The sequence below is a fragment of the Sphingopyxis sp. genome (assembly GCF_050725655.1).
Lineage (GTDB): Bacteria > Pseudomonadota > Alphaproteobacteria > Sphingomonadales > Sphingomonadaceae > Sphingopyxis.
In genome coordinates this window covers 56,072-103,581 of record NZ_JBOHHT010000115.1, presented here as the reverse complement: position 1 = coordinate 103,581, position 47,510 = coordinate 56,072, and the positions used below count along the sequence as shown (strand labels likewise).

Annotated in this window: 47 protein-coding genes, 2 tRNA genes and 1 pseudogene (1 of these 50 cut by a window edge); 25 read left to right on the top strand and 25 right to left on the bottom strand. The window is 62.1% G+C overall.

The window, feature by feature from the left end:
- Positions 1–461: 461 nt before the first annotated feature.
- The 3 genes and pseudogenes from ACREBX_RS18115 to ACREBX_RS18105 form a co-directional block, all read right to left on the bottom strand.
- Positions 462–641 (bottom strand): annotated as a pseudogene (locus ACREBX_RS18115) (nucleotidyltransferase); the annotation flags it as partial.
- Positions 617–943, bottom strand: a complete 327-nt coding sequence (locus ACREBX_RS18110) for an Arm DNA-binding domain-containing protein (protein ID WP_431563129.1) — start codon at positions 941–943, stop codon at positions 617–619. The gene ACREBX_RS18110 and the pseudogene ACREBX_RS18115, both read right to left, overlap by 25 nt.
- A 143-nt stretch (positions 944–1,086) precedes the next feature.
- Positions 1,087–1,177 (bottom strand) — tRNA-Ser (locus ACREBX_RS18105).
- Positions 1,178–1,251: 74 nt separating this feature from the next.
- Here ACREBX_RS18105 and ACREBX_RS18100 point away from each other — a divergent pair.
- Both ACREBX_RS18100 and ACREBX_RS18095 read left to right on the top strand, forming a co-directional pair.
- Positions 1,252–2,208: a peptidylprolyl isomerase gene (locus tag ACREBX_RS18100; protein ID WP_431563128.1), complete on the top strand. Its 957-nt coding sequence runs from the start codon at positions 1,252–1,254 to the stop codon at positions 2,206–2,208.
- Between the two features lie 3 nt (positions 2,209–2,211).
- On the top strand, positions 2,212–2,526 hold the full coding sequence (locus tag ACREBX_RS18095) for a DUF1905 domain-containing protein (RefSeq protein WP_431563127.1): 315 nt from the start codon (positions 2,212–2,214) through the stop codon (positions 2,524–2,526).
- Here ACREBX_RS18095 and ACREBX_RS18090 read toward each other — a convergent pair.
- Positions 2,516–2,644 (bottom strand): hypothetical protein, encoded by a 129-nt coding sequence (locus tag ACREBX_RS18090; RefSeq protein WP_431563126.1) that lies wholly within the window; start codon positions 2,642–2,644, stop codon positions 2,516–2,518. The genes ACREBX_RS18095 and ACREBX_RS18090 overlap by 11 nt on opposite strands.
- 118 nt (positions 2,645–2,762) lie before the next feature.
- Between ACREBX_RS18090 and ACREBX_RS18085 the strand changes: the two genes are divergently transcribed.
- Positions 2,763–2,837, top strand: a tRNA-Thr gene (locus tag ACREBX_RS18085).
- A gap of 276 nt (positions 2,838–3,113) precedes the next feature.
- Positions 3,114–3,839, top strand: coding sequence for a hypothetical protein (locus ACREBX_RS18080; RefSeq protein WP_431563125.1), 726 nt, complete (start codon positions 3,114–3,116; stop codon positions 3,837–3,839).
- Between the two features lie 12 nt (positions 3,840–3,851).
- Here ACREBX_RS18080 and ACREBX_RS18075 read toward each other — a convergent pair whose 3' ends face one another.
- Positions 3,852–4,730, bottom strand: coding sequence for a LysR substrate-binding domain-containing protein (locus ACREBX_RS18075; RefSeq protein WP_431563124.1), 879 nt, complete (start codon positions 4,728–4,730; stop codon positions 3,852–3,854).
- Positions 4,731–4,881: 151 nt separating this feature from the next.
- On the opposite strand from ACREBX_RS18075, the gene ACREBX_RS18070 reads away from it, so the two are divergent.
- Entirely contained in the window at positions 4,882–7,203 is a 2,322-nt protein-coding gene (locus ACREBX_RS18070; RefSeq protein ID WP_431563123.1) for a CDC48 family AAA ATPase, read from the top strand.
- Here the strand turns inward: ACREBX_RS18070 and ACREBX_RS18065 are convergent.
- The gene (locus ACREBX_RS18065; RefSeq protein ID WP_431563122.1) at positions 7,200–8,522 is read right to left on the bottom strand and encodes an MFS transporter; all 1,323 of its coding nucleotides are present in this window, start codon (positions 8,520–8,522) and stop codon (positions 7,200–7,202) included. The genes ACREBX_RS18070 and ACREBX_RS18065 overlap by 4 nt on opposite strands.
- Before the next feature lie 147 nt (positions 8,523–8,669).
- Here ACREBX_RS18065 and ACREBX_RS18060 point away from each other — a divergent pair, with 147 nt between their 5' ends.
- Positions 8,670–9,308: a class I SAM-dependent methyltransferase gene (locus ACREBX_RS18060; protein ID WP_431563121.1), complete on the top strand. Its 639-nt coding sequence runs from the start codon at positions 8,670–8,672 to the stop codon at positions 9,306–9,308.
- On the opposite strand, the gene ACREBX_RS18055 is transcribed toward ACREBX_RS18060, so the two are convergent.
- The gene (locus ACREBX_RS18055) at positions 9,305–10,495 is read right to left on the bottom strand and encodes a phospholipase D-like domain-containing protein (RefSeq protein ID WP_431563120.1); all 1,191 of its coding nucleotides are present in this window, start codon (positions 10,493–10,495) and stop codon (positions 9,305–9,307) included. The two genes, ACREBX_RS18060 and ACREBX_RS18055, sit on opposite strands and share 4 nt — an antisense overlap.
- A 138-nt stretch (positions 10,496–10,633) precedes the next feature.
- Between ACREBX_RS18055 and rpoZ the strand changes: the two genes are divergently transcribed.
- Positions 10,634–10,978: a DNA-directed RNA polymerase subunit omega gene (gene rpoZ / locus ACREBX_RS18050; protein ID WP_431563119.1), complete on the top strand. Its 345-nt coding sequence runs from the start codon at positions 10,634–10,636 to the stop codon at positions 10,976–10,978.
- Positions 10,979–11,034: 56 nt separating this feature from the next.
- On the opposite strand, the gene ACREBX_RS18045 is transcribed toward rpoZ, so the two are convergent.
- From ACREBX_RS18045 to wecB, 12 genes are all read right to left on the bottom strand, one after another.
- Positions 11,035–11,640 (bottom strand): DUF3800 domain-containing protein, encoded by a 606-nt coding sequence (locus tag ACREBX_RS18045; RefSeq protein WP_431563118.1) that lies wholly within the window; start codon positions 11,638–11,640, stop codon positions 11,035–11,037.
- An 8-nt stretch (positions 11,641–11,648) separates the two neighbouring features.
- Positions 11,649–12,134 (bottom strand): hypothetical protein, encoded by a 486-nt coding sequence (locus ACREBX_RS18040; RefSeq protein ID WP_431563117.1) that lies wholly within the window; start codon positions 12,132–12,134, stop codon positions 11,649–11,651.
- Positions 12,135–12,171: 37 nt separating this feature from the next.
- Positions 12,172–12,558 (bottom strand): hypothetical protein, encoded by a 387-nt coding sequence (locus tag ACREBX_RS18035; RefSeq protein ID WP_431563116.1) that lies wholly within the window; start codon positions 12,556–12,558, stop codon positions 12,172–12,174.
- A gap of 61 nt (positions 12,559–12,619) precedes the next feature.
- Positions 12,620–14,563, bottom strand: coding sequence for an ATP-dependent zinc metalloprotease FtsH (gene ftsH / locus ACREBX_RS18030; RefSeq protein WP_431563115.1), 1,944 nt, complete (start codon positions 14,561–14,563; stop codon positions 12,620–12,622).
- 81 nt (positions 14,564–14,644) lie between these two features.
- Positions 14,645–15,649, bottom strand: coding sequence for a tRNA lysidine(34) synthetase TilS (tilS, locus tag ACREBX_RS18025; protein WP_431563114.1), 1,005 nt, complete (start codon positions 15,647–15,649; stop codon positions 14,645–14,647).
- The gene (locus ACREBX_RS18020) at positions 15,603–16,550 is read right to left on the bottom strand and encodes a tetratricopeptide repeat protein (protein WP_431563113.1); all 948 of its coding nucleotides are present in this window, start codon (positions 16,548–16,550) and stop codon (positions 15,603–15,605) included. The genes tilS and ACREBX_RS18020 overlap by 47 nt, the downstream gene beginning before the upstream one ends.
- A 114-nt stretch (positions 16,551–16,664) precedes the next feature.
- Positions 16,665–17,519 carry a helix-turn-helix domain-containing protein gene (locus tag ACREBX_RS18015; protein ID WP_431563112.1) on the bottom strand — a complete coding sequence of 285 codons (855 nt, stop codon included), beginning with the start codon at positions 17,517–17,519 and terminating at the stop codon, positions 16,665–16,667.
- A 144-nt stretch (positions 17,520–17,663) separates the two neighbouring features.
- A complete protein-coding gene (gene hslU, locus ACREBX_RS18010; protein ID WP_431563111.1) occupies positions 17,664–18,965 on the bottom strand; it encodes an ATP-dependent protease ATPase subunit HslU in 1,302 nt (433 codons plus the stop codon).
- A gap of 4 nt (positions 18,966–18,969) precedes the next feature.
- Positions 18,970–19,536 (bottom strand): ATP-dependent protease subunit HslV, encoded by a 567-nt coding sequence (gene hslV / locus ACREBX_RS18005; protein WP_431563110.1) that lies wholly within the window; start codon positions 19,534–19,536, stop codon positions 18,970–18,972.
- 55 nt (positions 19,537–19,591) lie between these two features.
- A complete protein-coding gene (locus ACREBX_RS18000; protein ID WP_431563109.1) occupies positions 19,592–20,398 on the bottom strand; it encodes a class I mannose-6-phosphate isomerase in 807 nt (268 codons plus the stop codon).
- A gap of 45 nt (positions 20,399–20,443) precedes the next feature.
- Complete coding sequence (gene wecC / locus ACREBX_RS17995; RefSeq protein ID WP_431563108.1) at positions 20,444–21,739, bottom strand: UDP-N-acetyl-D-mannosamine dehydrogenase; 1,296 nt, start codon at positions 21,737–21,739, stop codon at positions 20,444–20,446.
- Positions 21,729–22,844, bottom strand: coding sequence for a non-hydrolyzing UDP-N-acetylglucosamine 2-epimerase (gene wecB, locus ACREBX_RS17990; RefSeq protein ID WP_431563107.1), 1,116 nt, complete (start codon positions 22,842–22,844; stop codon positions 21,729–21,731). The genes wecC and wecB overlap by 11 nt, the downstream gene beginning before the upstream one ends.
- A 249-nt stretch (positions 22,845–23,093) precedes the next feature.
- On the opposite strand from wecB, the gene ACREBX_RS17985 reads away from it, so the two are divergent.
- From ACREBX_RS17985 to ACREBX_RS17925, 13 genes are all read left to right on the top strand, one after another.
- A complete protein-coding gene (locus ACREBX_RS17985) occupies positions 23,094–23,885 on the top strand; it encodes a metallophosphoesterase family protein (protein WP_431563106.1) in 792 nt (263 codons plus the stop codon).
- A 249-nt stretch (positions 23,886–24,134) separates the two neighbouring features.
- Complete coding sequence (locus ACREBX_RS17980) at positions 24,135–26,012, top strand: polysaccharide biosynthesis protein (protein ID WP_431563105.1); 1,878 nt, start codon at positions 24,135–24,137, stop codon at positions 26,010–26,012.
- 15 nt (positions 26,013–26,027) lie between these two features.
- Complete coding sequence (locus ACREBX_RS17975; protein ID WP_431563104.1) at positions 26,028–27,443, top strand: O-antigen ligase family protein; 1,416 nt, start codon at positions 26,028–26,030, stop codon at positions 27,441–27,443.
- Positions 27,444–27,451: 8 nt separating this feature from the next.
- Complete coding sequence (locus tag ACREBX_RS17970) at positions 27,452–28,207, top strand: polysaccharide biosynthesis/export family protein (protein ID WP_431563103.1); 756 nt, start codon at positions 27,452–27,454, stop codon at positions 28,205–28,207.
- 32 nt (positions 28,208–28,239) lie between these two features.
- Complete coding sequence (locus ACREBX_RS17965; protein WP_431563102.1) at positions 28,240–30,447, top strand: GumC family protein; 2,208 nt, start codon at positions 28,240–28,242, stop codon at positions 30,445–30,447.
- A 12-nt stretch (positions 30,448–30,459) separates the two neighbouring features.
- Positions 30,460–31,698 (top strand): hypothetical protein, encoded by a 1,239-nt coding sequence (locus ACREBX_RS17960; RefSeq protein ID WP_431563101.1) that lies wholly within the window; start codon positions 30,460–30,462, stop codon positions 31,696–31,698.
- Positions 31,699–31,701: 3 nt separating this feature from the next.
- Positions 31,702–32,346: a sugar transferase gene (locus tag ACREBX_RS17955; RefSeq protein WP_431563100.1), complete on the top strand. Its 645-nt coding sequence runs from the start codon at positions 31,702–31,704 to the stop codon at positions 32,344–32,346.
- Positions 32,347–32,389: 43 nt separating this feature from the next.
- Complete coding sequence (locus ACREBX_RS17950) at positions 32,390–33,220, top strand: alpha/beta hydrolase (RefSeq protein WP_431563099.1); 831 nt, start codon at positions 32,390–32,392, stop codon at positions 33,218–33,220.
- A gap of 40 nt (positions 33,221–33,260) precedes the next feature.
- Positions 33,261–34,310: a 3-oxoacyl-ACP synthase III family protein gene (locus ACREBX_RS17945; protein WP_431563098.1), complete on the top strand. Its 1,050-nt coding sequence runs from the start codon at positions 33,261–33,263 to the stop codon at positions 34,308–34,310.
- A gap of 16 nt (positions 34,311–34,326) precedes the next feature.
- Positions 34,327–34,545: a phosphopantetheine-binding protein gene (locus ACREBX_RS17940; protein ID WP_336445920.1), complete on the top strand. Its 219-nt coding sequence runs from the start codon at positions 34,327–34,329 to the stop codon at positions 34,543–34,545.
- On the top strand, positions 34,542–35,594 hold the full coding sequence (locus ACREBX_RS17935) for a ketoacyl-ACP synthase III (protein WP_431563097.1): 1,053 nt from the start codon (positions 34,542–34,544) through the stop codon (positions 35,592–35,594). Before ACREBX_RS17940 ends, ACREBX_RS17935 begins: the two co-directional genes overlap by 4 nt.
- Complete coding sequence (locus tag ACREBX_RS17930; protein ID WP_431563096.1) at positions 35,591–36,355, top strand: SDR family NAD(P)-dependent oxidoreductase; 765 nt, start codon at positions 35,591–35,593, stop codon at positions 36,353–36,355. The genes ACREBX_RS17935 and ACREBX_RS17930 overlap by 4 nt, the downstream gene beginning before the upstream one ends.
- Positions 36,356–36,398: 43 nt before the next feature.
- On the top strand, positions 36,399–37,478 hold the full coding sequence (locus tag ACREBX_RS17925) for an aromatic ring-hydroxylating oxygenase subunit alpha (protein WP_431563095.1): 1,080 nt from the start codon (positions 36,399–36,401) through the stop codon (positions 37,476–37,478).
- On the opposite strand, the gene ACREBX_RS17920 is transcribed toward ACREBX_RS17925, so the two are convergent.
- Genes ACREBX_RS17920 through ACREBX_RS17905 form a run of 4 tightly spaced genes read right to left on the bottom strand, consistent with a single transcriptional unit; the run spans position 37,479 to position 41,114 of the window.
- A complete protein-coding gene (locus tag ACREBX_RS17920; protein WP_431563094.1) occupies positions 37,479–38,138 on the bottom strand; it encodes a DapH/DapD/GlmU-related protein in 660 nt (219 codons plus the stop codon).
- Complete coding sequence (locus ACREBX_RS17915) at positions 38,138–39,316, bottom strand: DegT/DnrJ/EryC1/StrS family aminotransferase (RefSeq protein WP_431563093.1); 1,179 nt, start codon at positions 39,314–39,316, stop codon at positions 38,138–38,140. The genes ACREBX_RS17920 and ACREBX_RS17915 overlap by 1 nt, the downstream gene beginning before the upstream one ends.
- Before the next feature lie 54 nt (positions 39,317–39,370).
- Positions 39,371–40,414, bottom strand: a complete 1,044-nt coding sequence (locus tag ACREBX_RS17910; RefSeq protein WP_431563092.1) for a hypothetical protein — start codon at positions 40,412–40,414, stop codon at positions 39,371–39,373.
- A 1-nt stretch (position 40,415) separates the two neighbouring features.
- Complete coding sequence (locus ACREBX_RS17905) at positions 40,416–41,114, bottom strand: hypothetical protein (RefSeq protein ID WP_431563091.1); 699 nt, start codon at positions 41,112–41,114, stop codon at positions 40,416–40,418.
- A 271-nt stretch (positions 41,115–41,385) separates the two neighbouring features.
- On the opposite strand from ACREBX_RS17905, the gene rfbA reads away from it, so the two are divergent.
- Genes rfbA through rfbD form a run of 3 tightly spaced genes read left to right on the top strand, consistent with a single transcriptional unit; the run spans position 41,386 to position 43,675 of the window.
- The gene (gene rfbA, locus ACREBX_RS17900; protein WP_431563090.1) at positions 41,386–42,261 is read left to right on the top strand and encodes a glucose-1-phosphate thymidylyltransferase RfbA; all 876 of its coding nucleotides are present in this window, start codon (positions 41,386–41,388) and stop codon (positions 42,259–42,261) included.
- Positions 42,261–42,806, top strand: a complete 546-nt coding sequence (gene rfbC / locus ACREBX_RS17895; RefSeq protein ID WP_431563089.1) for a dTDP-4-dehydrorhamnose 3,5-epimerase — start codon at positions 42,261–42,263, stop codon at positions 42,804–42,806. Before rfbA ends, rfbC begins: the two co-directional genes overlap by 1 nt.
- Before the next feature lie 11 nt (positions 42,807–42,817).
- Complete coding sequence (rfbD, locus tag ACREBX_RS17890; protein WP_431563088.1) at positions 42,818–43,675, top strand: dTDP-4-dehydrorhamnose reductase; 858 nt, start codon at positions 42,818–42,820, stop codon at positions 43,673–43,675.
- A gap of 12 nt (positions 43,676–43,687) precedes the next feature.
- Here the strand turns inward: rfbD and rfbB are convergent, their stop codons facing one another.
- Positions 43,688–44,740 (bottom strand): dTDP-glucose 4,6-dehydratase, encoded by a 1,053-nt coding sequence (gene rfbB / locus ACREBX_RS17885; RefSeq protein ID WP_431563087.1) that lies wholly within the window; start codon positions 44,738–44,740, stop codon positions 43,688–43,690.
- A 209-nt stretch (positions 44,741–44,949) separates the two neighbouring features.
- On the opposite strand from rfbB, the gene ACREBX_RS17880 reads away from it, so the two are divergent.
- Positions 44,950–45,900 (top strand): glycosyltransferase, encoded by a 951-nt coding sequence (locus tag ACREBX_RS17880; RefSeq protein WP_431563086.1) that lies wholly within the window; start codon positions 44,950–44,952, stop codon positions 45,898–45,900.
- Positions 45,901–45,902: 2 nt separating this feature from the next.
- On the opposite strand, the gene ACREBX_RS17875 is transcribed toward ACREBX_RS17880, so the two are convergent.
- Positions 45,903–46,901: an NAD-dependent epimerase/dehydratase family protein gene (locus ACREBX_RS17875; RefSeq protein WP_431563085.1), complete on the bottom strand. Its 999-nt coding sequence runs from the start codon at positions 46,899–46,901 to the stop codon at positions 45,903–45,905.
- A gap of 485 nt (positions 46,902–47,386) precedes the next feature.
- Here ACREBX_RS17875 and ACREBX_RS17870 point away from each other — a divergent pair, with 485 nt between their 5' ends.
- Positions 47,387–47,510, top strand: the beginning of a protein-coding gene (locus ACREBX_RS17870) for a hypothetical protein (protein WP_431563084.1). Its footprint extends 1,103 nt past the window's final position; 124 of the gene's 1,227 nt are visible here — the first part of the coding sequence; the start codon lies at positions 47,387–47,389; the stop codon falls past the right edge of the window.

Here is a 47,510-nt window from a genome sequence, read left to right as displayed (position 1 = left end):
GCTTCCGGTGCTCACGTACCAGATGTACGCTGCGCTCCGGGTCACGGAAAACCACCATTTTCGACTCACCCTGAGCTGAATGTCGATTGGTCCTAGTTCAGCGGCGGTTTCTCGACCTTGCAGGCAGCGCAGACGATCGACGAGAGGGCATAGATTCATCCGTGCGCCGCGATCATTTGACTGCTCGGGAAGCCCTAATTCGGGAGCGACACGCGCACGATTCGATCCGCCAGTTTCGCGTCCGGCGAGAGTGCTATGCGCAGCCTCGAAATGTCTCAGAAAACCGTCACTTTCCTAATAGCGAGGCGACAGAGCACTCTAACCGCACCCTCGAAAAGTGGCGGAAAAGCGTTATGCACCCGTGCGTAGGGTGTGTGATTATAATATGTGGGTCCGATGCGGAGCATCGCGGCCCGACAGCGGCATCGTGATGAAGCTGCCCAGGCAGGCATGATGAGTGCTCAGATTCGGGCGGTTGCTTCGAGTTCGGCAATGCGTTCGGAGCAGACGGCATGAACCGCGCGGCCCAGTTCCTCGACGCAGCCGCCCAACCAGAGAAGCTCTTCCTCAGTGATGCGATAATGCTTCGAGTAGCGGGCCTTCACATAGGCATCCTTCAGCTTCTCGAAGCGCACGCGATTCTCGCGAAGTTCGCCGCCGCATCCTTGAAAGTCGGCACCGCCTGCCGCTTGCGCCGCTCGAATTGCGGGTCAATGCCCAATTCTATCTGGTTGCGGATTTCGCGCGCCAGTTCGCGGGCTTGCGCCAAGCTGACTTTCTGGCAGCGACCCAGGCCGAAGTCGCGGCGATTGCCGTGCTTTTGGACTCTGCATACCCAGCTGCTTGTGCCTCCCGGCCGATCTAACCGGACGAGGCCGTCGCCGTAGCTGACGCGGCGCGATTTCCTATTGGGCTTTGCAGCCCCCTCTGGAGTGATTTTCATAGGGGTAATCATAATTTTCCGTCCCACATTGGCAAAAATGTCGGACTGGATCCTGTGGGGCACACAGGGACCCGAATCGCTTCTCAAGCCCGCAGAAAATCTGGGATCCTGAAAATGGTTCGGGAAAATGTGGGATTAGAACTTGGCGGAGCGGGTGGGATTCGAACCCACGATACGCTTTTGACGTATACTCACTTTCCAGGCGAGCGCCTTCGACCACTCGGCCACCGCTCCGCATGCACTGGAACGGGCGTCCTAATCGCTTGACGGGGCTTTCGCAAGCCGATTGGGCATGGCAGACATCAACCATGAAACATCTGCTCCTGACGGCCGTTGCTGCCGTGTCGTTCGTCCTTCCCGCGTCCGCCGATGAGCCGGCACCGGTTCCCTCGCCGGGAGAGATCGCGGCCACGGCTCCGGCGGCGGACTGGACCCTGATCGCGCCGTCGGACCTGCTGGTGATGGATCTTGCGCCCGATGCGAAGGGCAAGCCGCGCCGCGTCGTCATCCAGCTGATGCCCGCGCCGTTCAGTCAGGGATGGATCGGCAATATCCGCATGCTCGCCGCCGTGCACTGGTGGGACGGCACGAGCGTCAACCGGGTGCAGGACAATTATGTCGTGCAGTGGGGCGATGCCACCGAGAAGAAGGCGCTGCCGGAGGGGTTGGCGGTGATGGCGGAGAGCGGGTATGTTGAGTCAGGTTTCGCATCCGCCGGAGTGCATGCAGGTGTGGGCGGAACCGAGAGGTTGCTTTCCGTGCCCGTCAAGACGGACGCCTTCAGTGGGCTGACCGGGTTTTGGGACGGGTGGCCGGTCGCTGGTGCAAAGGAGGGATATCATGTCTGGCCCGTCCATTGCTACGGCGCCGTCGGGGTAGGCCGTAATATGTCACCGGACACCGGCAGCGGCGCCGAACTTTACACCGTCATCGGCCACGCACCACGTCATCTCGACCGCAATATCGCCGTCGTCGGCCGCGTGATCAGCGGGATCGAGCATCTGTCGAGCCTGCCGCGCGGGACTGGCGCGCTCGGCTTTTACGAGGATCCGGCTGAACGCGTCGGGATCAGGTCAATTCGCATTGCAATCGAACTGCCCGCCGCAGAACAACCGCGCTTTGAATATCTGTCGACCGAAAGCGACAGTTTTGCGCGCTATGCCGATGCGCGGGCGAACCGGCGGGATCCCTTCTTCATTACGCCGGCGGGCGGCGCCGATATATGCAATATCCCGGTGCCCATCCGTCCGGTCGTCGCCAAATAGGTCATGGAAGCGTTCACGACCACGACGCCGCTGTGGCGGTGGCAATCGGCGACCGCGCCCGCTGCGTGGTTCTTTGTGACCATCGCGGGCGACCCCGCCGACGGAATTCGCATGGCGGCGATCAGCGGCCAGTGGCTCGACGGCCGCAAGGGATTTGGATCGGCGCGCGTGGAGGCGGTTATCGGCGACACGCGTTGGAAAACGTCGGTCTTTCCGCACAAGGAAAGCGGCGGTTGGCTGCTGCCGGTCAAGGCCGCGGTGCGAAAGGCCGAGGGGCTTGTCGAGGGCGATCCGGTGACGGTGACCGTCAGTCTTTAGGCGGGGTTTCGGCCTTGGTGTCGCGCGCCTGCGCCTTGCGTTTGCGCAGATTGGCGCGCAGCGCCTCTGCGAGACGGCGCTCGCGTTCGATGTCGGCGGGGGAGGGCGTCTTGCTCACGCAGCGAGCCATGCCCGTGAAATTGCCGCAGCGTCAAGCCTCGCACCTTGACAGGCGAAGGGCGCCCCGCCATAGGCCGCGCCTGCCCGGCGAACATCCGTTTGCAGGCGTCCCGGTTGCTGCTGTAGCTCAGTGGTAGAGCGCGTCATTGGTAATGACGAGGTCGACAGTTCAATCCTGTCCAGCAGCACCATTTTTCCTATAACGACATACGTCATAGGCCGAACGCATGCCTGGCCGGGCGGTTCGGTTTTCAGCATATTTTTTTGTCACCGCGTGCGTTGGTCGAGGCCGTCAGGCAGCCTTGCGTAACAGTATTGACGCCGTCATGTTTTTTCCGGACGTATGGCACGGGGGCCAAGCGTTCAGGGGAGTGCGGAATTTGGCGACTTTCAATCGTATTTTTCGCGAATTGTCCGAAGTGCCCAACCTTCCGAGTCCGTGGGAGACCCCGCAATGGGTATCCCACATGAATCGCTATGCCGATAAACTGGGCCATGTCACGGTCGCAGACCGGGGCCGCGAGTTGGCGCGGGCCGTACGATATGGCAATGGGTTACCGCGAACGATGACCCCGCTGAAGGCGTTGATCCGGCGTAACCGTGGTGCTCCGATCCTCGACATCGGCGGCGGCTTTGGCGACAATTTCATCATCCTGCGAAAATATCTCGGCGAAACCCCTTATACGGTCGTTGATGGTGCTGAATCCTGCCGGGTCGGCAGGCATCTGCTGGGCGACCGCGTCCGTTTCCGGACTGACATGCCGGCCGACGGGCAATATGGGTTATCCATCCTGATTGGGACGTTGCAGTATATTCTGGATTCGAAGCCATTTATTTCGTCCTTGTCCAGATTGACGGACGATACGATTTTCGTCAGTCGCTCACCGCTTCGGAAAACGGGCGATGACTTTTATTCCATTCAGGAAATCACGCCGGACTTCGGATCGAATTCGGCCGGCGAATGCATGGTGCGGATCCGGAGCGTAAAGAATGTTGTCGACGATTTTGCCCAGGCCGGCTTCGGTCTGGTCGAGAACAGGGAAGTTCTGAGTTACAAGAAACAGATGTCGTCGCTTCCAGAAGAATATAGGGATTGTTCTTATTTCAACATGACGTTCAGGAAAATCGCGCTGATGTTCCTGAGCCTGATCGCAATCGGCGATCGATACGCCAATGAATTGGCGATGGTTTGAATAAACTGGTGCTCAAATTTTTGCAGCGAGCAACCAGTCGTGAAAGAGTTTGACCGCGGGCTGGCGCAGCGCGCGGGGGCGGCACACGAACCAGTAACTGTACGGGCTGTCCACGTCGAAATCGAACAGGCGAACGAGACGCGGGTCGTGCGCGTCGTCGAAATGATGGCCGTGCATGAAAGCGACGCCGATGCCCTGCGCCGCAGCCTCGAGCATCAGAGGCCCCGAATCGAAATAATCGATCCCCGCGGGCTCCAGATAGGGCATGCCGATCGCCTTCTTCCACTCGGTGAAGGTCTCGGGCATTTCGCGGTGGAGCAGGACGGTCATCCGTTGCATCTGTTCGGGCACGGTGATCGCGCGATCGCCGTCGGTCAGCGTCCGCGAGGCAATCGGAAATACCTTGTCCTGGTCGAGCCGTGCCGCATAGAGCACGGGATCGATCGAGCGGGCGAGGGCGATCGCAGCATCGATGCCGTCGCCCAGCCGAGCTTCGGCATGCGACATGGTGTCGATGTCGATATGCAGTTCGGGGTGCTTGCGCCGAAGCTCGGGAAGCCGAGGGAACAGGCGCTGCTGCGCGAAGAGCGGCAGGACGTTGAGGTGCAGGCGCAACGAGGCGTCGGGGCTGCCGACCTGTTCGATCACATTGCGCAATTCGTCGAGAATCGGCGACAATTGCTCGTGCAACGCCCGGCCCGCTTCGGTCAGGCTGAGCCCATGATGGTGGCGGTTGAACAGCGGGCGGCCGACGGTATGCTCGAGTGTCTGGATGCGGCGCGACAGCGCGGGCATCGACAGGCCGAGTTCGATTGCGGCCGCTTTGACCGTGCCGTGACGGGCGACCTCGAGAAAGGCTTCCATGCTGCTGATGGGGGGAAGACGTGGCATCGGTTACCGATGATGACATGACCTTGCCGGACTTGCCAGAATTTTGTGCAGTGCGTCATAAAAGGACGGAGCCTCGGCGCGGGTGAGGGGTCGCAAATCGGGAACGACCATCCTATCTTCGGCATTCTGACTTTTTTGCGGGAGACGCGCCTTGGCCGATGCAGTGGTAAAAGAAAAACAGGTCAAACTGCAGGTGGCGAACGCCCGTGCCGAAGAAAGCGGCGGAGGAATCGCCCGTATTCCGCGCTCCGCGATGGCCGAGCTTGGCGTCACCGAAGGCGATATCGTCCAGATCAGCGGAAAGCGCGAGACAGCCTCGCGCGTCGTGCTCCCCTATCCTGAGGACGAAGGGCTGGAAGTCATCCGTCTCGACGGCCTGCAGCGCGCCAATGCCGGCGCGGGCGCGGGCGACATGGTCGTGCTGAGCCGCGTTGAAACGCGTCCCGCGACGCGCGTCGTCTTCGCCCCGGCGCAGGAGAATCTTCGCCTGCAGGGTTCGGCCAATGCCTTGAAGCGCAGCTTTTTCGGCCGTCCGCTTGTTGCGGGCGATACCGTCGCGACCGCTGGGCAACAGCGGCTGGAGTCGGGCGACATGCCGCCGCAGCTTCGCCAGATGCTCAACGCGCCCGCCTACGCGCTCGCCGAAGTGCGTCTGCTTGTCGTGTCGGCTACCCCCAAGGGAATCGTCTTCATCGACGAGAATACCGAAATCGAACTGCTTCCCGAATATCAGGAGCCGCAGGACGCGCGCCGCACCGATGTCACCTATGACGATCTCGGCGGGCTCGGCGATACGATCGACCAGCTTCGCGAGATGGTCGAATTGCCGCTGCGCTACCCTGAGCTGTTTCAGCGCCTCGGCGTTGACCCGCCGCGCGGGGTGCTGCTGCATGGCCCGCCGGGAACGGGCAAGACGCGGCTGGCGCGTGCGGTCGCCAATGAAAGCGACGCGCAATTCTTTCTCATCAACGGCCCGGAAATCATGGGCAGCGCCTATGGCGAGTCCGAGAAGCGTCTGCGTGACGTTTTCGAGGCCGCGGCGAAGGCTGCTCCATCAATCCTGTTCATCGACGAGATCGATTCGATCGCGCCGAAGCGCGGGCAGGTGCAGGGTGAGGCCGAAAAGCGCCTGGTCGCGCAATTGTTGACGCTGATGGATGGGCTCGAACCGCGAACGAACCTTGTCGTCATCGCGGCGACGAATCGTCCCGACGCGATCGACGAGGCGCTCCGCCGGCCCGGCCGCTTTGACCGCGAGATCGTCATCGGCGTCCCCGACGAAAGCGGCCGGCGCGAGATCCTCGGCATTCACACGCGCGGCATGCCGCTGGCCGAGAATGTCGACCTTGCGGAGCTCGCGCGCACGACCTTCGGCTTCGTCGGCGCCGACATGGCGGCTCTGACCCGCGAGGCCGCGATCGAGGCGGTGCGTCGGATCATGCCCAAGCTCGATCTGGCCGAAGGCACGATCCCCGCCGAGGTGCTCGAAGAGCTGCGCGTGACGCGAGAGGACTTTAACAATGCGCTGAAACGCGTCCAGCCGTCGGCGATGCGCGAAGTGATGGTGCAGGCGCCGAAAACGCGCTGGAGCGACATCGGCGGGCTCGACGCAGCGCGCGAAAAGTTGATCGAAGGGATCGAACTGCCGCTGAAGAATCCCGAGGCGTTTCGCCGGCTCGGAATCCGCGCCGCGAAGGGCTTCCTGCTCTATGGCCCGCCCGGAACCGGCAAGACCCTGCTGGCCAAGGCGGCGGCGCGCGAATCCGATGCCAATTTCATATCGATCAAATCGTCCGATCTTCTGTCCAAATGGTATGGCGAGAGCGAGCAGCAGATCGCGCGGCTGTTTGCGCGTGCGCGCGCGGTTGCGCCGACGATCGTCTTTATCGACGAGCTCGACAGCCTGGTGCCCGCGCGCGGCAGCGGGGCGTCGGGCGAACCGCAGGTAACCGAGCGTGTCGTCAACACGATCCTCGCCGAAATGGACGGAATCGAGGAGATGCAGTCGGTGGTCGTCATCGGCGCCACCAACCGCCCGAACCTGATCGACCCGGCTTTGCTTCGCCCGGGCCGACTCGATGAACTGATCTACGTCGCGGTGCCCGACAAAGAAGGGCGCCGGCGTATCCTTGAAATCCAGACGGGCAAGATGCCGCTCGCGAAGGATGTCGACCTTGCGGTGCTCGCCGAAAAGTCGGATCGCTTCACCGGCGCCGACCTCGAAGATCTGACGCGGCGTGCGGGGCTTGCCGCGCTCAAGCGCTCACTCGATAGCGACACGGTGACGATGGAGGATTTCGAAGCGGCGCTGAAGGAGACCCGCGCCTCGGTGACCGAGGCGATGGAAAAGGATTATGAAAAGATCCAGGGCGAGATCAAGCAGGCCGCGATGAGCGTCGATCCGATCGGCTTCTTCGCGCCCGGCATGCTCAAGCCCGTGCGCGAGCGCAAGCACGACGACACGGCCGATTAGAGCTGCTGTTGTTCCTTGGGCTGGTTCGGTTTCAACGCCGACCAGCCCCACAGGACCAGCCAGCCGCAAAAGCCCGCCATCAGGCCGTAGGCGACCATCGGGTGCCAGTTATAGAGCAGCACGCCGACCGCAGGCGATATGATATAGGCCGATCCGTTGATCGACGCGGTCATCCCCGCGACGCTGCCCTGATCGCGGCGCGGCACCGATAGCGATGCGCCCGCGGTGAAACCGGGGCGGAACAGCCCGAAGCCGAGCGAGGCGAGCGCGAAACCGATGATGATGCCGTGAAAGTCGTAGGACAGGCCGGTCATCACCGTCCCCAGGCCGCCAAGGCTGGCGCCGCAGAGCACGGCGGTGCGCGGCGACATCTTGAGCAACGGGATCAGGCCCCATTGCGAAAGCAGCGTCGCGAAAGCGCCCGCCATCAACACGATCCCCGTCATTGCGGCGCCTTCGTCGGGACGCAGGCGCAGGTGCAGGCGGTCGAGAATCAGGAAGCCGATCACGCCGAGCACCATCGCTTGCGCCTGCCCGCCGAACAGTCCGGCGAGCAGCCATGGACGGACGCGCGTATCGGTCCAGCGAAGGGGAGGGGTGGCGGCGGCCGACGGGTCGACGACTTCATCTTCGCTCTCGTCGGTCGCGGCTTCGGGAGAGCCCGCGGCGGCCGGATAGGCCGCGATATTGCCGCGCGCGGCATAGCGGGGCATGTCGTCGGGCAGGCGCCAGCGCAGCATGACAAGCACGCCGAGGCCGATCAGCGCAAAGACGAGCAATGGGCCGGCGAGGCCAACGATAGGCAGGATGAAGAAGGGCGCGATCGCCGGGCCGATGACGGTGCCGAGCCCGAAGGACGAGGAAACGAGCGAGAGCGCCTGCGTCCGCTGCTCGGGATCGGTGCGCGCGGCGACATAAGCCTGCACCGCGGGGGGCGACGCCGAGCCGAAGCCGCCGTAGAGGCTGCGAAATACCGCGAAGACGATGAAGGTGACGCCCGCGGCGAGATAGCCTTGGAGTCCGGCCCAGAGGGTCAGCCCGCACAAGGCCATCGACGAGAGGAAACCGACCACGCCCAGCGCCATCAATGCCTTGCGGCCGCGCTTGTCCGACTGGCGCGCCCAATGCGGCGCGGTGAGCACCCAGAGCAGTGCAGACCAGCTGAACGCCAGGCTGACCCAGACGTCGGGGATGCGCAATTTTGCACCGATTGCGGGCAGGATCGATTGCATCGCGGTGTTGCCTGCGGCGGCGACCAGCATCACCGCGAAGAGCACCGCCATGCGGTCGGAGGGGATGGAATGCGATGTCGTCGCCATGTTCGCCCCCTCCTTGGCTTTGGTCGGTAACGCCGCCTCTCCCTACACGCGGGCGCCCCGCTGTCCAGAGTCAAGACAGACTCTTTCCTTGCGCCCCGGCGCCGATTTTGCCACGCCCTTGGCAACCGCAACAACGCGAAAGCCATCATGACCAATCCGCGGGCGCAGGCCCAAGAAACAAAAGCTCCGCTCGCCCGTCGGCTGCGCGTGGGCGTAAAACGCTTTTTCGGGCCGTGGGGCATGTTCGTCCGCGGCTTCATCAAGCATCCGGTCATGGTGGGGTCGATCGTGCCGTCGTCGCCGACGCTGATCCGCCACATGCTGCGCCCCGTCGACTGGAAGAACACCAAGCTGTTCATCGAATATGGCCCCGGCGTCGGCACCTTCTGCCGCCCCGTGCTCGAACGAATGGCGGGCGATGCGACGCTCATCGCGATCGACACCAATCCCGATTTCATTGATTATCTGCGCAAGGATATTCGCGACAGTCGCTTCATCGCGGTCAACGGATCGGCCGCCGATGTCGAAGAAATCGTGCGCGCGCACGGCTTCGATCAGGCAGACTATGTTCTCTCGGGCCTGCCATTCTCGACGCTGCCCGCCGGTGTCGGCCCGGCGATTGCTGCTGCCACGCACCGCGTGCTTCGCCCCGGCGGCGCTTTTCTCGTCTACCAGTTCCGCGCCCGCGCGCGCGATTTCCTGACCGCCCACTTCAATCGCATCGACAATGCGTTCGAATGGGTCAACGTCCCGCCCTGCTTCCTTTTCTGGGGCTGGAAGGACTAGACTTCGGGGTCGGGATCGCCGAGCCCGAAGTTCAATTTCCGCGACACCGTATAATCGACGATGCCGACGACGAACCAGGCGAGCGTCCAGCGGACGCGCGTCAGCCAGCCGGCGCGTGCCTTGTGCGAATTCGGTGTGATGACTTCGCTATCGGGTCGCAGGCCAGCCAGAAAATTGCGCATCTTTTCGGCAAAGCCCGCGTCCGCGATCCGCACCATCACTTCGACGTTCACGAACAGGCTGCGGACATCGAAATTGGCCGATCCGATATAAACGACATCGTCGATGACGATCAGCTTCATATGCAATTTGCACGGCCGATACTCCCAGACATCGGCGGTCTTGCGCAGCAGATAGCCATAGAGCAGCCGCGATGCGCCGATCGTCGCCGGATTATCCGACTTGCCCGCCATCACGAACCGCGCCCGCCCGCGCTGCGCGACGCGGCCGAGGCGGCGGAGCATGCCTTGGCCCGGGGAAAAATAGGCCATCGCCATGTCGAGCTGCCGCGCGTTTTCGAGGTCGGCGCGCACCGCTCGCGCCCATGGCGACAGCCGCTGGGTCGGCCCGCCGACGAGCCATGATATGGGTCCGCCCTCGATCGGCCATTCGCGGATCATCCGTCGTAACATCAACAGCTTGCCGTCGTCGTTGACGGTATAGTCGTGTATTTCGGCAAACCATTGCGCCGCGCGCGCGACGGTCGGTCCCTTGACGATCATCCCGATGTCGAACCAGCAATCGCTGCGCGGTGGGCTGAGATAATCGTTGGCGATGTTGAAGCCACCGGTCACCGCGATATATTCGTCGATCAGGATCAGCTTCTGGTGATTGCGGATCAAATAGGTCGAGCGCCAGCGGCGCGAGAAAAAAGTGACGCTGCCGCCGGCGTCGCGAAGCGGCGCGAACAGGCCGTCGGACGTGTCCCCCGATCCGAAGCTGTCGATCACGGCACGTACGCGGACGCCGCGCTTGGCTGCGATCAGCAAAGCATCGAGGATATGGCATCCCGCCGCGTCACCCTCGAAAATATACATGATAAGGTCGATACTGTGCGCTGCGCCGTTGATCAGGTCGAGCAACCGGGTCAGCCGGTCGCCGCCGTCGAAGATCAACTCGAGCCGGTGACCCGCCACGTCCGCCGTCAGTCTTTCGGACAAGTCGACGGGTGCGCAGGTTTCAGCCATGACCGCTCATAGGCTGGCATCTGCGAACGCCGCAAGGGCGGTGCTCTGATTGACATATCGAGGCAGGGCTGCTAGCGCGCAGCGCTTGCCGCCACGCCCCTTTAAAGGGCTGGCCTCTCCTATACCTAAGGAAACAATATGGCCCGCGTTACCGTCGAGGATTGCGTCGACAAAATTCCCAACCGTTTCGACCTGGTCCTGCTCTCCGCGCACCGCGCGCGTGAGATTTCGGGTGGTTCGGAGCTGACCGTCGACCGCGACCGCGACAAAAACCCCGTCGTCGCGCTGCGCGAGATCGCCGAACAGACCGTGCGTCCGAAGGACCTTAAGGAAACGCTGGTCGGTTCGATGCAGAAGGTCGTCGTCGACGATGACGATACGCCTGATGAAATCAGCTCGATCAGCCGCTCGGCCGAAGCGCTTCGCCTGACCGCGGCCGCGCCGCCGCGCAGCCCCGCGGGCGGTGGCAGCGACTTCGAATAAGCGCCGCTCCAATCCAATCACCAAGGGGGCCGCAGGAAACTGCGGTCCTTCTTGTGTCAGTCGACCTGCGTCAGCTCGGCGATGCGGATCGCCTTCGACGCCAGCATCGGCTCGATGATCCGCTGGATCCGGTATGCGCGCGGCGAGCCGACGGTGATATTGAACAGGCTGTTCGCGATCACATCGGCAATCTGGACGCCATCGCTGCGCTTGCTGTCGGCCAGCGACGCGCGGCCCCATTGGCCGAGCCCCGCCTGTATCTCTTCGCGCACATGCGAAAGAATCTTCGGATCATAGCGCCCGTCGTCGATCACCACATCGGTGCAGACACCGCCGGTTTCGGGCAGCCAGTGCCCGACCGCGCTGTTGAGTAATGCGCCATAGAGCGCGAGGTCGCTGGGCAGGGTGCCTGCCGGGTTCTGCACGAGCTTGTCGCGTTCGGCGACCGCTACCCAGGCGCGGCCACCGGCGCGGTCGAAAAGTTCGAGCAGATAGGCGCGCTCGACGATGCTGATCCGGCTGCCCTTGAGTTCGCCGCGCAGCCCGGTCACGCTGCGAAAGCGCGCGTGGATGTCGGCCGCGGCCTTCGGGGTCAGCATCACCGCCGAAAAGGTCATCGCACCGGCATTGAGACCGCCCGATTCATCACAATAAATGGTCACTTAGCGGATCACCGAACCTGGCCGAAAAAAGCGACCGAGCGGCTTTGCCCCGGACCGATCGCATCGGGCCACTGCCAACGGACATGGGTCACATCGGCGGCCGTCGCGGCGCGGGGGGCTGCGCCGTTGACGGGCACCGTCAGCGCCGCGAGGGCGCCGAACGTCTTGCCGCCGTCGGTCGACACGCCGAAACCCGCCGTATCGGCGGTATCGTCGAACACCAGGCCGTCGGGGATCGGATTGACCAGATTGACTCCTGCCGCCGGGACGCCGCCGTTGTTGGTGAAGGTGAGGGCAACGCGGACGCGGTCACCAGGAACGACTACATCGGGCGTAACATAGGTTTTTTTCGGCGGTTGGCCGTCCGAAGACGGGGTCGATTTTTCGAGTTCGATCTTGCTTGTCAGCAAACCGGTTCCCTGCGCCGCCGCCGGCTGAATGCCCGCCGCGAGAAGGGCCGCCAAGGCCAGGGCATTCCACGCTTTGCCGATCATCGCCGTCTCCTTTGGTCCTGGGCGCACCTTTGACGCATCAAGCGGGGCAGGGATAGCGTTTCTTCATCAGCGCATCGAATGCCGAATAGACGCTGACCGACTTGCGCGCGGCAACGGGATAGCTGCGGAGGTGGGAAAGCCATTGATCGGGGGTCAGGCTCCCCGATTCAGGGGGGCAACTCGTCGTCTTGCGACCGGAGCGGCGTTCGGCGTCGATGCGCGCCTTATAGCGCTTCCCCGCGGCAACGACTTCGCCCTTTAGCTGGTTTCCTTGTGGGGTTGCAAGCGCCAGCGGGCCAAGCCGCTCGAGCGACGTCGCGCGCGCGAGAAACGCCGCGACGCTCATATCGCCGGGCGCCATCGCGCACAGCACGGGAGCAGCGAGGAAGGCAGGCAAGATGCGTGCATATGTCCCTTTGGTCATATGCCGCAACTTGCCCCCACCCAATGAATAGTCCCTGAATCGAAGGGGCTAGGCGTAAAGCCTAGGCCCCTTGGGGATTGGCGTCGCCGAAGGGGCGCGGCTTGCGTTTGATCTGCGGGATACCGCCGGCATGGCCCGACACCGGCGTGCCGCGCTTGCCGGCTTCGTCTTCGCGGCCGATGTCTTCGCCCTTGATCGCGCGCTTCGATTCTTCGCCCGACAGCGTCTCATATTCGAGCAGCGCACCGGCGAGCAGGTGGAGCTCGTCGATATTGTCGGTCAGCACCTTGCGCGCGACCTTTTCGCCCTCCTCGACGAGGCGGCGGACTTCGGCGTCGATGAGCTTGGCGGTTTCTTCGGACATATTCTGCGCGCGCGACACGCTGTGGCCTAGGAAAACCTCTTCCTGATTGTCGCGATAACGCAGCCAGCCGAGCTTTTCCGACATGCCATATTCCATGACCATGGACCGCGCCATGTCGGTCGCCTGCTGAATGTCGTTCGACGCGCCGGTGTTGAGTTCGTCCTTGCCGTAGATCAGCTGTTCGGCGATGCGGCCGCCAAAGCAGAGCGCGAGGCGCGCCTTCATCTGCTTCATGTTGGTCGAATAGCGGTCGCGTTCGGGCAGATTCCACGTCACGCCCAGCGCGCGGCCGCGCGGGATGATCGTGACCTTATGCAGCGGATCGCAGCCCTCGACGTGCAGCGAGACGAGCGCGTGGCCGGCCTCGTGGTACGCGGTCGACTTCTTCTCGTCCTCGGTCATCACCATCGAGCGGCGTTCGGCGCCCATCATGACCTTGTCCTTCGCCTCTTCGAACTCGTCGTTCGCGATCAGGCGCTTGCCCTTCTTGGCGGCGAGCAGCGCCGCCTCGTTGCAGAGATTGGCGAGGTCGGCGCCCGAGAAACCCGGCGTGCCGCGCGCAACGCGGCGCAAATCGACGTCGGGTGCGAGCGGCTTCTTGCGCGTATGCACTTCGAGGATCTTCTGGCGACCCTCGATGTCGGGGCGCGGCACGACGACCTGGCGGTCGAAGCGGCCCGGACGCAGCAGCGCGGGGTCGAGCACGTCGGGGCGGTTGGTCGCGGCGACGATGATGATGCCCTCGTTCGCCTCGAAACCATCCATCTCGACGAGCAACTGGTTCAGCGTCTGCTCGCGTTCGTCATTGCCGTTGCCAAGCCCGGCGCCGCGATGGCGGCCGACCGCGTCGATTTCGTCGATGAACACGATGCACGGTGCGTTGCGCTTCGCCTGCTCGAACATGTCGCGGACGCGGCTGGCACCAACACCGACGAACATTTCGACGAAGTCCGAACCCGAAATGGTGAAGAAGGGAACACCGGCTTCGCCTGCGATCGCGCGGGCGAGCAACGTCTTGCCGGTGCCGGGCGAACCGACGAGCAGCGCGCCCTTCGGAATCTGGCCGCCCAGTTTCGAGAATTTGGTCGGGTCGCGGAGGAACTCGACGATTTCCTCGAGCTCTTCGCGCGCTTCGTCGATGCCGGCGACATCGTCGAAGGTCACCTTGCCCTGCTTTTCGGTCAACATCTTCGCGCGCGATTTGCCAAAGCCCATCGCGCCCGAGCCGTTGTTCTTCTGGACCTGGCGGAAGACGAAGAACGCAATGCCGAGGATGAGCAGGAAGGGCAGCGACTGGACGAGCATATACATCCAGAAATTGGGCACTTCGGTCGGCTTGCCGTCATATTTGACGCCATTGTCGTTGAGCATCTTGAGCAGTTCGGGATCGCGCACGACGTTGGCGCTGAAACGGTCGCCGTTCGACAGCGTGCCCGTCACCTTGTCTTCGGACAACACGACGTCCTTGACGGCGCCTTCCTCGACCTTTTGCCGGAACTCGGAATAGGCAAGCGGATTGCCGACAGGCTGCGAAGCGCCGCCGAACATCGAGGCGACGAGGAGCATCGCAAGCAGGATGCCGCTCCAGATCATCACGCTCTTCATCCAGGGATTGCCCTGCGGTTCCTTGTCGTCCTGCATTCGGATTCGTTCCTCAACGGCGCGGTACTGCGCTCCTATCCGCACAAGATAGGATAATCGGATTAAATGACAATGAGGCAATCAGCCCTTTTTCGCTGTTTTCCGGCGCGGCGCCGCGGAAATGCGCCAGATCGTCCCTTCGAGGCCGCGAACCGCATCGATCAGCAGCGCGCCGACCATCGCCCGCCGCCCCTCGTGCATCGCCGCGATCACGCCGTCGAGCGAGGCACCGCGCAGCACGAGCTGCGGCGCATTGGCGCGCAGCCGCTGTGCGACGATCCGGCGAAACATCTCGGGCGGATAGCCGTCGTCGCGGATCACCGCGATGTCCGACGCGTCGGGCCAGGAGGCGATCAGCCGCTCGACCGCCCAGTCGAGCGCCTCGTCGGCCTCGGCAAGCCACGCCGCCGATTTCGCCGCGGCGGCAGGGTCGAGTGCGGTCTGCGACTGGAGGGCATGACGCAGGCGTGCCCGATCGAAGCGGTCGTCGCTGTTCGACGGATCGTCGACGAAGGGCAGGTCGTTTTCGAGCGCCAGATGGACGAGTTCGCTGCGCCGCCAGTGCAGGAGCGGACGCAGAATTGCCCCGTTGCGGGCGCGGATCGCGGCAAGCCCACCGACGCCGCTGCTGCGGTTGAGCCGCATGACGATCGTCTCCAACTGATCGTCGGCATGGTGCGCCGTAATAATATGTTTGAGCGCCTTGTTTTCGCGCCATTGTTCGAGCAGGCGGTAGCGTTCGGTGCGCGCCGCCGCTTGCTGCGATCCCTTGATCGGCGTCGGCGGGCGCAGCGTCGAATGCGGGATATGCTCGCGTTCGCAAAAGCCCGCGACCATGCGAGCCTCGTCGTCCGAGCCCTTGCGCAGGCCATGGTCGACCGTCGCCGCCCAGACCTGGCCGGGCAGCAGGGACGCCATCAGCCAGAGCAGCGCCATGCTGTCGGGGCCGCCCGAAACGGCGACTCCATAATGGAGGCGGTGCCAGTCGGACCCGACGAGCGCGGCGAGATCGCCGGCGAGCCGGTCCGCGGCGTCGCGGTCAGCAACCTGCTTTTGTTTTTGCGGCGGCAGCATCGGTCCGGACATCCTGCGGCGTCTTGTCGCCATAGACTTCGTCGAGTTCGCGGAACGCCTTGCAGGCGTCGGCCTTGCGGCCGAGCTTGTCGAGGGCAACACCCATGTACATCAGGCTGTGCGGCGCGCGTGCGCCGCTCGGGCGATCCTTGTAATTATTATAGAAGGCGACCGCGGCGAGGCTCGGCTTGCCCTCGTCGAGATAGGAGCGTCCGAGCAAATTCTGCGCAAAGCTTGCCTGGCTGCTCTTCGGCCATTTGGTGACGACGGTCTTCAACTGCGCCTGCGCCTCGGGATAGAGCTTCGCTTCCCACAGGCGATAGCCATAGTCGTAAGCATCCTTGGTTTCGTTGCCGCTCGCCGGAACCTCGACCTTTTTGACGAGCGCGAGCCGCGCGGCGTCGGTTGTCGCGGGCTTCGCAGCGGGTTTGTCGGCGGGCTTCTTCACCGGGGTCGCCGCGACCGTGGTCGCTGCTACCGGCGGTTTCACCGTCGGAGCAAGGCTGGCGGGCGTCGCGGTGGGGACGGCTTCCACTGCGGGATCGGCGAAGCGCTTGTCCATTTCGGCCTTGTAAGCGGTGAACTGCTTTTCGAGTTCGCGGAGCTGGAAGGCATTTTGCTCGGTCTGGCCGGTTAGCGCCTGCAGCTGCGATTCGAGCGCATCGACGCGCGCGGTCAGGTCGATCACCGGGGCGTTGGTGCGGGCGCGCTCGCCAGGCGTGTTGTCGGGCGCAATCTCGCCTTCAAAGAAGGTCGGGCTGCCGCCGGGGAAGACCGACCGCTGGACTGCGCGCATTTCCTTTTCGAGCCGCTCGACCCGCTTGACGACATTATTGTCCTGCGCCGCCACGGGCATCGCCGCGGCGAGCGCGATCGTTGCCATTCCCAGGAAAGTGATCTGACGCATCATCATCTGCCGTTAGGTCCCCACTAATTAACCATTTCGTTGCTCATAACGCGGCAAAGCACGGCAGCGCAAACTCATTTCGGTGCGCTGCCGCTCGGGCCGGCTCGAATGATCCGCGGTTCAGCCCTTGGGACGTGGTCCCGCCGCAGGTGCCGCGGCGCCATTGCCTTCCGCACGCGCCACCAGATCGGCCGGCTTCAGCGAGACGTTCTTGACCAGCGTATCGGCCGCGCCGATCGGGCCAATGTCGCGGCCGCCGACGGTGACCTTGAGCGCCTGAGGGATGCTCGTCCGCAATGTGAATTGTTCGATATAGGCGGGCGGAACCTGATAGGTTTCGCCGGCGTCGAGCGTGCGCCAATTCTCGGTCTTGCCCTGTGCGTCGTCGAAACCGATCCAGACTTCCGAAACCCCTGTCAGCACGACGGGGGCATTTGCCGCGACGGCGGACTGCCCGGTTGCGGCCTTGGTTGCCGGGGCAGCGGCAGCATCGCTCTGCGGCGCTTCCGAAGCGTCGGCGGCGCGATTCTGCGCGGCGATCAGCGCCTCGTCGGGCTCGACCGACAGGAAACGCCACACGCCGTATGCCGACGCCAGCAGCAGCGTGACGATGACGAGCGTCCAGGTCAGCCGTGCGGTGGGCAGGCGTGCCGGATCCGTCGGCTCATAGGCTTCGTAGAGGGGACGCGAACCATAAGCGTCCTCTTCGAGTTCCTGGCGGATTGCTGCACCGATCTCGGCCTCGGGCAGGTCGACGGCGCGCGCGTAAGCGCGAGCGAAGCCGGTGACATAAGTACGGCCCGGAAGTTCCGAGAAATCGGACTTTTCTATCGCCGCCAAGTGACGCTGGGTGATGCGCGTCCGCGTTGCGACATCGGCGAGCGAAAGTCCCGCCGCTTCGCGCGCAAGGCGCAGCCGATCACCCGTGCGCGTAATCGCCAGTTCGCCTTGGGGGGCGACCTCTTCTTCTGCCATTGCTGTCTCCGGTGCCGACCGTTCGCAACCCATGTCGATCGTGCCGCGCAGTCATCGCATTGACCGCGCGGCAAAGTCAAATGAAGTTCGGCAATCGACCGGCTGAAAAGAAAGCCGATCTAGTTCCGTCCGAAAAACAGCACGTCAGAGCACATATTTACTGAGGTCGGTGTCGCCGACGATCTCCGAAAGCTGGCGATCGACATAGGCGGCATCGATCTCGAGCGTCGTGCCGCCGACGTCCTCGGCGGTGAAGCTGATTTCCTCCACCAGCCGCTCCATGATCGTCTGCAGGCGGCGGGCGCCAATGTTCTCGACCTTCTCGTTCACTTCGGCCGCGAGCTTCGCGACGCGCGCGATCGCGTCGGGGGTGAAGTTCAGCGTCACACCTTCGGTGCCAAGCAACGCCACATATTGTTCGGGCAGGCCCGCCTTGGTCTCGCTGAGGATGCGTACGAAATCCTCCTCGGTGAGCGCGCCGAGTTCGACGCGGATCGGCAGGCGGCCCTGCAATTCGGGGAGCAGATCGCTCGGCTTGGCGACATGAAAGGCGCCCGAGGCGATGAACAGGATATGGTCGGTCTTCATCGGACCATATTTGGTGGCAACGGTCGTGCCCTCAATCAGCGGCAACAGATCGCGCTGCACGCCTTCGCGGCTCACCGAACCGCCGCGCACGTCGCTGACCGCGATCTTGTCGATCTCGTCGAGGAAGACGATGCCATTGGCCTCGGCATCGGCGAGCGCGATCCGCGCGACATCATCCTGATCGAGACGCTTGTCTTGCTCTTCCTCGATCAGCCGTGTTGCAGCTTCGATCACCTTGAGCTTGCGGCGCTTCTTGGGCGCGCCGCCCATCGCCTTGCCGAGCATGTCAGACAGGTTGATCATGCTCATCTGCCCCGGCTGGCCAGGCAGTTCGAACGGCATGCTCGGGGCATCGGCGACCTCGATCTCGACTTCGCTATCGTCGAGATGACCTTCGCGGATGCGCTGGCGAAAACTCTGGCGCGTCGCCTCGCTCGCGCCCTTGCCCGTGAGGGCGTCGAGCAGTCGCTCCATTGCGGCCTCTTCGGCGGCGGCGCGCACCGCCTCGCGGCGGCGCTCCTTCTCGAGCCGCACCGCTTCCTCGACCAGATCGCGCGCGATCTGTTCGACGTCGCGGCCGACATAGCCGACTTCGGTGAATTTGGTCGCCTCGACCTTGATGAAGGGCGCGTCGGCGAGCTTCGCCAGGCGGCGCGAGATCTCGGTCTTGCCGCACCCTGTCGGGCCGATCATCAGGATATTCTTGGGGCTCACCTCGTCGCGCAGGTCGGCCGACAATTGCTGGCGGCGCCAGCGATTGCGCAGCGCCACCGCGACCGCGCGCTTGGCGGCATCCTGGCCGATGATGTGCGTATCGAGCGCGGCGACGATCGCCTTGGGAGTCAGGTCCTTGTTCATGTGATTATGCCTGGATTTCGATGATTTCTTGGGTGAACTGGTCGTTGGTATAGACGCAGATGTCGGCTGCGACCTCCATCGCCTTGCGAACGAGCACCGCGGGATCCTTTTCATAGTCGACAAGCGCGCGCGCCGCCGAGAGGGCGAAATTGCCGCCCGATCCGATCGCGGCGATTCCGCCCAAGGGTTCGAGCACGTCGCCGTTGCCGGTAATGACGAGCGTCACTTCCTTGTCGGCGACGATCATCATTGCCTCGAGGTTGCGGAGATATTTGTCGGTGCGCCAGTCCTTGGCGAGTTCGACCGCGGCGCGCAGCAGCTGGCCGTTGTGGCGCTCAAGCTTCGCTTCGAGGCGCTCGAACAGCGTGAAGGCGTCGGCGGTCGCGCCGGCAAAACCGCCGATCACGCTGCCGTCGTGCAGGCGGCGGACCTTGCGGGCGTTGGGCTTCATCACCGTCTGGCCCATCGACACCTGACCGTCGCCGATGATGACGACCTTGTCGGCGCTGCGAGCGGAAAGGATGGTGGTTCCGTGCCAGGGCGCGGCACTTTGCGCATGGGGATTGCTCATGCGGCGGGATATGGGCGATGGGTCCGCGCCCCGCAAGGGGAGGGCGGATTTGCCGTCAGGCGGCCCAGGTCAGGAGCGCGCGGGCGCCGTCATCGATCTCGATCGTCGACGGATCGGTGAGGAGCACCGCTTCGCCGAGCGCGACGCTTTCGGCCGCGACGCGGCATCCCGCCGACAATGGCACGAAGGTGAGTTCGCCGGTTGCCTGTTCGAGCAGCGCCGGGTCGACCGGTGCGCCGAGCTGCGCGAGATGGAAGTATGGCCCGCTGACGAGCATGCGGTTCGCTTGGCGATCGACCACCGTGTCGCGCGGATCGTGCACGGGACCGGGGTGCGAGACCTTCAGCCCTTCGGCGAGATGCAGCTCGCGCGGGCGGCCATAATCATAGAGGCGATAGGTGCAGTCGACATTCTGTTGCACCTCGACGACGATCAGTCCGCCGCCGATCGCATGGATCGTACCCGCGCGATTATAGACGAAGTCGTCCGGCTTCGACGGCCGCCAGTCGATCATGTCGACGATCGATCCGTCGAGTGCCGCGTCGTGCAGGGCTGCACGCGTCGTTTCAGCCGTCAGGCCGACGCCCAGTTCGGCGCCGGGTTCGGCGTCGAGGATCAGCCAGCACTCTTCCTTGCCGCGCGGAAAACCTGCCGCTTGCGCCGCTTCGTCGCCCGGATGGACCTGGATCGATAACCGTTCCGAGGTGAAAAGGAATTTGACCATGATCGGCGCATTGTCACCGGCGGGATTCGAAAACCATATCTCGCCAATCCGGTGCCCGCCGAAATCGCCGAACGCGGCCGGAATATCGGTGCGTCCCCAGGGCTTTTCGACGACGATGGTTTCGAGGCGCGTGAGCATGGCACCACGATGCGGAGCCGCCGGCGGAGCGTCAAGCGCGCTGCGTCAGGCCGCTCTGTGCAGGCGATTGCCATTGCCGCCGTTTGGCTGGTCGAGCCACAGGCCGCGCGTGTCATAGACGATCTTGTCGCCGCGTTCCTCGATCGGGATCGATTTGAACAGGTCGTGGTCGACGAGGACGATCAGCACGTCGCAGCCGGCGAGCGCGCTGTCGAGGTCGATCAGCTCGGCACCGGTGCCCGCAAACTCCATCGGCAGGTCGCGCGCATAGGGTTCGACGATCTCGATCTGCTTGCCGAAGCGGCGCGCGAGTGCGGCTGCGACCTCGACCGCCGGGCTTTCGCGGAAATCGTCGATATTGGGTTTGAAGGCGAGGCCGAGACAAGCGACGCGCGCCTTCGGATGCTGCGACACGAGCATTTCGGCGGCGCCGATGACGTGTGCGGTCTTGGCGAGGTTCACTTCGCGCGCGGTGCGGATCAGGCGGCTGTGGTCGGGGGCGCCATGGACGAGGAACCATGGGTCGACTGCTATGCAATGGCCGCCGACGCCGGGGCCGGGCTGGAGGATATTGACGCGCGGATGGCGGTTGGCGAGGCGGATCACCTCCCAGACGTCGACGCCCATATGCTCGGCCATCATCGACAGTTCGTTGGCAAAGGCGATGTTGACGTCGCGGTAACTGTTCTCGACCAGCTTCACCATTTCGGCGGCGCGCGCCGAGGTGGTGACGCACGCGCCGCGCACGAACTGGCGGTAAAAGGTCATCGCGCGGCGGGCGCAGCGCGGGGTGATGCCACCGATGCAGCGGTCGTTGTCGACGAGTTCGACGAGGATGCGGCCCGGCAGCACGCGTTCGGGGCAGTAAGCGACGAAGATGTCCGCTGCGCCGGTACAGGAACCCGGAACCTTGAGGTCGGGGCGGTGCTCCGCGAGCAGTTCGGCGACCTTTTCGGTCGTGCCGACGGGCGAGGTCGATTCGAGGATGACCAGATTTCCGGCCTGGAGCTTTGGTGCGATCGCGCGCGCCGCGACAAGAACATAACTGATGTCGGGGCGGTGCTCTTCGTCATGCGGGGTCGGCACCGCGATGACAAAGGTGTCGGCGGGCGCGACGTCAGTCGAAGCAACAAGCGTTCCGCGCGACACGACGCCCTGAACGAGGCCGTCGAGATCGACTTCCTCGATATGCACCTTGCCGCTGTTGACAGTGTCGACGACCTTCTGGCTGACGTCGACGCCGGTGACCTTGCAACCCGAGCGTGCGATCAGCGCAGCGGTGGGCAGGCCGATATAGCCAAGCCCGAGGACCGTGACCTTTTGTTCGCTATCAATGGGCACGCGCAACAATCTCCGCAATCTGTGTTGCCGCCGTGCCGTCACCGAAGGGGTTATGGGCACGGGCCATGGCCGAATAGGCGTCCTTGTCGTCCAAAAGCTTGAAAATTTCGGAAACAATACGCGCTTTGTCGGTTCCGACAAGCCGCGCAGTGCCGGCTTCGATACCTTCGGGGCGCTCGGTGGTCTCGCGCATGACTAGCACGGGCTTGCCGAGCGCAGGCGCTTCTTCCTGCACGCCGCCGCTGTCGGTCAGCACGAGTTCGGAGGTGGCGAGCAGGCGGACGAAATGGGGATAATCGAGCGGATCGATCAGTGCGACATTGTCGAGGGCCCCGAGGATCGGCTCCATCGCGCTGCGGACATGCGGGTTCGGATGGACCGGAAAGACCACCGCGACGTCGCTGCGCGCCGCGATGGCGGCGATCGCCTCGGCGATGGCTTTCATCCCGTCGCCGAAATTCTCGCGCCGGTGCGACGTGACGGCGATGATCCTTTTGCCTGCGAAGCGGCTGACGAGCGGGTCGAGCCCGGCGGCCAGCGAGGGCTCCTCGTCGATCCGCGCCTTTGTCGCGAGCAGCGCATCGATCACGGTGTTGCCGGTGATGTGGATACGTTCGGCAGGCACATTTTCGGCGCGGAGCGCAGCCGCAGCCGTTTCGGTCGGCGCGAAATGCAAGTCGGCGACCGCTCCGGCGACCTTTCGGTTCACTTCTTCGGGCCAAGGGTGATAGATGTCCCCGCTGCGCAGACCAGCCTCGACATGGCCAACGGGAATCTTGCGAAAATAGGCCGAAAGCGTCGCGGCCATCGTCGTGAGCGTGTCGCCATGGACTAGGATGCGATCGGGTTTTTCGGTGTCAAATGCTTCGCCAAGGCCGGTTACGAGCCGCGCCAACAAGCCATCGAGCGTCTGGTTTGCCCGCATGACATCCAGATCGATGTCGGGCGTGATGCGCCCGATTTGCAATACCTGATCGAGCATTTCGCGGTGCTGCGCGGTGACGCAGACCCGCGCCTCTATCTCGGACCGGGCGCGAAGGGCATGAACGACCGGAAACATCTTGATCGCTTCGGGGCGGGTGCCGAAGACTGCCATCACTCTCATTTTAAACGACTCTCCGCATCGTGATACCGTCGACTACTACCTGATGCGCGATTAAGCGACAAAGCTTGCAACACCCTTAAGCCCTGGACGGCAAGCGTCCGCTGAATGAGATAAATGGAAAGCCCGCAACGCCAGGCATTTTCGCACGTATATTGTCACCGCACGCGTGCAGGGCTAGGGGGGCGGCAATATCTCGACCGCGGTTCTCCCGCGGTTGCGCAGGGTTGAGTAAGAACGGTTCAACAGATCATGTTTTGGAAGCGTAAGAGCAAGGTGGTCGCGCAAACGCGCAGCAGCTTCGCGATTCCCGATGGGCGGCGTGTTTATGCTATCGGCGATATTCACGGACGCGACGATCTTTTCGCGCAGTTGATCGAGAGCATCCGGGCCGATGCGGCCGCACACCCCACCGGACGTGTCACATTGATCCTGCTCGGGGACCTCGTCGATCGCGGGCCGCAATCGGCCGAGGTGGTCGAGCGTGCCATCGGCCTGCACCACGAATTCCCCGACGTCCGCCTTTTGATCGGTAATCATGAGGAATGCTTTCTCGCCGCCCTCACGGGCGATGTCCGGCTGCTGCGCTATTTCATGCGGATCGGCGGCGAGGCGACGGTGCAGAGTTACTGGAATAGCGACGTAAACCTGTCCGAAGCGAGCTTTGAGGAGGTCGCTGAAATCCTCCCGGGCCTTGTTCCTGCCAGCCATGTCCAATTTTTGGGCGCCGGCGAAGACGTGATCGAAATCGGTGATTATGCCTTTGTTCATGCCGGAATCCGCCCCGGCGTACCGCTCGAGAAGCAGGCGCTTTCCGATTTGCGGTGGATACGCGAAGATTTTCTCGAGGATGATCGGGATCATGGAGTGATGGTCGTTCATGGGCACACTATCCGCGAGAATGTCGATGAATGGCCCAATCGGATCGGCATCGATACCGGCGCCTATCGGTCCGGCGTGCTGACCGCGATCGTTCTGGAGGGGACGGACAAGCGTTATCTAAGGACCGACCCACCTGGTGATGGGTCCGAGGCGGGAAGCTGATTCCGGCCTCGATAACAGGCAGGTTGGAGCATCCGCGCTTCTATCGGTTTTCATTGATTACCAATCCAGCCCACTATAAACCCGGTAAGTGGTCCCGGCCCGGTCGGTTGTCGGCCGGTAGCAAAGAGTGCAGGTTCTGACTAACGTGAAAATTGTAGCTTTGTTGTGACCGAACACCGTGCCTCTGATTTCCGGGCCCTTTCATTTATCGTTGCGATACTACGGAAGGTAGCGGACCTCCCGCGATCGATGCGGCGCCTTATCGCGGTCGCGATGGACGTCATGCTCTGCGTCGTTTCCGTCTGGCTGGCTTTTTCGATCCGCATTGGCGCATGGGATTTGATCAGTCCCGCGGTCGGGATGGCGATCGCTGTCGCCGTCCCGTCGTGGTTGATCGCGGCGCGTTGGTGCGGCGTCTATCGGTCGATCATTCGTTTTGCCGGCGGCCGCACGATGATCGATCTGGCGGTGGCGTGCCTGCTCCTCTCGCTTCCCATGATGACCGTCTTCATGTTCGTCGGGATCCCGCATATCCCTCGTACTATAGGCGTGTTGCAGCCCTTGCTGCTGCTGCTGCTGCTGGCGCTTAGCCGGATCGCGATCCGTTATGCGATTGTCGATGTCCTGCATGTCGTCCGGCAGAGGCAGGGCTCGCGCGTAGCCATCTATGGCGCAGGAAAGGCCGGGCAGCAGCTGGGCTTTGCAATCCGGCACGACGGCAACGCCTCACTCGTCTGCTTCCTCGATGACGATGCCGGCCTGATCGGGCATCGTATCGACGGTGTCCCGATTTTCGGCACCGACGATATGGGCGATCTGGTCGAAGATCTCGGCGTCGACGAAATCCTTTTGGCTTTGCCCAGCGTTCCGCGGTCACGTCGTCTGGAAATTGTCGAGCAATTGCAGTCCTATTCCCTGAAGGTTCGTTCGCTGCCGAGCCTCGCCAATATCATGGACGGGCAAGTGTCGATCCGTGACCTTCGCGAGGTGCAGGTGGAGGAGTTGCTGGGGCGCGATCCGGTTCCGCCCGATGAAAAGCTGCTCGGTGAAGCGATTTCGTCGAAGGTCGTGCTCGTTTCCGGCGCAGGGGGTTCGATCGGGTCCGAATTGTGCCGCCAGATCGTCGCGCGCCATCCGAGCCAGTTGATCCTTGTCGACCATTCGGAATTCAGTCTCTACACGATATTGACCGAGCTCGAAGAGCATCTCGGCCACGGGAGTCCGACCGAGATCATCCCCGAACTTGCCGACATTTCGGAGGCCGCGGTCGCCGCCCGCATCATGGATCGCTACCGACCGCAGACGGTTTTTCATGCGGCCGCGTACAAGCATGTGCCGCTGGTCGAGGCGAACCCCATATCGGGCCTTAGGAACAATGTTTTCGGAACCTATTATTGCTGCATCGAGGCCGAACGGGTCGGGGCATCGCGCTTCATTCTGGTCAGCACCGACAAGGCCGTCCGTCCGACGAACGTCATGGGCGCATCGAAGCGGATGTGCGAACTGATCCTTCAGGCGCGGGCCGCCGAGGGAGGCGATACCGTGTTTTCGATGGTTCGATTCGGCAATGTCCTCGGATCGAGCGGATCGGTCGTTCCCCGTTTCCGGGCCCAGATCGCCGCTGGCGGACCGATTACGCTAACTCATCGCGAAGTGACGCGCTTCTTCATGACGATTCCGGAGGCCGCCCAGTTGGTGATGCAGGCGGGCGCGATGGCAAAGGGCGGCGAGGTCTTCGTTCTGGACATGGGCCAATCCATCAAGATTTTCGACTTGGCCTGTTCGATGATCCAGCTGTCGGGATGCACGGTGCGCAGCGAAGACAACCCCGACGGCGATATCGCCATCGAGGAAATCGGTCTGCGGCCGGGCGAAAAAATGTACGAAGAATTGCTGCTCGGCGACAACCCGCAACCCACAGATCACAGCCGCATCATGCGGGCTCAGGAAGCGAAGTTGAGCTGGCCCAAATTATCGGAACTGCTCGAAGCATTGGATCTGGCATTGGCCGAAGGCGATGCTGAGGCCGCAATGAGAGTTGTTCGGCGCGCGGTTCCTGACTATGCGCACTCCATCCCGACGCCTGCAGCGATTCTTGAAAAGAATCTGCGTGCAGCTGGCCGCTGATCGAGTGCATTTCTTATGAAAAGTCAAAACGTGCGACGGACATTTTCCCTTACAGCATCGAACGCACCCGACCGCGTGCCGTTTATGATTTCGTTTTCCCTCGTGATTTTGGCCTTTTTCATGGTCGGGAGCAGCCGCGACGACATCGTGTCTCTTCTGATCTGGCGCCCCCTTTCGGCATTTCTGTTGGCGCTCTCGATCGTCAGCTGCGGAACGCAAGCTTGGCAGCGCGGAAAGCCGCTCCTGATTTTGGCGATGGCGATCGTGACGCTTGTCGCGGCGCATCTGGTGCCGCTCCCGCCGGAAATATGGACGGCTCTGCCCGGTCGCGGTATTCTGGTGAAAACCTATGAAGCGGCCGGCATGGCGTTGCCTTGGCAACCGCTCTCGATGGCGCAGGCGCGGACTTGGAACGCGCTTTTTGCGCTGGCCGGACCTATTGCGTTGCTGATCGCGGTTCTTGCCGTTGAACAGCGTCGCCACCAACAGTTGCTCTTACTTTTGTTGGGCTTGGGGTTTTTCAGCGGCATCACTGGCATGTTGCAAGCGCTCGGCCCGGAGAGCGGACCCTTGTATTTTTACCGCATTAGCAATTTCGGTATGAGCGTGGGTCTGTTTGCCAATCGCAATCACCAGGCGATCCTGTTGGCAACGATGTATCCGCTACTCGCCGCCTATATTTCGCTTTTCAAGGGGCGTCCGGACCAGTTGTTTTTCCAGCGGTCGATGACCATTGCCGGGGCGTGCTTGCTCGTCCCGCTGATTCTCATGACGGGATCACGAGCCGGCCTGATTCTTGCCGTCGTCGGGATCGGCACCGCTTGGTGGGTTTATCGTAAACCGGTCTCGCAGGGGCGGGCCGTTGGCATCCGCGCCGAGCATCGCTCACGGCTGGTCGGTATCGGCATTGCGGTTGTGCTTCTGGTGGTCGTTTTGATCGTCGCCGTCAGCACGCCTGCACTCCAGCGGCTGATCGATACGGATCCGGCTTCCGAATTGCGCGTGCAAGCGTTCCCCGTGATTGTCGAAGCCACGAAAACCTTCTTTCCGTTCGGAAGCGGGATCGGAACCTTCGTCGAGACATACAAGATATTTGAGCCCGATTCCTTCATCTCGGTCAGCTATTTCAATCATGCGCATAACGACTTGGCCGAAATCGTGATGACCGGCGGGCTACCGGCGCTCTTCCTCGCCATCTGGGTGGCCGGTCTGGGAGGCATCGCGTTTTTCGCCCTGATGAGGCGGCGCAAGGCCCGTACAGAGGACCCCGATTTTTCGGCTCAGGTTATGGGGCGCGCGGGCTTTGCGGTGCTCGCCATGCTTGCCCTCGCAAGCGTCGCTGATTATCCGCTTCGTGTGCCAGCGCTGACGCTCTATGCGATTATTGCGGCGGTGTGGTGTTCAAATGCTTATCGATTGATCCGGAAGTGACAGGAATTATGCAGAAAAAAGTGGGTGCCTATGGCGCCAAGGCGGCGTCGCGCGCCGTCATGCTGGCGCTGGCGCTGGCTATTTCCGGATGTTCGGCCGGCCTGGTAGGCAATGGACTGGGCGGACCAACGGTTACGCGCGTTGATATGAACGAATTGCCGGGCCCCAACGGGCAGGTTGGGGCGGATCAGGCCTATCGTTACACGATCGGGCCGTTCGACAAGCTGATAATTGATGTCCTGGGGGTCGCCGAACTTTCTGACCGCAAGATCACCGTCGACGGATCGGGCAACATCACGCTTCCGATCGCCGGCGTGGTTTCGGTGGGGGGGCTGTCGCTAGGCGAGGCCAGCGACCGGATCGTCAGCCAGCTGCGCGCAGGATATGTACGGAATCCGCAGGTTGGCGTGAATCTGGAAGAAGCCGTCAGCAACTATGTAACGTTAGATGGCGAGGTCGATCAGCCGGGTAATTATCCGATCGTGTCGGGGCTGACCTTGATGAGAGCCGTCGCGGGAGCGAAGGGCACCACCGATTTTGCCAAGCTGCGCGAAGTTGTGATTCACCGCACCGTCAACGGGCAAAAGATGGTCGCGCTGTACGATCTCGCAGCGATCCGGCGCGGTACCTACAGCGATCCCGTACTTTATCCGCACGATATTGTGGTGGTCGGGGATTCAGCAGGCAGGCGTCTATTCCAGCAGATTATCGCGGTTTCGCCATTGTTCATTTCGCCTTTGATCGCGATTTTGGATAATAGGTAACAATAACTCAGATTGAGATTGAGCAATATTAGATGTCCGACTTCAACAAACCCGCGTTAGCTTCTGGCGCCGATGCCCAAGAATTGACTACCGGGAAGGGCTCCAGATCGGTCCCAGTGCTTCTGGAGTACTGGAATGCACTGAAGCGCCGTATCTGGCTTGCTTTGGCGATCGTAGCTATCGTCACGGTGGCAGGGCTCATCGTAACGCTTCTGATGACGCCGCAATATACGGCGACGTCGCGTATCGAGATTGCGCGCGAGCAGGCAAACGTGACCAACGTCGAAGGGCTGAAGCGGGAAAATAACTCGCCTGACCAAGAGTTTTACCTGACTCAATATTCGTTGCTTAACGCCCGATCGCTGGCGCAGCGCGTTGAGCGGAAATTGCGTCTTGCCCGGAAAGAAGAGTTTTTTGCGGCCCATGGCACCACGCCTGAAGGGGAGGGCTTGCTCTCGGGGCCTTCATCGGGACCGGTCTCCGCCGCCCAACTTCGCGAACGGGAACGACAGGCGGTAGAACTTCTTCTCGATAATGTCAGTATTTCACCGCTACGCGGTTCGGCTTTGACGGACGTTGCCTATCCAAGTGCATCCCGCGATATGTCGCGTCAAATCGCCAACGCGTGGGTAACCGAGTTTATTCAGCAGAGCATGGATCGCCGTCTCTCGTCGACAGCGGACGCGCGCGTCTATCTGGAGTCCCGCTTGCAAGGTTTGCGCGACCGGCTGGAGCAGTCGGAACGCGATCTGGTAAATTATGCGGCGCGTCAGGGAATTGTCCGCCTAGCGGAAACTCAGAGCGAAGACGGTCGCACGCGGACGACCCAGACGCTTGCTTCGAGTGACCTCGAGCAGATCAACCGCGTTCTTGTGCAGGCGACGACCGAACGGGCCGACGCGGAAGTGCGGCTCGGCGCTGCGCGGTCACCGGGAACCACGCAACTCGCACTCGGCAACCAGTCGCTCAATCTCATGCGGCAGCGCCGTGCGGAGGCCAATTCTGAATATCAGGAACTGCTCGTTCGTTTCGAGCCCGAATATCCGTCCGCGCGTGCAGCGCAGGAAAAGGTACAGGCGCTGGACCGTTCGATTGCAGCCGAAGAAGGCCGGATTCGCAACGCCTATCTGAACGAATATAATTCGGCACGTCAGCGCGAGGATGCCTTGCGAGCCCGCGTCGACAAGCTGTTGAGCCGCCTCGACACGGAAAACCGGTCGAGCATTCAGTATAATATCTATCAGCGCGAAGTGGATACCAACCGGCAATTGTACGACAGCCTTCTCCAGCGCTATAAGGAAATTGGCGTTGCCGGTGTCGGCACGAACAATATCTCGATCGTCGATGATGCGTTCTCGCCGATCGATCCGTCATCGCCGCGCCTCATTTTGAACCTGGCACTCGCAGTGCTTTTGGGCATGGGCCTCGCGGGTCTTGCCATCGTCATTCTCGAAAACCTCGACGAAAGCGTGCGGGAACCCCATCAGATCGCGGACAAGCTTGAAGTGCCGCTGTTGGGTGCGGTGCCCGCCGTCGACGACGACGCACTGGCCGATATCGACGATCCCAAGTCGATCATATCGGAAGCCTACATGACCGTCCGGACGAACTTGAGCTTCTCGACGGATCATGGGGTTCCGAAAACACTGGCGCTGACCAGCACGTCGCCGTCCGAGGGCAAGTCGACGTCGGCTTATGCCTTGGCTCGGGTGCTGGGCCGAACCGCGGGATCTGTGGTGCTCGTCGACGTCGACATGCGTCGTCCTGTGGTCGCGAGCCGTCTCGGTCTCGACAACAGCAAGGGTGTTTCGAACTTTCTTGCCGGGGATGACGACTGGGCATCGCTGGTCCAGGCGATTGACGGATCAAACGTCAGTTTCGTTGCGGCGGGCCCGACACCTCCGAGCGCTTCGGAATTGCTCAGCGGAGATCGTCTGGAATTGTTCGTCCGCAAACTTTCCGAAAAATTTGATCATGTTATTCTCGATAGCCCGCCGATGCTTGGTCTGTCCGACGCCGCGTTGATCGGCAGGGCGGTTGAAGGGGTTATCTACGTTATCGAGGCCGATCGAACGGCGGTCCGCGCTTCGCAGGCAGCCTTGTCGCGCCTGCGCGAGTCGCGCGCGCATGTTCTGGGCGCGCTGCTCACCAAATATCGTGCCAAGCAATCGGGCTACGGCTACGGCTATGGCTATGGCTATGGCTATGGCAAGGACAATCCGTCCGGGCAGACGGCGTAGGGTCTGATTGGCATGAAGGGTGAAATGAAGCTGACGCCGTCGATTTTTGTGGGCCTCGTCGTGGGCCTTTTGCTCGCCGTACTCGCTTTCTCGCAGGCGGCAGCGTCGGTGGGACTTTCCATCGACAGTTTCCGGCCCCTGGGCGGCAGTTTCTTTTCCTGGCGAGCCGGGCAGACGCGTGCGGCGCTTGCTATCTCTTCACGTAGTTCGCGCGTCAACTCGGCTGCGGCTCAGCGACTTGGACGTGAGACTCTTGCGCATGCTCCGCTGACACCGCGGTCGCTCTGGCTTGTCGGCAAGAGCATGGAAATTGGCGGCGCGCAGTCGAAGGCGCGCAAAGCCATGTTGCAAGCCGAGCGGCTCTCGCGCCGCGACAGCGCCGTGCAGCTATGGCTTGGGGCTGATCGTTTGCGCGGCGGGTATATCGCATCCGGGCTTCGTCATTTCGACCTCATGATCCGTGGCGACGCCGACGCCGCTAATGCTGTGATTCCACGGATGGCGTTGATCATTCTGGCGCCCGAGGGGCGTCGGCATCTTGCGCCGTATATTCGCGAAAATAATCCCTGGCTGCCGCACCTGTTTCAGGTTGCGGTGACCGATTTGCCGCGGGCTGCACCGATGGCGCAGTTGTTGATCGATCGGCGCAAAATGGCGCCGGATATCGAGAACGGACGGTATGTTTATTCGACTCTATTAACACGACTGATCGCTGAAGGCTCGTATTCCTCGGCATTGCAGCTCTATCCCTTGTTGCCAGGCTCTAACCGCGACACCTTGCGCAACGTCGGCGGAACTGCCCGCGGCAAGCTGGATGAGGGGTACCCACCGTTTGTGTGGGCCTTCTCGGACGGCAGCGCCCAAGGCGGCGAATTCGTTAGTGTCGAAGGTGGCCTAACGGGGATCGACATCTTCGCCTCGCCGGGAACCGTGGGGGTCGCGGCGGTCAAGCTCGTCGCCGTCAATCCCGGCGACGCGCTTTACTGGCAGGCCGCTGATCGCGCGAGCAATCTCGACGGCAGCGCGACGTGGGTTGCGACCTGCCTCGCGGGGGCCTCGGCGAAAAAGAAAGTGGAATCGGCGAATATGCTTTCGGCGAGCGTTCCGCAGAACAAGCTGCTGAAAATGGCCATGCCAGCCGGTTGCAACCTCGTCCGGCTGGACATGCGCGTGGCGGGCGGTATCGGGCGGGATCCGACCAATCTGACGATTTCGGCGCTGAAGCTCGCGCGCGATACGAGCGCGAAATAATCGATGTTGAAGCGCGGGTTCGACATCGCGGCTTCGGCGGTCGCGCTATTGCTATTTTCGCCGCTGATCCTGATCCTCGCGCTGCTGGTGCGATCGCGATTGGGATCGCCGGTGCTGTTTCGTCAGACGCGGCCCGGCCTTGGCGCGCGATCGTTCGACGTCATCAAGTTCCGGACGATGACCGACGCGGTCGGGGCTGACGGCCTGCCTTTGCCCGACGCCGACCGGCTGCCCCCCTTCGGTCGCTGGCTGCGCTCGACCAGTCTCGACGAGTTGCCCGAGCTCTGGAACGTCCTGCGCGGCGAAATGAGCCTCGTCGGGCCGCGCCCGCTGCACACCTATTATCTTCCGCGCTATTCGCCGACGCAGGCGCGGCGGCACGAGGTCCGACCGGGGCTCACGGGGTGGGCGCAGATCAACGGCCGCAACGCGATCGGCTGGGAAGAGAAATTCGCGCTCGACGTTTGGTATGTCGATAACCGGACCTTCCTTCTCGACCTGAAAATCATCCTGATGACGGTCGCAAAGATCGTGCGCCGCGACGGGATCAGCGGCGAGGGTGAGGTCACGATGTCCGAATTCATGGGATCCGTGCCCGCAGGCGGGGCGAAGGGCGTCGCCGTCGGCACACATACGGAAGAAGGTTGAATCGGTTGCCGGACAAAATCGGTGTGCAAGAGGCCAAACGGCGGTGATCGGTAATTCGCAGGAACTGGAAGCGGACGGCCTTCACGGGCGCCTGGTCCGTAATGAGGGCCGACCGGCATCGCTGATCGTCTGTGTCCATGGTGGCGGGTGCAGCGGGCGATATTTCGACCTGCCTTCATTCTCATTTGCCGGAGCAGCGCTCGGCGCCGGACACGCGGTGCTGATGGTCGACCGGCCGGGACACGGGATGTCGCCGCCGATAGACGGCCCCGACCCGATATATTCCGCTAGCCGGCTCCTGACGAAGCTGGTCGGGGAGGCCGTCATGGCGTGCGGCGATCCCGACCTGCCCGTCGCGGCATTCGGCCATTCGATCGGCGGCGCGGTCACGATGCACTGGGCGGCGCAATCGCCGCCGATGCTGAAATGTCTCGCGACCTCGGGTATCGGTTCGCGCCCGACCGACGCGGCGCTGGCATGGCTCGGCAAGCTTCACGGCGACGGGGACATCGTCCTGCCACAGGCTTTTTTCTTCGGCCCCGATGGCAGCTTCGATTGGCGGGCGCCGATCGCGCTCCGCAAATCGGGAGAACCCTGGCGGAAAGATGACGTGGACGAAGTGCTGCTGCGCTGGCCGGATCGGTTTGCCGCCGTCGCATCGTGCATCCGCTGCCCGGTCCTCGCCATCCTGAGCGAGCATGAACGGATCTGGGAAAATGATGAGAATGCGCTGAAGGCCATGCGCGATGGTTTCGCGCCGGGCGGGGGCCAGGTCGAGATTGCGGCTGGCGGCGGTCATTTATATGAAGTACATCGAAGCTGGTCTGTGCACGCAGAGCGGATAATCGCCTTTATAGAGGGCCATATCGAATGAGTTCGTGGCCGCCCCCTGTTCAATTTAACGGTATCGGTTGATGACATCATTTGCAGAACACGAGGCAGCCGGAAGCGTGGGCGCCCGCATCGTGGCTGTTGCGACACATGTGCCACAAACTGTTCTGGATAATGCCGAGCTCGCCGCCTTGTATCCGGAATGGCCCGCCGACAAGATTCTCGACAAGACCGGGATAGCGGAACGGCATATCGCCGGGCCGGACGAAACCGCGCTGGATCTGGGCGTGGCGGCGGCTGAGAAACTGTTCGTAAAGACCGGGATAGGCAAGGCCGATGTCGATTTCCTGATCTTCTGCACCCAGGCCCCCGATTATGTTCTGCCGACATCGGCGTGCATCATGCAGAACAGGCTGCAGCTCGGGACCGGCATCGGCGCGCTCGATATCAATCTCGGCTGTTCGGGGTTCGTATATGGCTTGTCACTGGCGGCAGGGCTGATTGCGGGCGGCATGGCGTCCACGATCCTCCTCGTCACCGCCGACACCTATTCAAAATATATCAATGCCCGCGACAAGAGCGTTCGGACCCTGTTCGGCGATGGCGCGGCGGCGACACTGATCAGGCGGAACGGTCCCGGCGATACGGGGAGCATCGGTCCGTTCGAGTTCGGCACCGATGGCAGCGGCGCGCACCAGTTGATCGTTGAAGGCGGCGGCTTTCGCACGCCCCGCAGCCCGGAAACCGCCGAGGAAGTCGTCGACAAGAGCGGCAATGCGCGGTCGAGAGACAATCTTTACATGAACGGCGGCGCCGTTCTGAACTTTACACTGAAACGCGTGCCCGAAGTCGTAGGTCGCCTGACGGACAAGATGGGCTTGCCGATCGAGGCATTCGATAGCGTGATCCTGCATCAAGCCAACAAATTCATGCTGGATTCGTTGCAGAAGAAGCTTGGCCTGAGCGACGAACGGGTGCCGCGGCGCTATGCGGACGTGGGAAATACCGTCTCGTCGACGATCCCTTTCGTTCTGGAGAATATGGCCGAACAAAGTCGTTTTCCGGCCGGACGCCATATGTTAGTGGGCTTCGGAGTAGGGCTGTCCTGGGCGGCAGGTTCGATAAGTTTTTGAAATATAAGGAGTGACTATGTCTGACTTTCGCGACGGACTGGCTGAAATTCTGGAAGTCGAAGCGAGCGAACTCGAAGAGGGTTTCGAACTCGGCGAGCTTTGGGATTCGCTTGCCGTGGTTTCGACGCTGGCGCTGATAGACGAAGTGCACGACGTTTCGGTCAGTGCCGAAGATCTGGCAGAGTGCAAAACGGTCGGCGATATTGGCAAGCTGGTCGACGCGGCGGTGGCGTGACAGTCGAAGCGGTTCTTAAAAGCGGGCAGGCGGCCAAGGTCCAGTCCGCGTCGATCGTCGGTCTGGCGGCCTGTGTGCCGCCCCGCGTCGTCGGCAACGACCATTTCACCGAACAATTTGGTGATGGCGTCGCCGACGTCACCAAGATGACGGGCGTTCTGACGCGGCGCTGGGTCGATGATGCGACCACCACGGCCGACCTGTGCGTCGCCGCGGGCAAGCGTGTGCTCGAGGATCTCGACTGGGACCCGGCGTCGGTCGACGCGTTGATCTTTATCTCACAGACCCCTGATTACCGCCTTCCGGCGACCGCGGCGGTGATGCAGCCGCGGCTCGACCTGCGCCCCGGGATCATTGCGTTCGACATCAATTTGGGCTGTTCGGCCTATCCTTACGGCCTGTGGCTGGCGATGAGCATGGTGCAGACGGGCGCGGCACGGCGGGTGTTGCTTGCGGTCGGCGATACCAGCAGCCGCGTGGTCGATCCCAGCGACCGCGCCACCGCAATGCTGTTCGGCGATGCCGGCACGGTGACCGCGATCGAATATGACGAAAAGGCCGAGCCTGCTTATTTCGTTCTCGGGACCGACGGTCGCGGCGCCAATAATCTAATCATCCCCAGCGGTGCATCGCGCCAGCAGAAGCATGAAAAGACGCCGAACGAACAGGACAAGCTGTTCATGGACGGCGGCGAAATCTTCACCTTCACGCTGAAAGCGGTCCCGACACTCGTTGCCGAAACGATGCAGGTCGCGGGCCGGTCGGTCGATGACTATGATTATTTCCTGTTTCATCAGGCCAATACCTTCATGATCAACCACCTTGCGAAAAAGGCAAAGCTGCCGAGCGAAAAGGTGCCGATCAATATCGATGCGTTCGGCAATACGAGCAGCGCGACGATTCCGCTGCTGATCTGCGACAAGCTGGCGGGCGATCTTTCGTCGAAGCCGCTCCGGCTCGGTATGTTCGGTTTCGGGGTCGGCTATTCGTGGGGCGGCGCTTCGGTTGACGTTGGCGCATTGAAATCGGTCGTCTTGCTCACGCTATGATTTTCGCATCGGACAGCCTTGCGGGCAAACATATCGTCGTCACCGGCGCTTCGTCGGGCTTGGGGCAGGCGGCGGCGACGTATCTCGCGACGCTGGGCGCCAACCTGTCGCTGGTCGGGCGCGATGAGACGCGGCTCGGTGCAACGCTTTCGGGATTGGGCGGCGAGGGTGCACACGCGGTCTTCGCGGCCGATGTCGGCGATTTTGGCACGGCCGACGAATTGGTGCAGCGAGTTGTGACCGAACGCGGCGCGATCGATGGCCTGTTCCATTCTGCCGGCACGAGCCTCGTCATGCCGATGCGCCTGACCAAACAGACACAGATTGACGAGCTTTTCGGTGCAGCAGTGATGGGTGCGTTGGGCATGGCCAAGGCGCTGTCGCGGAAAAACGCGATGAACGACGGCGGCTCGCTTGTGTTCATGTCGTCGGTTTCGGCGGTGCGTGGGCGCCGCGGCATGGTCGCCTATTCGGCGGCGAAGGCCGCGACCAGCGGCATGGTGCGCGCTTTGGCGGTCGAGCTTGCCGATCGGCGGATCCGCGTGAATTCGATCACCGCCGGCGCGGTGGAAACCGCGATGCACCGCAGTTTTGTCGAGAGTGTCAGCGACGATCTGGTCGCCGGCTATCGCGATTTGCACCCGCTCGGTTTCGGGCAGCCCGACGACGTGGCGGCCGCCGTTGCCTTCCTGCTGAGCGACGCGTCGCCATGGATCACGGGTATCGACTTGCCCGTCGATGGCGGCTACGCGGCCAAGTGAAGAGCGCGCGCCCGTCGGCGCGGACGTCAGGATTGTCGAACCCGTGATTCCTGTTTCCAGCTATATTGATCCCGCCGCGCTGGAGCACGAGATGGAACTGCTGTTCCGCAAGGGCTGGCAATTCGTCGCGATGACCGACGAACTGGCGAACGATCAGGATTTCGTCTGCGTCGATCTGCCGGGGACCGCGATCGTCGTCCAGAATTTCGCCGGATCGCTGCGCGCGTTCCGCAACGTCTGCCCGCACCGGCTGAACCTCATTCAGACCGAAGAGCGCGGCAACCGGTCGCTGATCTGCCGCTATCATGGCTGGGCGTTCGACGGCGAGGGCCGCCCCAGGACCTTGCCGCCGCGCCAAGGCTTCGCCGAGAGCCGCGACGACGAGCGTGTGTGCCTGCAGCGGTTCCCTGTGGAGGTGTGCGGGCGCTTCGTCTTTGTGTCGATGGAAAGCGCGCCGCCGCCGCTCACCGACTATCTGGGCGACTTTGTACCGGTCCTTGAGCAATTGAGCCGCGCGATGGGCGCGTTGACCGACATCGATACGATCCATCACGCCGCGAACTGGAAGCTGCTCGCCGAGAATGTGCTCGAATGCTATCATTGCGGCTATGTCCATCCCGAGACGTTCGTCAAAGGGCTGGGCATCGGGAAGAAGTCGATCGTCGACGTCCGGCTCGACCGCGGGCACAGCTCCTCCCATTTTCCGAAATCACCGACGGCGCGCGACGCGTTGAAAGCACGGGCGGTCGCGCATCTGGCGGATCGCGAATTTGCGCATGAATCCTTCTTTCATGTGCATATCTTTCCCAATCTGTTCATTTCGTCGACCGAGGGCACGGCCTTCTATGTCGGGCACGCCATCCCGGTGTCGGCGCACGAGACGAACTTGCGGACGCGCTTTTTCGCGCCAGGAGTCGAACTCGACGAGCGGACGCAGGCGCGTCAGGACCTGATGAACAAGCAGGGCGCGACGCTGGGCAAATACGTCATCAACGAGGACCGGGCGATCCTCGAGACGGTGCAGCGCGGCATGGCGTCGGCGAACCGGCCCCCGCTTCTGGGCGCGGACGAAGTGCGGATCGAGGCTTTCGCGGCCGCCTACGAAGCCGCAATGGCGGGCTGATCAGCTTTTCGAAGCCGGCATTTTCAGCGATTTGGCGGGCAGGGTGAAAAGCGTCATCCCTGCCGCGACGTTACGCTGCGCGACGACATTGGCGCCGATACGCGCGCCGTCGCCGACCATGACGCCGGGCATGACGCGCGCGCCAGATCCGATGAAGACGCCTTCGCCGACCGTCGCATGACCCATCAGGTCGACGTGCGAGCTGACCGTCGAAAAGGCCCCGAGCCGCGCATCGTGGCCGAGGCCCGAGAAGGTGAGCAGGCTGGAGAAGGGGCCCATGTGCGTGTTCGCGGTGTTCATCGCGAGCGGGCAGATGATGACGCCTTCTTCATGTCGGCAGTTTGAGCCGATGATCGCGGTGGGATGAATGAGCGTCGCAAAGACGGCGCCGCGCGGGCGGAGGAGGTCGACGAGCTTGCGCTTGGTGTCGGGCGCGCCGACGGCGAGCAGCAGCCGGTCGCCCGCTTGCGGCTGATAACCGGCAACGCTGCCAATGTGGGGTACGCCGCGGCCGAGCGGCCCGCGGTCTTCATCGTCGAGATAGCCGCTCGCCGGGGGCAAGCTTCCCGCTGCGTGACAGTCCGCCGCCCAACTCGCGACCTCGTGGCCAAAGCCGCCGCCGCCGACGATGATCAGCCGGTTGATTTCCGTGGGCGCCATTATGCCGCCGCCGCGTCCAGCACTTCGCCGATCGCGGCGACATGGCGGCCGATCTCGTCGTCGGTCATCGTCGGATGGGTGAGGAACATCAGGCTGGTTTCGCCAAGGTCGCGGGCGACGGGCAGGCGTTCGGCGGGGCGCCAGGGCGTGCCATCGAATGCCTTTTCCAGATAAACCTCGGAACAGCTGCCTTGCATCACCGGGACGTTGCGCGCGTTCAATTCCGCCACGATCCGATCGCGCGACCAGCCGGGTTTCAAGCCGTCGGGCCGGACATAGGCATATTGGCGATAATAGGCATGCGTCATGCCCTGCACTGGCGCGGGGACGCGTACCGCGCCCGCAAAGGGCTTCAGTGCCGCCGCGACCGACTGCGCGATCAAGGTACGGCGTGCGTTCCATGCCTGCATACGGCCAAGCTGGATGCGCCCGATTGCGGACTGGACTTCCAGCATGCGCCAGTTGGTCCCGAAACTTTCATGGACCCAGCGGAAACCAGGGGCGTGTTCGCGCTCATAGACCGCTTCCCAGCTCTTGCCATGATCCTTGTATGACCACATCGCCGACCACAGGTCGGGATCGTCGGTGGTGACCATCCCGCCTTCGCCGCCGGTCGTCATGATCTTGTCCTGGCAAAAGGACCAGGCGCCGACGTGACCGATGCTGCCGACGCTGCGGTCGCCGACCTTCGCGCCATGGGCCTGCGCGCAATCTTCGATCACCCGGAGATCGTGTTCGGCGGCAAGGGCCATGATTCCATCCATGTCGCAAGGCCAGCCCGCCAGATGCACCGGAATGATCGCCTTCGTCTTCTCGGTCAGGACGGCGGCGATCGTCGCGGCGGATATGTTTCCGCTGTCGGCATTGACGTCGGCAAATACTGGAATGGCGCCGGCGTTGACGACCGTCGATGCCGAGGCGATGAAGGTGCGGGGCGTCACGATCACCTCGTCTCCGGGCCCGATATTCATCGCCTTCAGCGCGACGTCGAGCGCCAGCGTGCCATTGGCCAGGGCCACGGCGCGCGCGCTGCCGGCCCATTCGGCAAATTCGCGTTCGAATGCGCGGCCTTCCTGTCCGGTCCAGTAATTGACTTTGTTGGAGGCGATGACGGCGGCGGCGGCGGCGACTTCTTCGTCCGAGAAGGAGGGCCAGGCGGAGGGGGGAGCGCTTTGCATGGAGCGAGCGTTTATCGAGCAACGGAGCCGATGTCCATGCGCGTGTGGGGATGATCAATAGCTCAAAATTACGCTGCCCAGACCGATTGGCAGAACGACGAGGCTGAACGCGATGACACCGAGCGAAACTGCCGGTGTTGGCCGCAATTTTTCCCAGGGAAAGGTGAGCAGGATCGGAATGATCCAGAATATGGACTGCCGAAAAGATGTCACGGGATTCGTGCTCAGTACAATATATATGGCGAAGCTTGATATCGCGAACAGTCTGTATGTTCGCTGCTCTTCCCCGCTCAGGAAAATATACAACGTGAACATCAAGGTGGCGCCCGCAATGAAGAAAATATGGAAGAGCGACGTAGGTTCCCGGGCGGCGTTTACTGCCGCTTCTGATCCACCGGACGTGAAGTATACGACGTATTTTTGCATGAATCCGGGCGCTATGGCGATGATATTTTCGAATAGGTTAAACAGGTCCTGCCTGTAAAACAGAAATATAAGTCCTGTAATCGCCGATGCGACGATAATCACTGTCTTGTTCTCAAAAATCTTGACGGAGTTTGGGAATTTATTCTGAAACAGGATCAGCAGGATTGGAATTAGCGCGAGAATTGCCGTGTTGTGGAACAGAATGGCCAGCCCGACCAGGGCCAAAGCAAACAGGCTGCCGCGTGCGGCGAGCAGGGCTGCGCCGACGCATAGCAAGTAAGCCGGCGTGGCCCTGATTGTAACGATTGCGAGAAGGGGGCCGAACATTGCGATCGACATCATGACGCCCTGCCATTTCAGGCGGTATCGATATGACAGAAGAAGAATTGCGGCACAGGTTGTCAGACTGAGCAGCCAGTGCGCCGCCACGATCGCATAATGGGTTGACCCGGTAACCCAGCGCAGCGCGAGGAGCGAGCCCCAGCCGAAGGGCTCCGACAGAATCCAGCTGCGATCGAAGCCCGACCAATAGACGTCCGTAAAATAGGCATAGGCATCATAGTCCGCAATATTGAAGCTGTCGTAATTATACCGGATATACATCACCGATATAAAAAGACAAAATACGGATACGGCCACCATAACCTTATTAAAATTACTATTTTCGGTCATGTCAGGCCACCATTATCCCGATTGCAACAAGGTAGAAGATCGAAGCCATCATCAGACCGCATGTTCGCGACGATGTGTAAATTTCATTTGATTGCAGGATCGTTCCATGATCCCAGTCCCTGTACATCCGGTTGTCGATTACGAGCAGGACAAGCAACATTCCTAGTGAATTGATGATTTGCCCCAAATTGTTGAACGTCATGCGATATTCGGGGAATATCGACGCAACGACATAGGGGATGCTGATTCCCATGGAAAAGACGAAGGTCGCCAGACTCGACAATATAAAGAGCGGGCTCTTCAAGCTGTCGCGAGAGAATATTCTGAAATGTGCCGCCCCGATGTCATGGCTGCGGTGTGGCAGTCGTAGCGCCCAGGCAGCTCTCTCGACGAATCTCTTGCGCACGGGCCTGATCCCTAGAGCCATATGGTTCGCTAGGGACGAAAAAAAGAAACCTATTGCGGAGATTAAGATTATTTCCTTCGCCGTGCTCCTGATATCAACAAGATATGAAAGAGACGTCATGTAAAGAAGCGAAAAAAATCGGCCTCCGTAAAGGAATATATTGGTCCTAGAGATGAAAAGGCCGCGTTCTTCGATTCGCGAGAGCGCCCTTATGTGCCATGCCGTGCTATCGATTATCATTGCGATCGTTACGGCGGATATCGCAACGATGATAGTTATTAATTCGATCATCATAAGTCAGTCGCTTTGGCGGCCCATTTGCAAATACGGGTTCACAGGGTGTTACGGGTGCCGCTTCGCGCGGGCAGCGTCTCCTACGCTTCGAACACGGTCATAGCCAGAGAGGAATCGCGCGCGGTTTCCGAACGCCAAGGCGAGCATTGTTCCGCGACCGTCAATGAGTTTGAGGTCGAGTGACGGGGTCGACGGGCCGCCGGGGCTTGATTGCACCAGCCTCTCTTCCTAGACGGGCGGCATTTCGGTAACCTGCGGGGTGATAGGGATAATGCGTAAAGGTATAATTCTCGCGGGCGGCTCGGGCACGCGGCTCTATCCCCTGACCAAGGGCGTGTCGAAGCAGTTGATGCCGGTCTATGACAAGCCGATGATCTATTATCCGCTGTCGGTATTGATGCTGGCCGGGATCCGCGAAGTGCTGATCATTACGACCCCGCAGGATCAGGCGGCCTTTCAAGCGTTGCTCGGCGACGGCACCGACATGGGCATGACAATCGAATATGCGGTGCAGCCCGACCCCGGCGGGCTGGCTCAAGCCTACCATATCGGCGCCGACTTCGTCGGGACCAATCCGTCGACGCTCATCCTCGGCGACAATATCTTCTACGGCCACGGCCTGCCGCAATTGCTCGAAGCGGCCGGGGACCGTCAAACGGGCGCGACCGTCTTCGGCTATTATGTCAGCGATCCGACCGCCTATGGCGTCGTGTCGTTCGACGCCGAGGGCCGCGCCGAAACGATCGAGGAAAAGCCCGCCAACCCGAAGTCGAACTTCGCCGTCACGGGCCTATATTTTTACGACGGGCGCGCGGTTGAACTGGCGCATCAGGTCAAGCCGTCGGCGCGCGGCGAGCTGGAGATCACCGACCTTAACCGCATGTATCTGGAGGCCGGCGAATTGTCGGTCGAGATCATGGGCCGTGGTTATGCCTGGCTCGATACCGGGACGCACGGGTCGCTGATCGACGCCGCCAACTATGTCCGCATCACCGAAGAGCGGCAGGGGCTGAAGATATGCGCCCCCGAAGAGATTGCCTGGCGCAAGGGCTTCATCGACGACGCGCAGTTGCAGCGCATTGCTGAGCCGCTTCGCAAGTCGGGTTATGGCGAATATCTGATGAAACTGCTGGAGCGTCGCTTCTGATGCTGTTCACTCCGACCCCGATCGACGGCGTGATGGTCATCGAACCCAAGGTCTTTGGGGACGACCGCGGCTTTTTCATGGAAAGCTGGAACGCCGAGGTGTTTCGCAAGGCTGGAATGGACCTCAGCTTCGTGCAGGACAATCACAGTCGGTCGTCGCGCGGCGTTCTTCGCGGGATGCACTATCAACGGCCCGGGCCGCAGGGAAAGCTCGTGCGCGTGACCGCCGGCGCGGTTTTCGACGTCGCGGTCGACCTGCGTCGCTCGTCGCCGACGTTCGGCAAATGGTTCGGGGTCGAATTGTCGGCCGCGAACAAAAAGATGCTCTACGTGCCCGAAGGAATGGCGCACGGTTTCCTCTGCCTCGCGGACGGCACCGACTTCCTCTATAAATGCACGAGCGACTACGCGCCGGCGAACGAGCACAGCCTTTTGTGGAACGATCCGGCGATCGGCATCGAGTGGCCGCTGGACGGCATCTCGCCGACGCTGTCGGCAAAGGATATCGCCGGGCAGCCGTTGTGCGAAACGCCGACTTTTCCCTGAAAGATATGGCAATGAAGGTTCTGATCACTGGAGCTGGCGGCCAATTGGGGCGGGCGCTTCAGACCGTGGGGCCCGCCCATGCGGAGATCGTCCCGGCAACGAGCGCCGACCTCGATATCGGCGATGCCGATGCGGTGCGGTCTTATGTCACCGCGGCAGCGCCGCAACTGCTTGTCAACGCGGCCGCTTATACCGCGGTCGACAAGGCCGAGAGCGATGCGGAAACCGCGTTCCGGATCAACGGCGAGGCGGTGGGCTATCTGGCTCGGGCGGCGGAAACCGCGGGTGCGCGCTTCGTCCATGTCTCGACGGACTTCGTTTTCGACGGGACGGCGGGAATACCTTATGCCCCCGATGCGCCGACGGCGCCGCTCGGTGTCTATGGCGCGTCGAAACTTCGCGGCGAACAGGAAGCCGGCGAGGGCGCGCTGATAGTCCGTACCGCCTGGGTTTATGGTAGCCGCGGGGCCAATTTCGTCCGCACGATGCTGCGGCTGATGGCCGAGCGCGACGAAGTTCGCGTTGTTGCCGACCAGATCGGAACCCCGACCTGGGCGACCTCGCTGGCCGAGGGCATCTGGAAACTGACGGCGACGGGCGCGACCGGCCTTTATCACTACACCGATAGCGGTGCGGCAAGCTGGTATGATTTCGCGGTTGCGATTCAGGAAGAGGCGCTGGCCATCGGGCTGCTCGACCGTGCGATCCCGATCCTACCGATCCCGAGCAGCGCCTATCTGACGCCCGCCAGGCGCCCGCATTATTCGGTGCTCGACAAGGAAGTGACCAGCGCGCTCATCGGTGCACCCGCGGCGCATTGGCGCAGCAATCTGCGTCTGATGCTCCGCGAGGTGCGCGCGCAGGGCTGACCCGGCCGACGCTTATTTCAGCGTGCCGAGGCGCTCGCCCGCGTAGACCTTGTTGCGGATCGGTTCCCACCAGTCGCGGTTTTCGAGATACCAGCGTACGGTCTTTTCGATCCCGCTGTCGAAATCGTACCGTGCCTTCCAGCCGATTTCATTCTCGGTCTTCGTCGCGTCGATGGCATAGCGGTGATCGTGGCCGGGGCGGTCGGTGACGAAGCTGATAAGGTCGCGGTGCGAGCGATCCTTCGGCGCCATCGCGTCCATCAGGTCGCAGATGCGCTCGACCACCTGAAGGTTGGTACGCTCATTGCGGCCGCCGATATTGTATTTCTTCCCGGCGCGACCCTTTTCGAGGATCATAACCAGCGCGCGGGCATGGTCGTCTACATAGAGCCAGTCGCGGATATTGGACCCGTCGCCATAGACCGGCAGCGTCTTGCCGTGGAGGGCGTTGAGGATGACGAGCGGGATCAGCTTCTCAGGGAAGTGATAGGGCCCGTAATTGTTCGAGCAGTTCGAGATCACGCAGGGTAGACCGTAAGTCCGGACCCACGCCGTCACGATATGGTCCGACGCGGCTTTCGAGGCCGAATAAGGCGAGGAGGGATCGTAGGGCGTCTCTTCGGTAAAGAGACCCGTCGGGCCGAGCGAGCCATAAACCTCGTCAGTCGATATATGAAGGAAGCGCAGGGCGTCGGCACGCTCGGCGGACAGGCTGTCGCGATAGGCGCGCAGCGCCTCGAGCATCACGGCGGTGCCGAGGATGTTTGTTTCGAGGAAGACCTGTGCGCCCGAAATCGACCGGTCGACATGGCTCTCGGCGGCAAGGTGCATCACGGCGTCGGGCTGGTAGCGCGCGAAAACACCATCGACCGCAGCGCGGTCGCGGACGTCGACCTGTTCGAAATGATAGCGGCCGGAATTTTCGATCGGTGCGAGCGAGGACCGGTTGGCCGCATAGGTGAGCGCATCGACGTTGACCACCTCGTGGCCCAGATCCTGGACGAGATGACGGCACACCGCCGACCCGATAAAGCCAGCGCCGCCGGTGACCAAAACGCGCGTCATACGATCTCCATCTTCAAACTTACTTCGCGGCCGCTATGTCTACCCGAGCGGCCGGGTGCGAGCGCCTATCGCACGCAACAAAGTCGGCGCGCAAGTCAAGGACCCAAAGGTTCGTCGCACCGCTCGACCTTCCCGGCGTGTCATGGTATCGGCCACGGCTGCGGCCGTGGCGCCCCGTGCCTCTCAATAGAGATCGTAAGAATATCAATATGATGAGCAGTTTTGAGGATTTGAGCGAGGCGGGGGCGGTGCCGTCTGTCGGCGTAATGTTGGCAACGTATAACGGCGAGATGTTCGTCGCAGAACAGATCGAAAGCATCCTTGATCAGCGCGGAGTCGTGTCGACAATCTATGTTCGCGATGATGGCTCCAGCGATCGGACGCTAGAGGTCGTTCGTTCCTGTTCCGAAACGCACCCCAGCCGGATCATACTGCTCGACAATGCGCCCCGCCGCTTCAGCACCGCGAGCGGAAATTTTTTCAGCATGCTGGCCGACGTCCGCCGGGCGCCACATGCCTATTTCGCCTTCTCCGACCAGGATGATATCTGGCTGCCCGAAAAGCTGGAACGCGCAGTCGGGCGATTGAGGGAAAGCGGGGCATCGGGTTACGCCTCTAACCTGACCGCCTTTTCCGAAGCCCGGGGCGCCGAATGGACGATGGTGAAGGCTGGTCCCCAAAAGCGCTTCGATCATTTATTCCAGGCTGCGTCGGCGGGGTGCACCTATGTTTTCGATCAGAAGGCTGCGGAGTTGATCGCGATGCGGATCGGCCCGGTCGACGATCAGGACTGGTGGGGGGTGTCGCACGATTGGCTTTGTTATTCGATTTGCCGGTCGCACGGCCTGTCGTGGGTGATCGATGACTGGTCGTGCATCCGCTATCGCCAGCATGAGCAGAATTTTTTCGGTGCACAGTCGGGCTTGAAGGGTGCGCTGAAGCGCCTGTCGCTCATCCGCGAAGGTTGGTATCGGGACACAGTGGTTCGCAACCGGCGTTTCCTTGACCCGGACAATATGGCGGAGCGGCCGGTGCTGGACCGCGTGGCCCGGCTGAACCTCGGCGACAGGCTGTGGCTCGCCGCACACGTCGGGGACCTCCGGCGCGAGCCCAAGGCGCAGTTGGCGTTGGCCGCAGCCTTGATCCTGGGGCTGATCTAACCCTACACGCCGTAAAATTGGCGATACCACGACACGAAATTGCCGACGCCGGTGCAAATGCCGGTTGTCGGCGCATAGCCCAACTCGTCGGCGATCGCGCTGATATCGGCATAGGTTTCATGGACGTCGCCGTCCTGCATCGGAAGCAGGTTGAGCTGCGCCTTGCGTCCGCAGGCATCCTCGATTTCACCGATAAGTTCCATCAACAATTCGGGCCGGTTATTGCCGATATTGTACACGCGGTGCGGCGTGACAAAGCCGCCGGCCTTTGGTTCGCCATCGTCGGCCGGTGGATTGTCGAGACTGGCGATCACGCCAGCGACGATGTCGTCGATATAGGTGAAGTCGCGGCGCATATCGCCGTGATTATAGACATCGATCGGCCGACCTTCGAGGATGGCCTTGGTGAATTTCCACAGCGCCATGTCGGGGCGGCCCCAGGGTCCGTAGACGGTGAAAAAGCGCAGGCCGGTTTGCGGCACGCGGAAGAGATGGGCATAGGTTTCGCTCATCAGTTCGTCCGCACGCTTGGTGGCGGCGTAGAGCGAGATCGGATGATCGACCCGGTCCTCGACGCGAAACGGCATGGCCTTGTTCGCACCATAGACTGAGGACGACGAGGCGTAGACCAGATGGCGCACGCTGCGGTGGCGGGCTATCTCCAGGATGCCGAGATGGCCTGCTACATTCGAACGGATATAGGCGGCCGGATTGTCGATCGAGTAGCGCACACCAGCCTGCGCCGCCAGATGGACAACGCGGTCGAAGTCGGCATCGGCGAGGGCCGTGACCAGTGCGGCCTCGTCGCCGATATCGGCGCGATGGACGGCAAGTCGATCGCCACCGAGCCGCTCGAGCTCGGCTACCCGCGCTTCTTTCAGATCGACCGGATAATAGTCATTGAAATTGTCGATACCGATAACCGTTTCTCCGCGTGCGAGCAGATGGGCAGCGGCGTGCATTCCTATGAACCCGGCAATTCCGGTGACGAGGACAGCCATGTTCAGCCCTCGGCTTTGCTGTTGGGAGGGCAGTGGCGCGAAATATCGAAAACACGAAACGTGCAACCGGCTGTCAGCAAAGCCGCCGACGCGCGGCGGCCGATAGGGGCGGCACAACGGGTGACGACGGTGTTCATTCCTATTCCTTCTGCCCGGCGCGAATTGGCGCATTCAGTCAGCGGCCTAGCACGAATATATGGAACAGCGAATTAACTGTCGATGCTGCGGAAAAACCGGCGAGGCAAACCCGTTCTCGGTAAAAGTTCATTCGGATTGGTGTTCCGCTGAAGTGCTCCGAAAATAAGGTGGCCCAAGAAGTTGGCAAAGGAAAGGCGGCGCTTCGACCTTGCAATACGGTGCTGCACGGGCGAATGGTAAGTGACGAAGACGGCCGTAGTGGCGTTGTTTTTATCTCTCCCGTCGGCGCGCTATTCCTGCTTGGCTCAACGTAAAACCGACGCAGAACTGAAAGGCAGGACCGGACAATGCCTTACCCCCGACGCAGTTTCTTTGCCCTTTCGCAGGCCGCGCTGCTGCCTTTGTTGGCCAGCGATGTGCAGGCGGTGCCGGACGGAAAGCGGCGGCCGCTGTCGACGCTTTCATTCGATA

Coding starts and splice junctions, on each gene's coding strand:
- ACREBX_RS18110 (WP_431563129.1), bottom strand. CDS start 943: ATGAAAATCACTCCAGAGGGGGCTGCAAAGCCCAATAGGAAATCGCGC.
- ACREBX_RS18100 (WP_431563128.1), top strand. CDS start 1,252: ATGAAACATCTGCTCCTGACGGCCGTTGCTGCCGTGTCGTTCGTCCTT.
- ACREBX_RS18095 (WP_431563127.1), top strand. CDS start 2,212: ATGGAAGCGTTCACGACCACGACGCCGCTGTGGCGGTGGCAATCGGCG.
- ACREBX_RS18080 (WP_431563125.1), top strand. CDS start 3,114: ATGAATCGCTATGCCGATAAACTGGGCCATGTCACGGTCGCAGACCGG.
- ACREBX_RS18075 (WP_431563124.1), bottom strand. CDS start 4,730: ATGCCACGTCTTCCCCCCATCAGCAGCATGGAAGCCTTTCTCGAGGTC.
- ACREBX_RS18065 (WP_431563122.1), bottom strand. CDS start 8,522: ATGGCGACGACATCGCATTCCATCCCCTCCGACCGCATGGCGGTGCTC.
- ACREBX_RS18060 (WP_431563121.1), top strand. CDS start 8,670: ATGACCAATCCGCGGGCGCAGGCCCAAGAAACAAAAGCTCCGCTCGCC.
- ACREBX_RS18055 (WP_431563120.1), bottom strand. CDS start 10,495: ATGGCTGAAACCTGCGCACCCGTCGACTTGTCCGAAAGACTGACGGCG.
- rpoZ (WP_431563119.1), top strand. CDS start 10,634: ATGGCCCGCGTTACCGTCGAGGATTGCGTCGACAAAATTCCCAACCGT.
- ACREBX_RS18040 (WP_431563117.1), bottom strand. CDS start 12,134: ATGATCGGCAAAGCGTGGAATGCCCTGGCCTTGGCGGCCCTTCTCGCG.
- ACREBX_RS18035 (WP_431563116.1), bottom strand. CDS start 12,558: ATGACCAAAGGGACATATGCACGCATCTTGCCTGCCTTCCTCGCTGCT.
- ftsH (WP_431563115.1), bottom strand. CDS start 14,563: ATGCAGGACGACAAGGAACCGCAGGGCAATCCCTGGATGAAGAGCGTG.
- tilS (WP_431563114.1), bottom strand. CDS start 15,649: ATGTCCGGACCGATGCTGCCGCCGCAAAAACAAAAGCAGGTTGCTGAC.
- ACREBX_RS18020 (WP_431563113.1), bottom strand. CDS start 16,550: ATGATGATGCGTCAGATCACTTTCCTGGGAATGGCAACGATCGCGCTC.
- ACREBX_RS18015 (WP_431563112.1), bottom strand. CDS start 17,519: ATGGCAGAAGAAGAGGTCGCCCCCCAAGGCGAACTGGCGATTACGCGC.
- hslU (WP_431563111.1), bottom strand. CDS start 18,965: ATGAACAAGGACCTGACTCCCAAGGCGATCGTCGCCGCGCTCGATACG.
- hslV (WP_431563110.1), bottom strand. CDS start 19,536: ATGAGCAATCCCCATGCGCAAAGTGCCGCGCCCTGGCACGGAACCACC.
- ACREBX_RS18000 (WP_431563109.1), bottom strand. CDS start 20,398: ATGCTCACGCGCCTCGAAACCATCGTCGTCGAAAAGCCCTGGGGACGC.
- wecB (WP_431563107.1), bottom strand. CDS start 22,844: ATGAGAGTGATGGCAGTCTTCGGCACCCGCCCCGAAGCGATCAAGATG.
- ACREBX_RS17985 (WP_431563106.1), top strand. CDS start 23,094: ATGTTTTGGAAGCGTAAGAGCAAGGTGGTCGCGCAAACGCGCAGCAGC.
- ACREBX_RS17980 (WP_431563105.1), top strand. CDS start 24,135: ATGCGGCGCCTTATCGCGGTCGCGATGGACGTCATGCTCTGCGTCGTT.
- ACREBX_RS17975 (WP_431563104.1), top strand. CDS start 26,028: ATGAAAAGTCAAAACGTGCGACGGACATTTTCCCTTACAGCATCGAAC.
- ACREBX_RS17970 (WP_431563103.1), top strand. CDS start 27,452: ATGCAGAAAAAAGTGGGTGCCTATGGCGCCAAGGCGGCGTCGCGCGCC.
- ACREBX_RS17965 (WP_431563102.1), top strand. CDS start 28,240: ATGTCCGACTTCAACAAACCCGCGTTAGCTTCTGGCGCCGATGCCCAA.
- ACREBX_RS17960 (WP_431563101.1), top strand. CDS start 30,460: ATGAAGGGTGAAATGAAGCTGACGCCGTCGATTTTTGTGGGCCTCGTC.
- ACREBX_RS17955 (WP_431563100.1), top strand. CDS start 31,702: ATGTTGAAGCGCGGGTTCGACATCGCGGCTTCGGCGGTCGCGCTATTG.
- ACREBX_RS17945 (WP_431563098.1), top strand. CDS start 33,261: ATGACATCATTTGCAGAACACGAGGCAGCCGGAAGCGTGGGCGCCCGC.
- ACREBX_RS17940 (WP_336445920.1), top strand. CDS start 34,327: ATGTCTGACTTTCGCGACGGACTGGCTGAAATTCTGGAAGTCGAAGCG.
- ACREBX_RS17930 (WP_431563096.1), top strand. CDS start 35,591: ATGATTTTCGCATCGGACAGCCTTGCGGGCAAACATATCGTCGTCACC.
- ACREBX_RS17920 (WP_431563094.1), bottom strand. CDS start 38,138: ATGGCGCCCACGGAAATCAACCGGCTGATCATCGTCGGCGGCGGCGGC.
- ACREBX_RS17915 (WP_431563093.1), bottom strand. CDS start 39,316: ATGCAAAGCGCTCCCCCCTCCGCCTGGCCCTCCTTCTCGGACGAAGAA.
- ACREBX_RS17910 (WP_431563092.1), bottom strand. CDS start 40,414: ATGACCGAAAATAGTAATTTTAATAAGGTTATGGTGGCCGTATCCGTA.
- ACREBX_RS17905 (WP_431563091.1), bottom strand. CDS start 41,114: ATGATGATCGAATTAATAACTATCATCGTTGCGATATCCGCCGTAACG.
- rfbA (WP_431563090.1), top strand. CDS start 41,386: ATGCGTAAAGGTATAATTCTCGCGGGCGGCTCGGGCACGCGGCTCTAT.
- rfbC (WP_431563089.1), top strand. CDS start 42,261: ATGCTGTTCACTCCGACCCCGATCGACGGCGTGATGGTCATCGAACCC.
- rfbD (WP_431563088.1), top strand. CDS start 42,818: ATGAAGGTTCTGATCACTGGAGCTGGCGGCCAATTGGGGCGGGCGCTT.
- rfbB (WP_431563087.1), bottom strand. CDS start 44,740: ATGACGCGCGTTTTGGTCACCGGCGGCGCTGGCTTTATCGGGTCGGCG.
- ACREBX_RS17880 (WP_431563086.1), top strand. CDS start 44,950: ATGATGAGCAGTTTTGAGGATTTGAGCGAGGCGGGGGCGGTGCCGTCT.
- ACREBX_RS17875 (WP_431563085.1), bottom strand. CDS start 46,901: ATGGCTGTCCTCGTCACCGGAATTGCCGGGTTCATAGGAATGCACGCC.